Genomic DNA, 45,334 nt, shown 5'->3' on the forward strand with positions numbered 1-45,334 from the left:
GCTGGCGGTGCCGCTCGTTCAGTACCGAATTCCTCTGCATTCCCGGATCTCCTTGTCGTGGGCGTCGCCGCGCTGCGCGGTCGATCTGGGACTGATTCTGTTGTCCGGGGGAGGTCGGGACAATTCTCAAGAGGGGTTACCCCCTAGGTGGTATGTGCGCGGGGGCGCCTGCTGCGTACGCTGCGCGCATCACGAACAGGGGAGGCGAGCGATGGCGAAGGGCGGTGGAGGTGAAGGTGCGTGTCTGTGCGGTGCCGTGCGCTACAGCGTGCGCGGAGCACTGAGCGCACCGGTGGCGTGTCATTGCAGCCAGTGCGCGCGCACCAGCGGCCACCATGCGGTGATGGCGAGCTGCGCCGACGCCGACCTCGAAATCATGGCCGGCGACCCGCTGCGCTGGTACGCCTCGTCGGCCTCCGTGAAGCGCGGCTTCTGCGCCCACTGCGGCGGCAACCTGTTCTGGAAGGACGCCGCATCCGACGTCACTTATGTGACTGCCGGTACGCTGGACCGCCCGACCGGCCTGAAGCTGTCGGCCCACATCTTCGCCGGCTCGCGCGCCGACTACTACGACATCGACGACGACCTGCCGCGCAGCGACGCCTGGTAGGTCCGAACGGTCACCGCGCCTGCGGAGGCGCCGCGGATTTCCATCGCGGGAATGAAAAAGGCGCGGAACGGCTTTCGCCGCTCCGCGCCCTGCTGCCGGCGTACTGCGATCAGGCGCGCACGCGAGCCTTGGTCGGGTCGTAGTGCGAGGTTTTCACCTGGGTGGCCTTGATGCGCTTCTGGTGACCGTCCAGCTTGCCGATCTCCACCGTGGCACCCAGCTCGACCGCCGACACGTCCAGCCGCGCCAGCGCGATGGTCTTGCCGAGGATGGGCGAGCGCGTGGTGCTGGTGATCTGGCCGATCTGCGCGCGACCGTTGAAGATCGGGTCGCCGTGCGCCACCAGTTCGGTGCCTTCGATGTCCAGTCCGACCATGACGCGCGCCGGGTGGGCCTTGCGCCGCTCCAGCGCGGCCTTGCCAACGTAGTCATCCTCCTTGTCGGCGGCCACTGCGAAACCGATGCCGGCTTCGAACGGGTCGGTCTGATCGCAGAAGTCGTACTCGGCGAAGATGAGCGCCGCTTCGATGCGCAGCATGTCGAGCGCGGCCAGGCCCATCGGCGCGATGCCGTGCGGTTCGCCGGCCTTCGCGATGGCGTCCCACACCTGAACCGCGTGCTTCGGGTGGCACCAGACTTCGTAGCCCAATTCGCCGGTGTAACCCGTGCGCGACACGACGACCGGCAGGCCGTCGATCTTGCCGACGGTCATGCGGAACCACTTCAGTTCGTCCATCGACGCATTGCCCGGCGGCGTGACGACGATTTCGCGCAGGATGTCGCGCGACTTCGGGCCCTGCACCGACAGGTTGTGCAGTTGGTCGGTGGATGACTTCACCCACACGCGCAGGTTGTGCTTGGCCGCCAGTTCGCGCAGCCACACGCCGCAGTAGTCGTCGCCGCACACCAGACGGAAATTGTTCTGGCACAGGCGGAACACGGTGCCGTCGTCGATCATGCCGCCGTGCTCGTAGCAGAGCGCGGTGTAGACGATCTGGCCGACCGCCAGCTTGCGGATGTTGCGCGTGGTGGCCAGCTGCAGCAGCTGTTCGGCGTCGGGGCCGGTGATTTCGAACTTGCGTAGTGCGGACAGATCGATCATCACCGCGCGTTCGCGGCAGGCCCAGTATTCGTCGATCGGGCCGTTGGACGAGAACGAGTCCTGCAGCCAGAAGCCGCGGTACTCGACCATGCGGCGGGTGAGCGCGGAGGTGCGGGCGTGGAAGCCGGTTTCGCGCGTGAGCTTGGGGGCGGCGTCGGGCGTCATGCGGTGTGCGATCCCTTTGGAGAAGTTGTTCGAGGCGTCATAGACCCGCACGTGGATATCCGTCGGGTTCCAGCCGTTGGCCGGGTCGATGTCGTCGGTGCAGGACGAGGAGGCGCAGACCAGGTCGGTCATCGCGCGCAGCAACACGTAGTCGCCGGCGCGCGACCACGGCTCGTCCAGGCTGATGCTGTCGTCGTGATTGACGATGGTGTTGTAGAAGAAGTTGATCGCCGGCCAACCGGCGCGGCGGGCGACACCGTGCGGTTCGAGCGCGTTGTTGAAGTTGTCGCTGCAGTTGGCGTGACCGGGGTAACCCATGTCGTCGTAGTACTTCGCGCTGCACGCCAGCATGAAGGTGTCGTGGCGGCCGACGGTGTCGCGGATCACCTCGACCAGCGGCACCTGGCGCTCGTCGTAGTACTTGTTCAGCAGGCCGGGGCCGGGGCTGGCCGAACCCATCAGCGTGCGCGTGGTGGTCGGGTCGAGGTCGTATTCCTGGCCCTGCGCCAGCGCGGCGGCGTCGAAGGCGAGGAAGTCGGAGCACTGGCGGCCGTCGACGTCGATCACCTGTATGTAGTCGCCGGCCTTCACGCGGTAGGCCTGGGCGGTGCCGGCGCCGATGCGCAGGTCGAGCACCGGCGGTGCCAGCGGCGGCGGCGCGATGCCGGCCACCGGTTCGGCGCACTCGATGTCGGCGATCAGTTCGGTTGGCGCGTTCTGCGCGTCCGGTTGCATGTCCTCGCCCGGCGCGTGCAGCGCGCAGCGCACGGCGCCCGGTGCGGTGATGACGCGCTGGCCGCCGGGCAGCCCGTCGCTGCCGAACACTTCGGCACAGACCAGGCTCCAGCCGGCCGGCGCACCGCTGAGCAGCGCGCGGGCAAAGGCCGGCACATCGGCCGGCGTGGTGACGAGCAGGCCGGGCAGCATGGCCGTGGCGATGCCGGCCGGGCCGGCGACGTAGAGCAGGCCCTGCTGCAGGCCTTCGGGGTCGGTCAGCGTGAGGCGGTCGCCGGCGGCGAGGTCGAAGGACACCGCCGCGCCGCCAGGAGCGACGTGACGGACGTGGCGCGCACGCGTTCGCGCGGCAGTCGCCGGATTCAGCGAAGGTTCGACGATCGTGTTCATGTCATGGAAGCACCCGCGACCCGACGTGCCCGGTGGTGGCCGGGCAGGTCGGGTCGCATCAGGGTTGGTCGGTCACGGGTGTGTCACCCGTGGGCCCCGGGCCGTCAGGCCTGCTCGGTCGAGGCCGGCTCGTTCAGGTAGGCCTCGAGCGAGTCGTCCAGTGCCTCCAGCCACGAGGTGTGGTGCGGCGTGGCCATGGTGCCGGTCATCAGCGAGCGGTAGCACTTGTTGCGATAGCCCATGATGTCTTCGTACTTGTCCTTCTTCCATTCGAGGAAGGTCTGGTTGACCTCGGGAATCGGGAAGCTCGGGTAGTCGGTGGCGTCGATCAGGTGCTGGATGTACTTGCCCTGGAATTCGAACATCTGCTGGGCGTCTTCCAGCGTCAGTTCCTCTTCGCGCCACTTCATGTCCTCGGCGTGCATCTCTTCGTACGACGGCACCGGCAGGCGGCCGAGGATGACGTCGCGCGCGTACCAGGCCTGGGCGTCGAACATGTTGAAGCTGTACCACTGGTCCTGCATGCCGAGGTACATCAGCTGCGGGTTGTCCTCCCACATGATGCCCTTGTACAGATTGAGCGGCCACAGACGGTTGTCGGTCTTCAGGCGCAGTTCCTCCGCCAGGAAGGGGAAGTGGTGCTTGTAGCCGGTGCACAGGATGACGGCGTCGATGTGCTTGCTGGTGCCGTCGGCGAAGTGGGCGGTCTTGCCTTCCACGCGCAGCAGCTGCGGCTTCTCTTCCCAGTTGTCGGGCCACTTGTAGCCCATCGGGTTGGTGCGGTAGCAGCTGGTGATCGAACGGGCGCCGTACTTGTAGCACTGCGAGCCGATGTCTTCCGCCGAGTAGCTGGCGCCGACGATGAGCACGTCCTTGCCCTTGAATTCGAGCGCGTCACGGAAGTCGTGCGCGTGCAGCACGCGGCCGCCGAAGGTTTCGAAGCCGGGGAAGTAGGGCACGTTCGGGGTCGAGAAGTGGCCGCTGGCGACGACCACGTAGTCGAACTCTTCCGAGTAGGTCACGTCCTGGTCGTAGTTGTGCACGGTGACGGTGAACTTCTTCGTCTTGTCGTCGAAGGTGACGTTGCGGGCGGCGGTGTTGAAGCGGATGTACTTGCGCACGCCGGCCTTCTCGACACGGCCCTTGATGTAGTCCCACAGCACTTCACGCGGAGGGTAGGAACCCATCGGGCGACCGAAGTGTTCGTCGAAGGTGTAGTCAGCGAACTCCAGACACTCCTTCGGGCCGTTCGACCAGAGATAGCGGTACATGCTGCCGTGCACCGGCTCGCCGTGCTCGTCCAGGCCGGTGCGCCAGGTGTAGTTCCACAAGCCACCCCAGTTCGACTGCTTCTCGAAACAGACGACCTCGGGGATATCCTCGCCCTTCGCCTTGGCCGACTGGAACGCGCGCAGCTGCGCAAGGCCCGACGGGCCGGCTCCAATGACGGCAACTCTCTTCTTCATGGTCAACCTCCGGATGGTGAGTCTTTTTTCACGCGTCGGGCGCGCTGGTTTTTCGCAAGCCTAGGGGCATTGTTGCGCCTGTGTCAAATCTTCTTCCTGACGGTAAACAGAACCGCCCCCGGAACCACGTGATCCCGGGGGCGTCGTTACAACTTCTGCATGAAAGTTAAGCGCAAGCCGCGCTAGCGGGCAATGGTCACCGTGCAGTGCGCACGCGTCGCGACTTCGCTTGCCACCGACCCAAGGACCAGCCGCTGCAATCCGCGCTTGTCGCCGGTGCCCATGACGATGTGGGTATAGCCGTTCTGCTCGGCATAGGCGATGATCGCGGGGGCGGCCTCACGCGCGACGACCTCGACCGTGCCGACATCGGCCGCGCCTTCGCTTTTGGCCAGCGCCTCGGCATCGGCCATCAGCTTCTGCACCTCGTCCGCCTTCCAGTGGCTGATGGTCGGCCCCCGCGCGCCGCCGTGGGCGATGTTGACCACGCAGATCGTCAGATGAGCACCGGTAGACTTGGCAACCTCTGCTGCCTGAATGACCCCGATGGTGGCGTGATCGCTTCCGTCGGTGGGGCAAAGAATCTTGGCTGACATGGTGTCCATTCCCTTCACAGTTGGCTGGACACCACCAACCATCAAACGGCACAATCGGCCTTGACCTGCGTCAAGAAATTTCACCCGCAGGCAAGTAATCGGAGCCCGCCATGCAGCCCATCGACCCCAAGGATCGCCGGATCGCCAACATCCACGACGCCCGGTTCACCCCCTTCGTCTACCCGGACGGCGTGGCCCTCGGCGATTCCGTGCTGCAGCTGGACGACAGCCAGCCCCCGGGCGTGGGCTTTCACGTCTACCGGATGCCCCCCGGCATGACGACGCGCGGCCACCGCCACAACGGGCACGAACAGTTCCTGATCCTGGAAGGCGAGCTGCACGAAAGCGACGGCACCATCCTGCGCGCCGGGGACATGGTCTTCTACCGCGACGGGACCGAGCACAACTCCCACACGCCCACCGGCTGCCTATTGGCCGTCCACATCGCGGGGCCGGAAACGCCGGTGGACTAAGGCACTGCCCTGTCCAACCGCGTCCCCTCTCCCCAGCGGGGGAGAGGGTCAGGGTGAGGGGGAGTGACCTTGGACATGAGAAAAACCCCGGATCGCTCCGGGGTGAGTTGGGGGGTTCAGGTCAGGTAAAGTTATCGGCTCCGGGCCGGACGCCCACGCCAACGGCTAAGACACCGTGGATGTTTGCAGCCAAGCCCTTAGTCTTGTTGGCTTGGCCGCAACTCTCCAACGTCGACACAAATCAGATGTCCAGCGTGTTTTGCGTCTCCCAGGCCGAGAAATGCGAACAGTAGTCGTTCCATTCCTTGTGTTTCAGCTTCAGGAAGGCCGACGAGAACTCGTCCCCCATCATCGACTTCAGGGTCTTGTCCTTGTCGTACTCCCGCAGCGCGTCCAGCAGGTTCAAGGGCAGCTTCGGCGCGTTCTTCACCGTGTGCCCCATCTGATACATGTCGATATCATGCCGCTTGCCGGGGTCCGCCTTCGTGCGCACCCCGTCGATGCCCGCAGCCAGAATGACCGCCTGCATCAGATAGGGGTTCGCCGCCCCATCGGGCAGGCGCAGTTCAAACCGCCCCGGTCCCGGCACGCGGACCATGTGGGTCCGGTTGTTGCCCGTCCAGGTCACCGTATTCGGCGCCCAGGTCGCGCCCGAGGACGTCCGCGGCGCATTGATCCGCTTGTAGCTGTTCACCGTCGGATTGCAGATCGCCGCCAAAGCCGAGGCGTGCTTCATGATCCCGCCCAGGAAGTTGCGCCCCTGCTCGGACAGCCCCAACTCCTTCGATTTGTCGGCGAAGACGTTGGTCTTGCCATCCAGCGACCAGACCGAGATGTGGGCATGGCAGCCCGACCCGGTCAGCCCCTTGAACGGCTTCGGCATGAAGGTGCAGCGCAGGCCGTGCTTTTCGGCGACCGACTTCATCATGAACTTGAAGAAGCTGTGCTTGTCGGCGGTCTGCAGGACGTCGTCGTACTTCCAGTTCATCTCGAACTGGCCGGTCGCGTCCTCGTGGTCGTTCTGGTAGGCCTCCCAGCCCAGTTCCAGCATGTAGTCGCAGACCTCGGCGATGCAGTCATACTGGCGCATGACGGCCTGCTGGTCGTAGCAGGGCTTCTCGGCCGTGTCGTAGGGGTCAGCGATCCTGTCGCCCTCGGGGGTCAGCAGGAAGAATTCGGGCTCGACCCCGGTCTTGACCCGCAGGCCGTCCTTCGCCGCCTCGTCGATCAGGCGGCGCAGCACGTTGCGGGGGGCCTGCGCCAGCGGCTTTTCTTCCATGACGCAGTTCGAGGCAACCCAGGCCACCTCTTTCTTCCAGGGCAGCTGGATCGCCGCCTCGGGGTCGGGGACCGCCATCATGTCCGGGTGTGCCGGAGTGAGGTCAAGCCAGGTCGCGAACCCCGCGAAACCGGCCCCATCCACTGCCATGTCGTTGATCGCCTGCGTCGGCACCAGTTTCGCACGCTGCCCACCGAAAAGGTCGGTGTAGGAAACCATGAAATACTTGACGCCTTTTTCCTTTGCCCACTTGGCAAGGTCTTTAGCCATCACTGTAACTCCCTAGGTCTTTTCTTGTGTGTTTAAGGGGAAACGGCGGCCTTACCAGCCGCCGTTCCGCCCCGGTATCCAGTTGGTGCCTGCCAGGGGAACGCCCGCCATCGCTGCCGCCTCGATGGTCAGCGAGACCAGGTCCTCGGGCTCAAGGTTGTGCAGGTGGTTCTTGCCACAGGCGCGCGCAATGGTCTGCGCCTCCAGCGTCATCACCTTGAGATAGTTCTTCAGGCGGCGGCCGCCGAGGACAGGATCGAACCGCTTGGACAGCTCCGGGTCCTGCGTGGTGATCCCGGCCGGGTCGCGGCCTTCGTGCCAGTCGTCATAGGCGTCGGCGGTGGTGCCAAGCTTCTGGTATTCCTCTTCCCACTTCGGGTCGTTGTCGCCCAGCGCGATCAGCGCCGCCGTCCCGATGGCCACCGCATCCGCGCCCAGGGCCATCGCCTTGGCCACGTCCGCGCCCGACCGGATGCCGCCCGAGACGATCAGCTGCACCTTGCGGTGCATCCCCAGGTCCTGCAGCGCCTTCACGGCTTGCGGGATACAGGCCAGGATCGGCATGCCGACATGTTCGATGAACACGTCCTGCGTCGCCGCCGTGCCACCCTGCATGCCGTCCAGCACGACGACATCCGCGCCCGCCTTCACGGCCAAAGCGGTGTCGTAGTAGGGGCGAGCGCCGCCGACCTTGACGTAGATCGGCTTTTCCCAATCGGTGATCTCGCGCAGTTCCATGATCTTGATTTCAAGGTCATCGGGGCCGGTCCAGTCGGGGTGCCGGCAAGCACTGCGCTGGTCGATCCCCTTGGGCAGGTTGCGCATGTTCGCCACGCGGTCGCTGATCTTTTGCCCCAGCAGCATCCCGCCGCCACCCGGCTTTGCGCCCTGGCCGACGACGACTTCGATGGCGTCGGCACGGCGGAGGTCGTCGGGGTTCATCCCATAGCGGCTGGGAAGGTACTGATAGACCAGCGTCTTGGAATGCCCGCGCTCTTCCTCGGTCATCCCGCCGTCGCCGGTGGTGGTCGAGGTGCCAGCCTCGGACGCGCCACGGCCCAGAGCCTCTTTGGCCGGACCGGACAGCGCGCCGAAACTCATCCCGGCTATGGTCACCGGAATATCCAGGTGGATCGGCTTCTTGGCAAAACGGGTGCCCAACCACACATCGGTCGCGCATTTCTCGCGGTAGCCTTCCAGCGGGTAGCGGCTGATCGAGGCGCCAAGGAACAGAAGGTCATCGAAGTGCGGCAAGTGCCGTTTGGTGCCACCGCCTCGGATGTCATAGATGCCGGTTGCTGCAGCGCGCCGGATCTCGGCGTTCACGGCGGGGGTGAAAGTGGCCGAATAGCGCGGCGGGGTGCGGGGAAAGTCGCTCATTCAGACTGCCTCAGTACGACGACGCGTTGTCGATGTTGAAATTGTACAGCTTGCGGGCGCTGCCATAACGCTTGAACTCTTCCGGCTTGGCCTTGCCGTCCGCCTCACCGCGTTTCAGAAGGTCGGCGAGGAGCGCGATATGTTCGGGCCGCATCTCTTTCTCGATGCAGTCAGCGCCCAGCGACTTCACCGATCCGCGCACGAACAGGCGCGCTTCGTAGAGCGAGTCGCCCAGCGCATCCCCGGCATCCCCCAGCACCACCAGGTTCCCCGACTGCGCCATGAAGGCCGACATGTGGCCGATGCTTCCGTGGACGACGATGTCGATTCCCTTCATCGACACACCGCACCGCGACGACGCATTGCCCTTGATCACCAAGAGGCCGCCGCGACCCGTGGCCCCGGCATACTGGCTGGCGTTGCCGTCGATGATGACAGTGCCCGACATCATGTTCTCGGCCACGCCCGGGCCAGCCGAGCCCTTGATGCGGATCGTCGCCTGCTTGTTCATGCCCGCGCAGTAGTATCCGGTGGACCCGCGCACGGTGATGTCGACAGGGGCATCCACCCCGGCGGCGATGGCATGGGCGCCCTTGGGATTGATGACCTCCCAGGCGGTCATGTTGGTTTGGCCGCGCAGCGCGTGAAGCGAGGAGTTCAGGGCGCGCAGGCCCTCTTTCCCCAGGTCGAAGGTCTGCATTCTCTCAACGCTCCCAGAAGTACACAGTGGCGGGTTCCGGCTCCCAGACGCGGGCCGTCTCGATGCCCGGCAGGTTGACCAGCGCCCGGTATTCCGACCCGAAGGCCACGTATTCGTCGGTCTCGGCCATCACGGCGGGCTTGCAGGCAATGGGGTCGCGGACGACCCCGAAGCCGTTCTTGGTGCCGACGACAAAGGTGTAGAAGCCGTCCAGATCCTCCAGCCCGGATTCCAGCGCGGTGCCCAGATCCTCGCCTTCCTTCAGCTTCTGGCTGACATAGGCGGCGGCGACTTCGGTGTCGTTCTGGGTCTCGAAGGTCATGCCCTTGCGGATCAGCTCGCGCCGCAGCCCGTTGTGGTTGGACAGGCTGCCATTGTGCACCAGGCACTGGTCCGGGCCGGTCGAGAACGGGTGCGCGCCCATCGTCGTCACGGCGGATTCGGTCGCCATGCGAGTGTGGCCGATACCGTGGGTGCCCTTCATCCGGGCGACGTCGAAGCGGGCGGCCACGTCCTTGGGCAGACCGACTTCCTTGAAGATCTCGATGCTGTCGCCCGCGCTCATCACCTTCACGCCGGGGCGCAGGTGCGACAGGGCCGACCGGGCGGCGTCCATCTGGTCCAGCGGAACCTCGACAACGGCATGGGTCGACTTGATCAGCATCGTCACCGGCTGGCCGATGGCGTCATGCAGCTCGCCGTCCAGGTTCTTGAAATCCTTGTCCGGGGTCGCCGACTGGATGGTGATCTTGCCCAGACCGTCCTTCGCCCCGCCATAGATCGCGATGCCGGCCGAGTCGGGGCCGCGGTCGGTCATGGTGATCAGCATGTCCGTCAGCATGGCCCCCAGTTGCGGTTCCAGCTTCGGGTCCTTGAGGAAAAGTCCAACGATGCCGCACATGGATTCGTCTCCTTCACGTGATTGGCATGACGCTAGCATCACCATTTGCCCTGTCAACTGGTAAGAAACAAATTTCACCTGTCGGGAAAAACACTGCTTAACGAACAGGCATCTGCAGTTTTTCTTGACAGAATGTCGCAGGTGGCTTTCCCTGTGGAAAACAAATTTGCCGTGCAGGGAAAGACGTCGGGGACCGCGTCGCACGGACCACACAAGAGTCCAAGGGAGGAAACTGTGGGAGACCTTAATCAACGGATTGAGGCGATGCACCGACGTGACGTGCTGGTGGCATGGGCGTTCGTGATTGGCCTCTGGTGCGCCGTGATCTTTGTGGCCACCGCGACCTGGGACCTTGCGCCGAATGGGACGGCGCGGGTGTTGCTGATGATCGCCGGAGCCGTCGTGCTGATCTTCAACACCGCCGCGATCCTGGCGATGCTGCGCCATTATCGTGAGGACCGCGACTTCATGTACGGCCTCGACATCAAGTTCCTTGACGAAGCCCGCGGCAGAAAGGGCTGATGATGGCACATTATCAACCCCCCAAGCAGGGCAAGGCCAGCCAGTTGTTCGACGTCGTCGTGCTGGTCGTCCTGACGGTCGGTGCGCTGTTCGTCCCGCTGTGGATGGGCATGGCCGGCGCTGCCAAATCCGTGTCGACCCCGGTCGCGAACCCGACATGGGAGGCCCTGGGCCAGAACGAAGCGCAGTCCGCCAAGTATGAAGCACTCGGCTACACGCCCGAGACGGCGCATGACCTGATCCTTGCGCGCTTTGACTACAGCTTTTCGGTCACGGCGCTGCTGACGATGATCGCGGTCATCCTCCTGTACTACTTCCTGATCCTGCGGTTTTCCGAAGTGGAATACCGCGAGGTCATTTCAGAAAAATTCGGGGAGTAAGCTGAAATGGACCTGTGGAACTGGCTTGAATACGGCGCCTGGGGGCTTTCGGCCGCCTTTGGCCTGCACATGGCTGTCGACTGGCTGAAGACCGACAGCACATTCTCCGAAGATGTCCTCACCTCTTCTCGCGAAGGCGAGCTTGAGGCGATGGCCGAAGAACACAAGGTGCATTGATGGCTGACGTAGACATCACCTCGACCACGATGGACGGCATGGGACCGCATGGCACCAAGGTCGGCCTCTTGCGCGTCCTTGGCCCGGCTCACGTCTGGGCGCTTGGCGTCGGCATCGTTCTGGTCGGCGAATACATGGGCTGGAACTTCGCCGTCGGCAAAGGCGGCGCCTATGCCGCGCTGATCGCCTGCTGGTTCGCGGGCATCCTCTATTCCTGCGTCGCCATGATTGACTCGGAGGTGACATCGACCGTCGCCTCGGCGGGCGGGCAGTACACCCAGGCCAAGCATATCATCGGGCCGCTTATGGCCTTCAACGTCGGCCTCTACCTTGTCTTCGCCTACACGATGCTGGAAGCGGCCAATGCGATCACCGCAGGCTACCTCTTTTCCGTCGTCGCCTCGATGACCGGACACGAGGCGGCTCTGGACCAGCGGCCGTTCATCATCCTGGTCATCATGTTCCTGGCCTGGCTGAACTATCGCGGGGTTCTTGCGACCCTGACCTTCAACCTGGTGATCACCGCCATCGCCTTCATGGCGATTCTCGTGCTGTTCATCTCGACCACCGGTCTGGTCGGCAGCGGGATCATGGAGCACGCGGCCCTCTTCGAAGGTCACGAGCTGCCTTATGGCTGGATCGGGGTCCTTGCGGCGATGCACTTCGGGCTCTGGTACTACCTGGGCATCGAGGGCACCACGCAGGCGGCCGAGGAAGTCCGCTCGCCCGCCCGCGCGCTCCCCTTCGGGACGCTGGCCGGGATCATGACGCTGCTTATTGCCGCCACGCTGACCTGGTACATGTGTTCCGGCGTCCTGCCGTGGGAGTTCCTGGGCGACGGGGTGAACGGCTCGGTTGCGCCCTTGTTCGACACGGCGCGGCTGTCGGGGTCCACTGCATTGGTCTGGCTTCTGGGCTTTGGCACCCTTTTCGCGACCCTGGCCAGCGCCAACGGCTGCATCAACGACGCCAGCCGCGCCTGGTTTGCCATGGGCCGGGACAAGTACCTGCCCGGCTGGTTCGGCGCGGTCCACCCGAAGTATCGCACACCCTACCGGTCGATTGTCTTCCTCGTCCCCATCGCGCTGATCTTCGCCCTTGGTGCGCCCTTGGACCAGGTGATCACCTTCTCGATCCTTTCGGGCCTTCTGGGCTATACGTTCATGCCGCTCAACATCATCCTCTTCCGGCGCAAGTGGCCCTTGGAGACGATCAAGCGCGGCTATGAACACCCGTTCCATCCGGTCCCCGCGATCACGCTGCTGACCCTGTGCGCCGTCACCTTCTTCGCGGTGTTCCTGGGCTACGGCACCCAGCTTGTCGCGATGATCGGCTTCTACATCGTGGTGTCGCTGTGGTTCCACTTCTGGCGCTACCGTTTCGTGAACCGGGGGGCGCAGTTCACCATGCCCTGGCCGAAACCGCGCGGCTATTAAGGTTCAACGGCCCGTCCCGAAAGGGGCGGGCCTTTCCCCATGTCCCCGCTTGTCCCCCTTGGCATCGCCCTCGCCGCCCTTGGCCTGTGGCTTGCCCTTCGCCTGATCCGCGAAGCCGCCGCGCGCACGCGCGCGCGCGCGAACTATTTTTCTGCGGTCAGATCCCTGTTCGACGGCGGCGAAACGCGGGTCCAGCCGACCGGCTTTCCCCGCATGACCGGCAGGCGCGCGGGCCTGGCCTTCGACCTGCAGGCCATCCCCGACACGCTGACCTTCCGCAAGCTGCCCGCGCTTTGGGTCCTGGTCACCCTGCCCGAGCCCCTGCCGCTGGACGCAACGCTTGACCTGATGGCGCGTCCCTCGGGCAACGAGCCCTTCACCCGCTTCGCCGACCTGCCCCAGTCGCTGCCGACCCCGCCTGAGTTGCCGAAGGAAATCGCCATCCGCAGCGACGACGCCACCCGCATCCCGCCGCCGGACCTGCTGGCCCGCCATGCCGACCTGTTCACCGACCCAAAGGTCAAGGAGCTGGTTCTCTCCCCAAAGGGCCTGCGCATCGTGATCCTGGCCGAGGAAGCCGACCGCGGCCGCTATCTCATTTTCCGTGACGCCGAGATGGGCCGCGAGCCCCTCTCACCTGCACGGCTTGAACCGCTCCTCGACAGACTGGCCGCGATCCGCAAGGATGTGCTGGCCCTGATGGACCCCGCATGAAATCGCCGCTGAACCCCTACATTGTCCTTGCCGTTGCCGTGATCCTGCCTGGCGTGGGGCAGGTCCTGAACCGCCAGCCGGTGCGCGGATTGATCTTCGTCTGTTTTGCGATCCTGCTCGGCGGCTTCACCCTGAAGACCGCAGCGCCTGACGTGTCCTTTGTCGGCAAGATGGCGGGTGGGCTCTTCGTCTGGGCGATGGCAGTGCTGGACGCCTACAAGACCGCGCGCATCCGCCACGCGGTGTGGAGCCACGCAAACGCTCCTCGATGACTTCGTCACTCGTCGCTGACGGTGGCGCCTGCGAGGAGAAGTCGAAGACGCACGACGAGCCTACGTCCAAAGATCCCCGAGCATCGCCTGCAGCGCCGCCAGCGCCTCCGGCCCGTCCTCGCACCCCGGGCCAACCCTGACCGCCACTGTCGCCGCGAACCCATAAGCCCCGCGCTTCTCCGGGCGGATCGTCACCTCGAACCCTTTCGGCCCCGCGACGACGCTTTCGATCGCATCCTCGGCCCCGAAGGTTTCGTCACTGGCCTCGAACCAGACCGGTCCGCCGCCGACGGGCTGGCGAAAGAGGACATAGCCCTCGTCTGCGTCCTCGCCTTCGGCAAAGCCGATGAACAGCTCGCCCTCATCCTCGACCACCGAGCCGTAGGCCGCCTTCACCGTGATGTCGGCCATGCGCCTAGTACCACTTGGCGATGGGCGGCAGGCTCATCAGGACGGCGTTCGCGTCATGCCCGGTCTCAAGCCCGAACTTCGTCCCCCGGTCATAGACCAGGTTGTATTCGGCGTAGAGGCCCCGGTGCTGCAACTGCACTTCGCGGTCGGCTTCGGTCCAGGGCGTCTGGACACGACGTTCGGTCAGCGGCTGGAAGGCTGGCAGGAAAGCCTCGCCCACCGCACGGGTAAAGGCGAAGTCGCGGTGCCAGTCGCCTGTGTTCAGGTCGTCGTAGAAGATGCCGCCCACGCCCCGCGCGCGGCCGCGATGCGGGACGAAGAAGTACTCGTCGGCCCAGGCTTTGAACTTCGCATAGTAGTCCGGCGAGTGGGCGTCGCAGGCCTTCTGCATTTCGGCATGGAAATGCGCGGTGTCCTCGGCATATTCGATGCAGGGGTTCAGGTCCGACCCACCGCCGAACCACCAGGCGCCCGGGGTCCAGAACATCCGGGTGTTCATGTGGACGGCCGGGGCATGGGGGTTGACCATGTGGGCGACCAGGCTGACGCCGCTGGCCCAGAAGCGCGGGTCGCTGTCCATCCCCGGCACGCCGCGCGCCGCCATCGCGCGCTGGGCCTTTTCACCCAGCACGCCATGCACTTCCGACCAGTTGACCCCGACCTTCTCGAAGACCTGGCCGCCGCGCATCACGCTCATGATGCCGCCACCGCCATCGGCACGCGAGGTGGGCGTCACTTCGAACCGGCCGGGCTTGCCCTTGGCATAGGTGTCTTCCAGCCCCTCGAAGGCCGCGACGATCCGGTCGCGCAGGGTCCGGAACCACGCGGCGGCGACGGCGTTGCGACTGTCAATGGGATCGGTCATTCTTGGGTCCTCGGATATTGGCACCGCATGCCTAGCACCCCCGCGCGCTGCTTTCCACTGTTTGAGGAGGGAACCATGAAACGGCTGGTTTTGCTGACATTTGCAACCCTTGCGGCCTGCGGCACACCGCAGGAGCAGTGCATCACCCGCAACACCCGCGACCTGCGCACGGTGGACCGCCTGATCGCCGAATCCGAAGGGAACCTTGCGCGCGGCTATGCATTCGAGACAGTGACAGTCTACGAGGATTACTGGGCCTACTGCCCGCAAGCCCCGGTGGCCGAGGGCGAGCCCGCCCCGCCGCCGCGCCTGTGCCGTGATGAGCGTCCGGTGACGGAAAAGCGCCCGAAGGCCATCGACCTGAACGAAGAGGCGCGGACGCTGGCCAGCCTTAAGGAAAAGCGGGCCAGCCTGGCCCGTCAGGCCGAAAAGGTGATTGCAGCCTGCAAGGCGCAGTATCCAGAATGATCAGTGGGCCGGCGCGCTGACCACGTCCAGAAGCCCGCGCCCGCCGTCCACCGTCAGCACCTGCCCGGTGATGAACCCCGATGCGTCCGAGGCGAGGAACTGCACCGCCTCGGCCAGTTCCGCCGGTGCCGCGATACGCCCCAGCGGGGTGGCGTCGGTGATCTGATCGCGGAAGTCGGGGTGTTCCTTCAGCGCTGCCTGCAGGCTTGCGCTCATCACGCTGCCGAAGGCCACCGCGTTGACCCGGATGCCCTTCGGCGCCAGACCCACCGCCAGCGACCGCGTCATCTGGTCCATCGCCGCCGAGGCCATCGAATAGGCCAGAAGTTCCGGCCGTGTCGCCTGCGAGGCGATGGAAGACAGGTTGATGATCGAGCCCAGCATCGTCCCCGGCTCGACCTCGGCCCGCTGGGCGTGCTGGATCATCCGCTTGGCCGTCATCTGCGAAATCCGCAGCGCGGACAGGACATTGTGGCGCCACAACTCCTCGACCCCGTCGGCTTCGGGGTTCAGGATGTCCGACACCAGGGTCCTGCGGTTGGCGTTGACCAGGATATCGACCCTCTCGAAGGCGTCGATGGTGGCCGACAAGAGGTTGGCGATGGTCAGCTTCTCGGTCAGGTCGCCCGAGAACATGCGGACCGGCCCTTCGGCCCGCGCTTCCTCGCCCACTTCGGCCTCAAGCCTGGCTTCGTCCACGTCGGCGAACATCACGTTGGCGCCCTTGTCCAGCAGATGCCGGGCGATGGCCAGCCCGATGCCCGAAGCCGAGCCGGTGACGATAGCGGTCTTGCCGGAAACAGAGAATGACATGGGCAGCCTCGTGTCAGGGTTTGGCCCGCTTGGGCTTGATGGCCTGGATCACCCGGAAGCCGCCGTTGGTGACCACCTCCCGAACTTCCAGAAAACTTTCGGACAGCACGGCATCATAGGGCAGATGGCGGTTGGCGACCAACCACAGCTCGCCACTGGGGGCAAGCATCCGCCGGGCCGCCCGGATGAAGCCCGCCCCCAGGTCCGGATCGGCTTCGCGGCCCTTGTGGAAGGGCGGGTTCATGACCACGACGTCCAGCAGCGTGTCGGGCCGCCAGGTGGTCGCATCGGCCCAGTGAAACTGGGCGCGGCCGTCGGTGACGTTGACTCGGGCGCAGTCCAGGGCGTCGGCCTCGGCCTCGACCAGGTCCAGCTTCTTGACGCCGGGGCGCTTCAGGATTTCGGCCGCAAGGAAGCCCCAGCCCGCCCCAAGGTCGGCAACCTTGCCCCCCAGCTTCGCAGGAAGGGCCGAGGCCAGCAGCACCGACCCCCGGTCCGGCCCATCGGCCGAAAAGATGCCGGGCAGGGTCTGGAACCCCTCGACCAGATGCGGCTTGGCCTGCCAGTCCGACAGATCCGGCCCGGCCAGAAACGATGCCAGCTTGCCATGCGCCTTCGACAGGCTTTCCGACAGATCGACCCGCGCCCGCAGGTCCTTCAGCGCCGTGTCGATCCCGTCGGTCTTCTGCCCATCGACCGCGATCCAGCCCCCCGGCGAGACTTCGGCCGCCGCCCGCGCGATCAGACCGCGTGCCGCCTCGCGCGAACGGGGCAGGCAGACGATGGCCGCAGCATAGGGCGGCTCTGCCGTGACCGAATACATCGCGCCGAAATGGTCATGGTCCGGCTTGAAGCCGGTCAGCACCGTCACCCGGTCACGCGGCAGGTCGGCCAGGTCGTCGCCAATCCGCGGCCGATAGACCGCGATCCTGCCTTGGGATGGCAGGTCCAATGCGCCAGTTTCCAGCGCCAGTGACAATCTTGCGGAACGCATGGGCGGAGCCTTAGGCCCCCGGTCCCCTTATGACAACACGACAGGTCATTCCTTTTCCATCGTGCATTGCAGCGGGTGCTGGTGGCGGCGCGCAAAGTCCATCACCTGCGCCACCTTGGTCTCGGCCACCTCGAAGCTGAAGACGCCGACCACGGCCAGGCCCTTCTTGTGCACCGTCAGCATGATCTCGAACGCCTGGGCGTGGTTCAGGCCGAAGAACCGCTCCAGCACGTGAACCACGAACTCCATCGGAGTGTAATCGTCGTTCAGCAGCATCACCTTGTACATCGGCGGACGCTGGGTCTTGGTCTTGGTCTTCGTCAGGATCGAGGTGTCATTCCCCGGGCCATCCGTCTTGTCGGACATGGTCGATGGGCGGGCTGACACGGGATGCGGGCTCCGGACGTGGGATTCGGTGTTGCAACTGGTGTGTGAAATATAGCCTCTTTTGCCGTGGCGAAAAGGGGGCGGACATGCTGACCACCATCGGCTTCGATGCAGACGACACACTTTGGCAGAACGAGACGTTCTTTCGGCTGACCCAGGACCGCTTTCTGCAGGTGCTGCAGGACCACGCCGACCCCCACGACCTGCGCGCGCGGCTGGAGGCGGCCGAGCGGCGGAACCTTGATTATTACGGCTTTGGCGTGAAGGGTTTCACCCTGTCGATGATCGAGACCGCCATCGAGGTGACCGAGGGCCGGGTCCCCTCCAGCGTCATCGGCGACCTCGTGGCGATGGGGCGCGACCTTCTGGAGCATCCGATGGAGCTTTTGCCCCACGCCCGCGCCACCGTCACGGCATTGTCGGGCGATTTCCGCCTGGTCCTGATCACCAAGGGCGACCTTCTGCACCAGGAGCGCAAGCTGGCGCAGTCGGGGCTGGGCGACCTTTTCGACGGGATCGAGATCGTGTCGGACAAGACCGAGGCGACCTATCGCACCATCTTTGCGCGCCACGGCACCGGCGCGGATCAGGCGTTGATGGTCGGAAACTCGCTGAAATCCGACGTCATTCCGGCACTGCAGGCCGGGGCTTGGGGTGTCCATGTCCCGCACGAGCATGAATGGGCGTTCGAGGCCGCAAAGGCCCCGGTCGACCATCATCGCTTCCACGTGCTGCAAGACCTCGGCGAACTGGCCGACCTTGTGCGCCGGCTGTCAGCCTGACCCCAACAGCTAGTCGCGCAAGCGCCGACTCGCCCAAGATATGCGATGATCGGCAGGAATATGCTGCATTCACGCAACTGCATGAACTAATGCTTGAAAGCCATTGGAATTTTTAGGTTTTCGCACGGCAAGTCCTGTGCTAGCTTTCCGGCTGAGCAGAATAAGGCACCGGAAAATCCGGGCCAACAGGCAAAGGGTAGGCGACGTGGCATCGCTTCTCGGGCGGATTTACCGCGCTATTTTCTTGGCATTTGTTGTCAGTACGGTGGTGGTGACATCACCCCTGCAGGCTGCGCCCTTTGCGGCCATCGTCATGGACGGTCGCACCGGCGAGGTGCTGTATGAAAAGAACGCCGACACGCGGCTGCATCCAGCATCGCTGACCAAGATGATGACCCTTTACATCGTCTTCCAGGAGATCGAGGCCGGTCGCCTGACGCTGGACACCAAGGTCACCGTGTCGAAATATGCAGCCTCGCAACCGCCGTCGCGGCTGGGATTGAAGCCGGGACAGAAGATCGCCGTGCGCTACCTGATTCGTGCTGCGGCCATCAAGTCGGCCAATGACGCGGCCGCGACGCTTGGCGACCATATCGGTGGCGACCACGTGGCCTTCGCCAAACGGATGACCCGGACAGCCCGGCAGCTGGGGATGCACAACACGACCTTCAAGAACGCCCACGGCCTGACCTCGGACGGTCACCTGTCGACCGCGCGGGACATGAATATCCTGGGGCGGCACCTGTTCTACGATTTCCCGCAGTACTACCACATCTTCTCGCGCCGGACGGCGGATGCCGGGGTCGCGCAGGTGTCGAACACCAACACGCGCTTTCTGGATGCCTATGAAGGCGCCGACGGCATCAAGACCGGCTACACCGTGGCTGCAGGGTTCAACCTGACCGCCTCGGCGCACCGCGGAAAGAAGCACGTCATCGCGACGGTCTTCGGCGGGACATCGACGGCCAACCGCAATGCCAAGATGAAAGAGCTGATGGATATCGGCTTTGGCAAGGCTCCGAACAATGTCAAGGAACAGCCTCCGGTCGCGGCTGCGGTCGAGGATGCGCTTGTCGCCTCGCTTGAATCCGGCATCGACGAAATCGACGCCGAGGGGGGCGCGGGCAAGACCGTCCGCGTGTCCGGCGAAGTGAAAGTGTCGCCGCGCCCGAAAGCCCGGCCTTCGATCCCGGCCGTTCCGGACGAGGTTGTCGTCGCAATGAACGCCAGCATCGAGGATGCGCTCGCCGAAGCCACGGCAGCGCCGGCCCCCGAAGGCACGCTGGAGTTCCAGGCCGAGGCCATGACAACGGAGGCCGCCCCCGAAACCGCTCTGGCGGCAGCCGAGGTCCTGGAGGCCCCGGTCGAAGAGCTGCTGGCCGAAGCCGCGACTCCGGTCGAGGACGCGACAGCGCTGGCCGCAGTCGATCCCGCCGTGTCAGCCCCTGCCGAGCCGGGGACGCTGGAAGCCCAGGCCGCAGCGCTGAAATCGGGTGGGGCACCGGCCGAGACCCTGGTTGCGGCCCTGCCCGAGGCAGAAGCCCCTCCCGCCGACGCGGCTGACCCCGCCCTGGCCGCGTTGAAGCCCAAGGCACGACCCGACGAGGTTGCCGAGACTGCGGTCGCCGAAGTCAAGGAACCCGAGGCGTCGCTGCCTTTGGAAGAAGTCGTGGTTGCCGAAGCGGCCCCTCAGCCAGAGCTGGTCGTGACCGATCCGGGCACGGAAGTGGCACTGGCCGACCCGGCGCTTCCCCTGATGGGCGAGGTGACCGAGGTCGAAACCGTCGCCGGGGCCGCCAACCTTGCCCCGCCGGACATCGAGCTTGCTGCGGCCAGCGTTGCTGCGCCGCTGCCGAAACGGCAGGCGCCGATCTTCGACGCCGTTGCTGCCGCCGAGGAAGACCTCCCCGCCGAGGAAAGCCAGGAGGTCGTCGTGGTGATGTCGACCTCGGGCGGGCGGCATTTCGGGGTGAACGTGGGCGAATTCCCGTCCCGCTACGACGCGGAAAAGGCGCTTCTGAAGACCGCGCTGGCGGAAAGTGCCACGCTGAACGACGGGCTGCGCAAGACGACACAGTCAGGCGGCGCATGGCGGGCCAGCTTCATGGGGCTGACCGAAGAACAGGCCGAACTTGCCTGCCGCCGGTTGACCGCCCGCGCGATCCCCTGCGAAACCGTGGGGGGCTGAGGCGATGGTCGCTCTGGTTTTCCCCGCCCTGCCGACGGTGACCCTGCCGGTGACGGGCCGCGCCGAACGCTTCCCGGTCCGCCGCATCTTCTGCGTGGGCCGGAACTATGCCGAGCACACCCGCGAAATGGGGGGCGATCCCGAGAAGGAGGCTCCGTTCTTCTTCACCAAGCCCGCCGATGCGGTGGTCGAATCCGGCAGCCGCATCCCCTACCCGCCTGCCACGACCAACCTGCACCACGAGGGTGAGCTGGTGGTCGCGATCGGCAAGGGTGGCGCGATGGTGACCGAGGAAGGTGCCCAGGCGATGATCTGGGGGCACGCGGCGGGCAACGACCTGACCCGGCGCGACCTGCAGGCCGAGGCGAAAGAACGGCGGCGGCCCTGGGACATGGCGAAGGGGTTCGACAAGTCGGCCGTTGTCGGTGCCATCCGGCCCGGGGCACTGCCTGACGCCCGGCTGCGCTGTTCGGTGAACGGGGCGATGCGGCAGGAGGCCGCCCTGTCCGAGATGGTCTGGTCTCCGGCGGCGATCATCGCGGCCTTGTCCCAGATGGTCAGCCTGTCGCCGGGCGATCTGATCTTCACGGGCACTCCGGCGGGGGTGGGACCCCTCAATCGCGGCGACACCTGCAAGGTCGAGATCGACGGGCTGCAGTCGGCAAGCGTGACCATCGCCTAAGCCGCCGCTCTGGCAGTGAACCACATAAGATCAATGGGTTGAAAGACCCGCCGTTGTGCGGGTTTACTTGTGGCATCAAGGCTTGGGCTTGTCGTCCCATTCCTTGGTGAGGATGCGGTTGGCATCCCCTTCCGGGTCATCAAACTGCTTGGTGCGCATCGCCCAGAAGAAGGCGGCAAGACCGATCCCGCCAAGAAACAGCGAGACCGGGATCAGGATCGCCAGGATCTCCATCTACTTCAGCCGCTCCGTCATTTCAGTCTCATGGCGTTCAGCGAGACGGTGATCGACGACAGTGACATCGCCAGCGCGGCGGCGAGGGGCGTGGCCAGGCCCACCAGCGCCAAGGGCACGGCCACAACGTTGTAGCCGCCCGAGATCAGGAAATTCTCGATCATCCGCCGCGTTGCCTGACGGCTGATCCGCACGGCGTCGGCGATGGGGGCCATGTCCTGACCCAGAAGCACGATGTCCGAAGCCACCCGTGCTGCGTCCAGCGCCGAGGCGGGCGAGATCGAGACATGCGCGGCGGCAAGGGCCGCGGTGTCGTTCAGCCCGTCGCCGACCATCAGCACCTTGCGGCCCTGCGCCGACAGCTCGGCCACGCGGGCGGCTTTCTCGGTCGGCAGGACGCCGGCCTGCCAGTTGGCGATGCCAAGGCGGGCGGCCAGATCACGCACCGGAGACGCGGCGTCGCCGGACAGAAGCTCGACCTGCATCCCCGCAGCTTTCAGCGCGGCCACGGCTTGTTCGGCGCCGGGGCGCAGGCGGTCGGTGAAGCCGAAGGCATGGGTTGCGCCGTCGAGGGAAAGGTAGGTTGCGGTTGCCGCAATCGGCGATGCCCCACACCAGTCGGCGCGGCCCAGACGGACGCGGGTGTCGTTGTATTGACCCTCGATGCCCTGGCCGGGAACTTCGCGGATGTCGGTGACGGTTGCCGGGACGATGCCAGCGGCCTTCGCGCCCTCGGCCAGCGCACGGGCCAAGGGGTGCGAGGACCCTGCGGCAAGGGCTGCGGCGACGGCCACGGCGTCGAGCGGCTGGTCGGACAGGCCGACCGGGTCAGGCCGACCCAGCGTCAGCGTGCCGGTCTTGTCGAAGACGACGGTATCGACCTCGGCCAGACGCTCCAGCGCGGTGCCGTGCTTGATGAGGAGGCCCTTGCGGAACAGGCGACCCGAGGCAGAGGTGATGACGGCCGGAACCGCAAGGCCCAACGCACAGGGGCAGGTGATGATCAGAACGGCGGCAGAGATGTTGATCGCATAGCGCACATCGCCGCCGGTGGCCCACATCCAGTAGCCGAAGGCGCTGAACGACAGGATATGCACCAAGGGGGAGTAAAGCTTGGCCGCGCGGTCGGCGAGGCTGGTGTAGCGGGTCTTGGTGCCTTCGGCCACGGCCACAAGGTCGGCCATGCGGTGCAGGCTGGAGTCCTTGCCCGCCGCCGTGACCTGCACGGTCAGGGGGCCGGTCAGGTTGACCTCGCCCGCGCTGACCACGGTGCCCTGCCCCGCCTGCACGGGCAGGCTTTCGCCGGTCAGAAGGCTGCGGTCGAGTTCAGAGGCTCCGTGAAGGACGACGCCATCGACCGGCATCCGCGCGCCGGGACGGACAAGAACGGTGTCGCCCGCGTGGATCTCGGCGATGGGGGTTTCGATTTCCGTGCCGTCCAGGATCAGGATCGCGCGGGGGACTTCGAGGGCGGCCAGTTCCTCGGCCGCTGACCGGGCGATGGCGCGGGTGCGGTGGTCGAGGTAGCGGCCAAGGAGGAGGAAGAAGGCCAGCATCACCGCAGCGTCGAAATAGGCGTGGTGGCCGGACATCCAGGTCTCGTAGACCGAGATCGACGAGGCGAGGATAAGGGCAAGAGAGATCGGGACGTCCATCCCCAGCTTGCCCTGACGCAAGGAGGCCCAGGCGGATTTGAAGAAGGGCTGACCGGCGAAGATCACCGTCGGCAGCGCGATGGCGCCTGAAATCCAGTGGAAAAGGTCGCGGGTCGCATCCTCGGCCCCCGACCAGACGGCGACGGACAGAAGCATCACGTTCATCATCGAGAAGAACGCGACGCCAAGGCGCATAAGCAGGTCGCGGCCCTGGCGGTCGGTCTCGGTGGTGGAGAGAAGGCCGGGGTCCAGCTCGTGCGCTTCCTGGCCCTGGGCTTCCAGCACCGCGATCAGCTGGGCAGCGGTGACGGTGCCTTCGGCCTCGACGCTGACGCGCTTCTGGGTCAGGTTGACGCGGGCCGAGATCACACCGGGAAGGGCCTGAAGTGCGGCCTCAACCGTGGAAATGGACTGCGCGCCGCCGGCGTTCGGCAACGACAGGATGATCCGTCCGGCACGCTCGGCCCGCAGGGCGGCGATGCGTTCGGCGGCAGGGACCACGACGCAGGCCGGGCAGGCCGAGATCTGGGTTCGCGTGGACCCGAAGTCTTCGGCAAGCGCCATCTCAGCCCCGCACGAACAGTTCGGACCGCTGTTCGAACAGCGTGCCGTCGGCAGAGCGGGCGGTGACCTTGACCATCCACTTGCCCTGGTTCAGCTCCAGGTCCGCCGCATAAAGATCGCCCATCCGGGTGAACGCAGGGAAGGTGTCGTCGCTGGTCTCGGTCGTGCGGCCGACAAGGACCTGAAGCTCCTGGACCTGTACCGGCTGTCCATCGGCACCAAGGAAAGCCAGCGTCATGCGGCCCTTCTCGTAGCCCGGGGTCATCGACCAGCCCAAAGCCTCTTGCGCGGCCTTGCGGGCGTTGAAGCCCTGGCTTGCGACGTAGGAGTTGTCGACCTCCAGCCCTGGAAAGGTGCTGACGGCCTTGAAGGCGAGGAGGAGGTTCACACCGATGATCACCGCAAAGGCCGAGACGGTGATGGCGAGGACATGCTTGCCCGTAAGTTCAGTCATCGTCGTCTTCCTTTTCCTTGCCGTTGAAGATCGTATCATGGTGGACCCGGTTCGTCGTGCCCTGTTCCTCGACCCAGAGGCGGACGTCTGTCCGGTCCTCGACCGCCGCGCGGGTGCCGGGGGCGGCGGTCAGGTAGACGCGCTGGGACATCGTCTCGTTCGCAGGGACGGTGACGCTAAGCCCCTCGCGGCCTTCCAGGCCCAGGGTGACAAAGGCGTCCGAGGTCACGGCGATGGTGAACTGGGCGTCCTGCCCATGCATGTTGCGCAGCCGGATGTCATAGGCGTTGCGGATGGACCCGTCCGAAAGCGTGACGAAGGTCGGGTTCCGGACCGGGGTCACGTTCATGTCGATGGGCGAGCGCAGGAAAAGCGCCACGACAAGGCCGATGCCGATGCCCGCCCAAAGGACGGTGTACAGCATGGTGCGGACGCGGAAGACGTGGGACCAGACCGATTTCGCGGGCTGGCCAGCGCGTTCGCGGGTCTCGTCGGTGAGGGCAAGGTAGCCGATCAGGTCGCGCGGCTTGCCGATCTTGTCCATCGTGTCGTTGCAGGCGTCGATGCAGAGGCCGCAGGTGATGCAGGCAAGTTGCTGGCCGTTGCGGATGTCGATGCCCATCGGGCAGACGTTGACGCAGGCCATGCAGTCGATGCAGTCGCCGTTGCCTTCCACATTCTGCTTGCCGCGGGGTTCTCCGCGCCACTCACGATAGCCGATCGTCAGCGTGTCCTCGTCCATCATCGCGGCCTGGATGCGGGGCCAGGGGCAGGCATAGATGCAGATCTGTTCCCGCGCGAAGCCGCCGAAGAAGAAGGTGGTCAGCGTCAGGACCAGCATGGTGATGTAGGCGATGGGATGCGCCTGGCCGGTGACGAGATCCCTCAGCAGGGTCGGAGCGTCGGTGAAGTAGAAGATCCAGGCGCCGCCCGTGGCGAGGCCGATCAGGAACCAGACCGACCATTTGATCGCGGTCTTGCGGATTTTCTCGCCGTCCCATTTCTGGCGGTGCAGCCTTATGCGGGCGTTGCGGTCGCCCTCGATCCAGCGTTCGACCAGGATGAAAAGGTCGGTCCAGACGGTCTGCGGGCAGGCATAGCCGCACCAGACCCGCCCCGCGGCCGAAGTGAAGAGGAACAACCCAAGGCCCGCCATGATCAGAAGGCCCGCGATGAAATAGAATTCATGCGGCCAGATCTCGATCATGAAGAAGAAGAACCGCCGGTTCGCCATGTCGATCAGGACAGCCTGATCGGGCAGCGACGGCCCCCGGTCCCAGCGCAGCCAGGGGGTGATGTAGTAGATGCCAAGAGTGATCCCCATGATCCACCACTTCAGCGTGCGGAAGGTGCCCTTCACGCGACGCGGAAAGACGGGTTCGCGCGCGGCATAAAGGCTGGGCGGGGAATCGGGGGTATCCACGGGGGGACTCCTTGGGCGCAGGGGCAGGCTTCAGTCCATCCTGCAATCGGGCATTTCCCGGCAGCGGGCCTTGACCTGCATCAATAGCCCGATACCCCTGACTGCCTTAATGCGGCATTGCAGCGCAAATCGGCGTGATGCGGGGGCGGCCTGTCGAGGCGCACCTGCCGTGCCACCGTCGCGTTGCCGCAACGGGCGCGGTGCCTTCGCCTGCGATATTTGGGCTGCGTTGAAGCGGCCTCCGAGCGGTTTTGCGTCCTTCACGCAAAACGGCGAGACAAGGGACTTGCGCGGTACGCGCTCGATTTCGCAGGCGCCCCGACCTGCGCAACGGATAAAAGAAGGGGACCCGAAGGCCCCCTTTGCAGTCACAAGGGAAAAGGGATCACTCCCCGCCACCGCGGCTGTGGACATAGAAGGCCACAGCGCGGATTTCGTCTTCGGACAGACGCTCGTTCCAGTTCGGCATCACGCCGAACCGGGCCTTCGTCACAGTCTCGATGATCTTTTCCCGCGACCCGCCATAGAGCCAGATCGCGTCCGTCAGCCGGGGCGCGCCTTGCGTGCGGTCGCCCGAGCCGTCTTCCATATGGCAGGCGGCACAGTTCTCGGCGAAAAGCGTCGCGCCTTCGGTTGCCAGGGCCGCGTCGTGGTCCTGCCCCGAAATCGCCAGCACATGTTCCGTCACCTGAGCAATCTGGGTTTCGTCCAGAATGCCGTCCAGACCGAACTTGGGCATTTCCGAATAGCGGGCGTCCGGGTCGGTTGTGTTGCGGATGCCGTGGGTGATGGTCAGGTGGATATCCTCCATCGTGCCACCCCAAAGCCAGTCGTCGTCCAGCAAGTTCGGATAGCCCTTGCCCTCGAACCCGGCAGCGCCCGATCCGTGGCAGGTGGTGCAGTTGGTGCGGAAGACGGCCGCGCCAGCGCGTTCGGCAAAGCCCGCAAGCTCGGGGTCGGCACCGATGGCGGTCAGGTCGGCGGCGACCAGCTTGTCCTTGATGGCCGCATTGGCCGCATCGACGGCGGCAATCTCGACCGCGACATCGGCGCGGGTCGAGGCCCCCAGAAGGCCCGGGGTTGCCTGCGTGATCAGGGGCCAGGCCGGATAGGCGATGGTATAGCCGATGCCCCAGACGATCGTGGCGTAGAACACCCAGACCCACCAGCGCGGCAGCGGGTTGTTCAACTCCTCGATCCCGTCCCAGCTGTGGCCGGTCGTTTCCACCTGCCGCTGTTCTTTCTTGATTGGCTTGGCCATGTTCAGGCCTCCTTACGCGGTTGGGCAGGGTCATCCGCCGCAGGACGGTCGTCGTTGCGGAAGATCGAGGTGGCGACCTCCTGGTGCATCGCGCGGGACCCCGGGCGGAAGGCCCAGACGCACAGCGCCAGGAAGCCCACGGTCATCGCCAGCAGGAACCAGCTGTCAGCCAGGTGGCGCAGGAAGGAATAGGTTTCCATCTTTGTCCCCTTACCGGTTCGCCACGGGCGTGTAGGTCGAGAAGTCGACCATCGTGCCCAGGACCTGCATGTAGGCGATCAGCGCGTCCATCTCGGTCAGTTCGGGCTGGCCGTCGAAATTGCGCACGTTGACCGGGGTGCCGAAGGCGGCTTCGCCATAGCGTTCCTCCAGCCCCGAGCTGTCGCCCAGGGGATCGGCCTGCGCGGTGAAGTCGGCCAGCGCGTTTTCCACCATCGCGTCGTCATAGGGGACGCCCGTCATCCGGTTGGTGGCGACCACGTCCTGGATGTACTTCCCGTCGATGATCGCGTTGGCCAGGAAGCCATAGGGCGGCATCACCGATTCCGGCACCACGGACTTCGCGTTGGTGAAGTGGTCCTGATGCCATTCGTCCGAATACCGGCCGCCGACGCGGGCCAGATCGGGCCCGGTCCGCTTGGACCCCCACTGGAACGGCCGGTCATACATCGACTCGGCTGCCAGCGAGTAGTGGCCGTAGCGTTCAACCTCGTCCCGCATCGGGCGGATCATCTGGCTGTGGCAGCCATAGCAGCCCTCACGGACGTAGATGCTGCGCCCGGCCAGTTCCAAGGGCGTGTAGGGGCGGACCCCTTCCACCTTCTCGATGGTGTTCTCCAGGTAGAACAGGGGCACGATCTGCACGATACCGCCGATGGTCACGACCAGAAGGCTGAGGATCATCAGAAGCGTCGCGTTGGTCTCGATGACCTTGTGTTTGTCAAGAATTCCCATTGTCCCGTTTCCTTATTCTGCCGGAACGGCGGAGTTCTGGGTGACGCGTGCGGGTTGCGCACGGACGGTCATCCAGAGGTTCCAGCACATGATCAATGCCCCGCCCAGGAACATCAGCCCGCCCAGCGCCCGCACCACATACATCGGGTACTTCGCGGCCACGGTGTCGGCGAAGGCGTTCACAAGGAACCCGTTCGCATCGACTTCACGCCACATCAGGCCTTCCATGATGCCCGTGACCCACATGGCCGAGGCGTAAAGGACGATCCCGATGGTCGCGAGCCAGAAGTGCCAGCTGACAAGTTTGAGGGAGTAGAGCCCCTCGCGGTTCCACAGGCGCGGCACGAGGTAGTAAAGGACGCCGAAGGTGATCATGCCGTTCCAGCCCAAGGCGCCGGAATGGACGTGACCGATGGTCCAATCGGTGTAGTGCGACAGCGAGTTCACGGCCTTGATCGACATCATCGGGCCTTCGAAGGTCGACCTGCCGTAAAAGCCGATACTGACGACCATCATCCGGATGATCGGATCGGTGCGCAGCTTGTCCCAGGCACCCGACAGGGTCATCAGCCCGTTGATCATGCCACCCCAGCTGGGCATCCACAGGATCACCGAGAAGACCATGCCAAGGGTCGAGGCCCAATCGGGAAGTGCCGTGTAGTGCAGGTGGTGCGGACCGGCCCAGATATACAGGAAGATCAAGGCCCAGAAGTGGATGATCGACAGCTTGTAGCTGAAGACCGGGCGTTCAGCCTGCTTGGGGACGAAGTAGTACATCATCCCCAGGAAGCCTGCAGTCAGGAAGAAGCCCACGGCGTTGTGGCCGTACCACCACTGCACCATCGCGTCCTGCACGCCGGCGTAAAGCTGGACCTGGGCCGAGCCGAAGATCGAAACCGGGATCGCGGCGTTGTTCACCAGGTGCAGCATCGCGACGGTCAGGATCATCGACAGAAGGAACCAGTTCGCCACGTAGATGTGGGGCTCTTTCCGCTTGAAGAGAGTGCCCATGAAGACGATCAGGAAGGCGACCCAGACCACGGTGATCAGGATATCGACGTACCAGACGGGTTCGGCGTATTCCTTGCCCTGGGTGGCGCCAAGGACATAGCCCGTCGCGGCCAGGACGATGACCAGCTGCCAGCCCCAGAAGACGAACCAGCCCAGGGACCCGCCGAACAGGCGCGCGGCCGAGGTGCGCTGGACGATGTAGAAGGACGACATGATCAGCGCGTTGCCGCCAAAGGCGAAGATCACCGCGCTGGTGTGCAGGGGCCGCAGGCGACCGAAGTTGCCGTAGCCCTGCAGGAACTCGAAGTTCAGCTGCGGCCAGGCCAGCTGGCTGGCGATGACCAGCCCGACCAGAAAGCCCACGGCACCCCAGAAGGCGGTCGCAATCGCTCCGGCGCGGATGACGCTGTCGAAATATTCGTGCTGCACGTTGGGCTTGGGATCGCCCGCAGTCCGCAGCACCCACAGAAAGGCGATGCCCGCGGCAAGCATCACGGTAATCGCGTTGACCTGGTAAGCCAGGTCATGGGCGTAGTTGGCCGCGATCGCGGCACAGACCGCGACGAGGCCTAGCCCTGCCAGTTTCAAGTAATCCCACATGGTTGCGTCCCTTCGTCCTGTCCTCGTGCGCTTCGCCCTTCCGCATTGATTCGGGGCAGCGAGCGCACTTTTCGGCAGGATGACTTCTGCAGTGCAGCGGGGTCTGCCGCCTTGATCTGGGTCAATCAGGGGTTTGCGCGGCATTGACCTCTGTCAAGGCGACGTGGCCAGGATGCGCCATGATGGGCCATCACCTTAAAGGGAGACCCATCATGGCCTACAAATCGCTTCTGACCATCGCCGCCTCGCCCGAAGGCGTGCCGGCCACCGTCACTGCGGCCGCGCAGCTTGCACAGGCGATGGACGCGCACCTTGATGCGCTGGCGGTCGGGGTGGACCGGACGCAGATCGGCTATTCCTATGTGGGTTCGGGCGCGGTGGTGATCGCCGCGGCGATGGACCGGGCCGAGGCAGAGGCACGCGAAGCCGAAGCCGCACTGAACGCCGCCATCGGCGCGCAGACACCCTCGCTGCGCTCCTCGGTCGAATCGGTGGTCACCCAGCTGGGCGCACTGACCGATGTGGTGGCCACCCGGGCGCGTTATTCCGATCTGGTGGTCCTGCCCCTGCCCTACGGCAAGTCGCGCGGGGTCGAGGATGAGGCGATGACCGAGGCCGCCCTGTTCGAAGGCATGGCGCCGGTGCTGATCGTGCCGCCGTCCGGCATGCGGACGGCCGTTCCGAAGCGGATCATCGTCGCCTGGAACCAAAGCCGCGAGGCGCTGGTCGCCGCCCGCCGCGCGATGCCGTTCCTGAAGCGGGCCGAACTGGTGCAGATCGTCGTCGTCGATCCACCCGCCCACGGGCCAGAGCGGTCTGACCCCGGCGGCCTCCTTTGCCAGCTTCTGGTCCGGCATGGCGTCAAGGCCGAGGTCTCGGTCCTGGCGCGGACTCTGCCACGGGTGTCCGAGGTCCTGGCCCGGCAGGTGCGCGACGTCGATGCCGAGCTTCTGGTGATGGGGGCTTACGGCCACAGCCGCTTCCGCGAGGCGATCCTGGGCGGGGCGACGCGCGACATGCTGGAACGCGCGGACGTGCCGGTCTTCCTGGCGCACTGATATCTGGCGCGGCTCGTCGTCGACTTCGTCGCTCCTCGCGGGGTACACCTGCGACGAGAAGACGAAGTCGCACGAGGAGCCGCCCGCTAAAGCTTGTCCAGTTCCGCCACCGCAGTCTCGCGCAGGGCGCGCAGGTCGGCGATCGAGGCGTCCAGTTCCGCCTTCTGCTTGTCCAGTGCCTGAAGCTGGCGATCGGCCAGTTGCAGCCAGGCTTCCAGCTGCGGGCGTTCGCCCTTCTTGCCGTAGATCAGCAGCCACTGGCGGATTTCCTCCAGGCTGAACCCGAAGCGGCGGCCGCGCAGGATCAGCTTCATCCGCGCCACTTCACGCGGGCCATAGAACCGGGCACGGCCTTCCTTTTCGGGGGCCAGCAGCTCGATATATTCGTAGTACCGCAAGGTGCGCGGCGTCACGTCGAACCTGGCGCACATCTCCTTGAAGCTGAGGCGAGTATCGGTCATGCGCAGCTCCTTTCGCGGGACAGCCTAGGATCACACCTGGCCTGGCGCAACCACGAGGTGTCCCGGGGGGTTGCCTTCCCCGGGATGCAGCGGTTTGATGCGTGCCCGCAGGTCCCCCGGGGAAGGCTTCATGTCCGACATCACCACCATCGCCCGCCAGTTCATCCAGGCCCTGCCCCACAGCCACGCGCTGGGGATGCAGCTTGACGCCATTGGCGAGGGCACGGCCACCATCGCCATGCCCTATGACGAAAGGCTGATCGGCGATCCGGCGACGGGGGTGATCCACGGCGGCGCGGTGTCGGCGCTGATGGACACCGCCTGCGGGGCCGCCGTCATGAGCCATCCGCAGGCGGGGTTTTCCACCGCGACGCTGGACCTGCGCATCGACTACATGCGCCCGGCCACGGCCGGCCAGACGATCCGGGCCACGGCGGAATGCCATCACGTCACCCGCTCGGTCGCCTTCGTGCGGGCCGTGGCCACGGATGACGACACCAGCCGCCCGGTGGCGATGGCCACGGGTGCCTTCACGGTGGAGCGCAAGGGATGAAGTCGCCCGAGCCGGTCCATGTCATCAAGCGGCGGCGCGAGGCGCTGCTGCGCAGTCTGGTCGACGGGGTGCCCTATATCCGCTATCTGGGCGTTCAGTTCGACCGGCGCGGGGACGAGCTGACGGCGGTCCTGCCGTTCCGCGACGACCTGATCGGCAACCCGCGCCTACCCGCCCTGCATGGCGGCGCGACGGCGGCCTTCCTGGAAATCGCCGCGATGATCGAGCTGTCGTGGAGCACTTTGTGGGAGGGCGTCGAGGCAGACGGTGCGCTGCCCGACGGGCCGCTGCGGCTGCCGAAGACCATCGACTTCACCATCGACTATCTGCGCGCCGGTCTGCCCCGTGACGCCTACGCGCGCGCACGGGTCAACCGGTCGGGGCGGCGCTATGCCTCGGTGCATGTCGAGGCCTGGCAGGACAACCGCGCGCGGCTTTTCGCGCAGGCGACGGGGCACTTCCTGATGCCGCCGGTCGAGCCGAAACCGTGACCGAGGTCACCCACGGCCGCATGCTGCGGATCGCGGGGCCGATTGTCCTGTCCAACGTCACGGTGCCCTTGCTGGGGGCCGTCGACACGGCGGTCATAGGCCAGCTGGGCGACCCTGCCAGCCTGGGGGCCGTGGGCATTGGCGCGGTGATCCTGGCGACACTGTACTGGGCGTTCGGCTTCCTGCGGATGTCGACCTCGGGCCTTGCCGCGCAGGCGCATGGCGCGGGGGACGCAGTCGAGCGGACAGCGGTCCTGATCCGCGCGCTGCTGATCGGCGCGGCGGCGGGGCTGGTGCTGGTGCTTGCGCAGGTGGCGCTGTTCGGGGCCGCGTTCTGGGTGGCCCCGGCCTCGGACGCGGTAGAGGCTCTGGCGCGGGAGTATCTGCAGATCCGGATCTGGGGCGCGCCTGCCACCATCGCGCTTTACGCGCTGACCGGCTGGCTGGTGGGGCTGGGGCGGACGCAGGGGGTGCTGATCCTGCAGCTGTGGCAGAATGGGCTGAACATTGGCCTCGACCTGTGGTTCGTGCTGGGGCTCGGCTGGGGCGTGCCAGGGGTCGCCTTTGCCACCTTGATCGCCGAATGGACCGGGGTTCTTCTGGCGCTGTGGCTGGCGCGCGATGCCTTGGGTGCCGCGCTGCGCCCGGCTTTGGCGCGGCTTGTGGACCGGGTGGCGCTGCGGCTGATGTTCTCGGCCAGCCGGGACATCATGGCGCGGACGGTCCTTCTGCAGCTGAGCTTCACCAGCTTCGTCTTTCTGGGTGCGCGCTTCGGCGACGTGACCCTGGCGGCCAATCAGGTCCTGATGCAGTTCCTGGAGATCACCGCCTATGCGCTGGACGGTTTCGCCTTTGCCGCCGAGGCGCTGGTCGGCCAGGCCATCGGCGCGCGGTCCGTGGCGCAGACCAGGGCGGCGGGGAGGATCTGCATGCAGTGGGGCTTCTGGGGCGCAGCGGGGTTGGCGCTGGTCTTCGCCGTGACCGGCCCGGGGATCATCGACCTGATGACCACCTCTCCCGAGGTGCGCGAGATGGCGCGGAGCTACCTGCCCTGGCTGGTCGCCGCGCCCCTGATCGGGGTGGCGGCCTGGATCTACGACGGAATTTTCATCGGCGCACTTCTGACCGGGGACATGCTGCGCGCGATGCTTCTGTCGGTGGCGGTCTACGTTGCGGCGCTGGCGGTGCTGGTGCCTCTGGGCGGTAACCACGGGCTTTGGGCCTCGCTCATGGTGCTGAACGCGGTGCGCACAGTGACGCTGTGGCGGAAGTATCCGAAAATCCTTGCAAGGGCGGGCGTCGCGTAAGGCTTGCCTTCCCCCCATCGCCCGGGCGATTATGCGCCAAAGGGGAGAAACATGCGGAAATTCCTGGTCGTGCTGGACGACAGCCGCGAATGCCTGAACGCGATGCGCTTTGCCGCCTTGCGCGCGGCCCATACCGGGGGCGGGGTGACAATCCTGTCCATCGTCCCGCCGGACGAGTTTCAGACCTGGGTCGGCGTGGCCGATCTGATGCGGGCCGAAGCGCGGGAACGGATCGAGGCGCATTTCGAGGTCTTCGCCAAGTGGATGCGCGACAAGCAGGGGGTGAACCCCGAGCTGGTGATCCGCGAGGGTGATCCGGTGGCGGAAATCCTTGCGCTTGTGACCGAGGACTCTGAAATCGGCATCCTTGTCCTGGGGGCCGGGACCGACAAGTCGGGGCCGGGGCCGCTGGTGACAGCCCTTAGCCGCAATTCCGGCAACCTGCCGATCCCGGTGACCATCGTGCCGGGCGACATGTCGAAAGAGCGGCTGGAAAGCATCACCTGAACGACCACGCCCCGGCTGAGGCGTGGCGGTTTAAGCGCCCGCTTACAGCCAGATCGAAACGGAACACCTATGTGAACATCGTGGCCCTGCGAGGCCTCGCTTCCCTGGACATCCTATGCCCCTTCCCGACACGGCGACTGTCGCCAATCGTCCGACGCTTTCCGCCTTTGCCCTGAACGCTCTGGTCGCCACCTACCTGATGGCGCTGTGCAACGCGACCTTCTGGGGCCATCTGTTCCGCATCTTCGACGGCCGCACCGTGACCGCGCTGGTCTTCGCCGGGGCAGTCTGGGCGCTGATGCTGCTGGTGATCTCGCTCCTGGCGGTGCGAAAGCTGCAAAGGCCGGTGCTGGTGGCTCTGCTGATCACGGCGGCGGTGACGTCCTATTATGTCGACGTGCTGGGCGTCGTGGTCGACCGCGACATGATCCAGAACGCGATGACGACGACCTTTGCGGAATCAAAGCACCTGATCACGCTGCACTTCCTGGGCCACGTCGCGCTTTACGGCGTGCTGCCGGCGCTTCTGGTCCTGTGGGTCCGCATCCGCCGCGCTGCGGTCGGGCGGGCGCTGGTGGGTTACGGCCTGGTCACCGCGCTGTCGGCGGCTTTGCTGGTCGGCCTTCTGTTCACCAATCTCAAGGCCTATTCCACCGTCCTGCGCGCCGACAAGGAGCTGATGGGATCGGTCCAGCCACTGGCGCCGATGGGCGGGGCGTTGCGCTATGCCAGGATGATGTTCAAGTCGACCCAGATCGTCGTTCAACCCACCGGCCGCGACGCCGGGACCGGGCCTTACCTTGCCAAGGCCGACAAGCCGGTCCTGATGGTCATCGTCGCGGGCGAAACGGGCCGGGCGCAGAACTGGTCGCTGGGCGGCTACGGGCGCGACACCAACCCCGAACTGGCCAAGCGCGACATCGTCTACTACCCGAACGCCACCAGCTGCGGCACGGCGACGGCAACCTCGCTGCCCTGCATGTTCTCGCCGCTGACGCGAGACCAGTATTCGTATGAAGGCGGTCTGGGAAACGAGAACCTCCTGGACGTGCTGATGCACGCCGGATTCAAGGTCGAATGGTGGGAGAACAACACCGGTGACAAGAACGTCGGTGACCGTTTGCCGGTGCGCCCGCGCGTGATGACCGCCGCGGACGGGGCCGAGTTCTGCTTTCCCGAATGCATCGACGGCGTCTTCCTGAAAAGCCTGCAGGAGAAGGCGGACACGATCACCGAAAACACCGTGATTGTCCTGCACCAGATCGGCAGCCACGGCCCAAGCTACTGGCTGCGCTACCCGGCCGACCGCGAGATCTTCAGCCCCGCCTGCAAGACGCCCGAACTGACCGACTGTTCAAGCGAAGAGATCGTCAACGCCTATGACAACACCATCGCCTATACCGACTGGTTCCTGGCGCAGGTGATCGACGTCCTTGACGCCTCGGACCGGGTGATCCCGGCGATGTACTATGTCTCGGACCACGGCGAGTCCCTGGGCGAGGGCGGGCTCTACCTGCACGGCACACCCTACTTCATGGCGCCCGAGTATCAGACGCGGGTTCCGATGGTGATCTGGATGTCCGAGCGGTTCCGTGACAGTCTTGCCGTCGATGCTGAGTGTCTGAAGGCGGCGGCGGCTCAGCCGGTCAGCCATGACAACATGTTCTCGACGGTGCTGGGGATGGTGGATGTGACGACGACGGCCAAGGACGATGCGCTGGACCTTGCCGGGTCCTGCCGCCAGGTCACGACGGGCTGACGGATGACCGTGCAGGAAAAACCTCCGCGCAAGTCGGGCGTGGCGCATTTCTTCGCGGCGGCGGGCTATTCGCTGGGCGGCTTGCAGCGCCTGTCGCGGGAAAGCGCCTTCCGGCAGGAAGTGGCACTGGTCGCGGGGCTTTTGGTGCTCTTCGTCGTTTTCGGTGCCTCGGTGCCGCAAGTGCTGGGCCTTGTCGCCATCGGCCTGGCGCTGATCGCGGTCGAGGCGCTGAACACCGCGCTGGAAGTCCTGGTCGATCACCTGTCGCCCGGCTGGTCGCAGTTCGCCAAGGAGGCCAAGGACCTTGGCTCGCTGGCCGTGGCCTGCACCATCGGGGCGATGCTGATCTATGCGGGCGTTGTCCTGGTCTGGTAGCCCATGCGGTGCGGGCATTGCCGCCATGCGGCGATGTGCGTTGGGGCGGGCGCGGGATTGGCCTATCTTGTCAGGCAGGGAGGAGCCTTCCGAAAGGCCCCAAGATCATGTCCATCCACCCGTTCCTGCCCCGCAAACCCGTTGCCGCGCCGTTGGAGCCGTATTTCTCGGCCGAGCCTGTCGCTCCGGCACCACACCTGCGCCCCTTGTCTGCGCTTGAGCAGATGTATGCCTACTGGGGGTCCGACCGGGTCTAGGCATCTAGGCCCGAGCGTAGGGTGGGCGATACCGCCCACCCTACCCCTGGTCCCGGTTTAGAACCGTTCCAGACTTGACGTTGGGCCAGCCAAGGCGCATATCCGAGTGGAATAGTCGGAGACTCCACATGTTCATCCAGACCGAATCCACGCCGAACCCCGCAACGCTGAAGTTCCTGCCCGGCCAGACCGTGCTGGAACTTGGCACCGCCGACTTTCCGTCAGCCGAGGCTGCGGCGAAATCCCCGCTGGCAAGCCGCATCTTCGCGGCAGGCGGTGTCACGGGCGTCTTCTTCGGCACCGATTTCGTCACCGTCACCAAGGCGGAAGCGGTCGACTGGGCACATATCAAGCCACAGATCCTGGGCGCGATCATGGAGCATTACCAGTCCGGTGCACCCGTGATCGAAGGTGAAGGCGCGACCGGCGGCGGCCATGCCGAGCATACCGGCGAGGATGGCGATATCGTGCGCCAGATCAAGGAACTTCTCGACACTCGCGTCCGGCCCGCCGTGGCGCAGGATGGTGGCGACATCACGTTCCACGGCTTTGACCGGGGCGTGGTCTACCTGCACATGCAGGGCGCTTGCGCAGGCTGCCCATCCTCGACCCTGACGCTGAAGATGGGGATCGAAAACCTTCTGCGGCACTACATTCCGGAAGTGCTTGAAGTGCGGCCCGTCGCGGCCTGATCTTCCGTGACGGCTCCTCGCTTCCCTTCGGTCGCTCCTCGCGGGGCGGCCAGCGACGAGAAGTCGAAGACGCACGAGGAGCGTGCGGTTCTGGCCTTCGACACCTCCGGACCGTTCTGTGCGGCAGCGCTGCTGCTGCCCGCCCCCCTGAACGCGTGCCGAATGATCCAGCGGCTGGAGCCGATGGAGAAGGGCCAGGCCGAACGACTTGTCCCGCTGCTGGAAGAGCTTCTGGCTGAAGGCGGGATTGGTTGGCCCGACCTCAGGGCGCTGGCCGTCGGCACGGGGCCGGGCAACTTCACCGGCGTCCGCATCTCGGTTGCCACCGCGCGTGGCCTGGCGCTGGGGCTGGGTATCCCCGCGATCGGAGTGACCCGGCTTGAGGCCCTGGCTTACGGACAGCCCCGCCCGCTTCGCGTGATCGAGGATGCGCGCCGGGGGGACGTCTACTTTCAGGACTTCACTGAAGCCGGTCCCGGTACGGCCAGGCTTGCTGCGGCAGACAGCGTCGAAGCAATGCCGAACGCGACCGGCAGCGCTGCCGGTCCAGCCGCGCTTCCCCCTGCCATGCCGCTTGTCGAGGCCATCGCCCGGATCGGGGCGACCCGCGCGCAGACACCGCAGCCCCGCCCCGCCCCCTTCTACCTGCGCGGCGCGGATGCCGCCCCGCCATCGGACCCGCCCCCGGTAATCCTGCCGTGACGCCCGAAGCCCTGGCCGCCCTGCACGCCCGCGCCTTCCGCACTCCCGCGCCGTGGAGCCCCGCCGACTTTGCCGGGCTTCTGGCCGATCCCCTCTGCTTCCTGCTGATCGAGGGCGACGCGGGTTTCCTGCTGGGACGCGCCGTCGCGGGCGAGGCCGAGCTTCTGACCATCGCCGTCGCCCCCGAAGCACGGCGTCGGGGGCTGGGCCGCAAGCTCGTCGCACGATTTCTTTACCAGGCGCAGCTTCGAGGGGCCGAGCGGGCCTTTCTGGAGGTCGCGGCGGACAACGCAGCCGCCATCGGGCTTTACGAATCAGCCGGCTTCGCCCCGGCGGGCCGCAGGCGCGGCTATTACCTGACGCCCGAGGGCCAGCGCATCGACGCCCTCGTCATGGCGCGCGAATTGGCAGCCGCGCCTTCGGGGTGAAAAAGTTTGACCAAAGGGTCAAGTTGCCGCACCGGCAAAGATAATCCCGCTTGACCCCCATGCGGGCTTTGCCCCTAATCAGCGGCAGGAACCGCCCGCGACCGGGAAACCGGCGGACAGGGCGTCACAGTGTTCGTCAACCGGGAGACTACCCATGAGCCTTATGAAATCCCTTGCCGGGGCAACCTGCGCATTCGCCCTGCTGTCGGGCGTCGCCGCAGCAGAGCCTGCGATCATCTTCGACCTTGGCGGCAAGTTCGACAAATCCTTCAACGAGGCCGCTTTCAACGGGGCAACCCGCTGGGCCGAGGAAACCGGCGGCACGTTCAAGGAACTGGAAATGCAGGACGAAGCCCAGCGCGAGCAGGCCCTGCGCCGTCTGGCCGAAGCCGGGTCCAACCCGGTCGTCATGACCGGCTTTGCGTTCGGCGACGTGCTGAACAAGGTCGCCCCCGACTTCCCCGACACCAAGTTCGCGATCATCGACATGGTCGTGGAACAGCCGAACGTGAAATCGGTCGTCTTCAACGAGCATGAAGGGTCCTACCTTGTCGGCATGATGGCTGGCCTTGCCACCAAGACCGGCACCGTCGGCTTCATCGGCGGCATGGACATCCCGCTGATCCGCAAGTTCGGCTGCGGCTATGCCCAGGGCGTCATGGCGGCCAAGCCCGACGCCAAGGTCGTGCTGAACATGACCGGGACGACTCCGGCCGCCTGGAACGACCCGGTCAAGGGCGCGGAACTGGCCAAGGGCCAGAAGGCGCAAGGCGCGGACGTGATCTACGCGGCGGCTGGCGGCACGGGCGTTGGCGTCCTGCAGGCTGCAGCCGACGAGGGGATCCTCTCGATCGGCGTCGACAGCAACCAGAACTACATGCACCCGGGCAAAGTCCTGACCTCGATGCTGAAGCGCGTCGACAACGCCGTCTACGAGGCCTTCAAGGAAGGCGAAGCGCTGACCCCCGGCATCAACGTCATGGGTCTGGCGAACGACGGCGTCGGCTATGCGATGGACGAGAACAACGCCTCGCTGGTCACGCCGGAAATGCAGGCTGCCGTCGATGCCGCGGCCGAGAAGATCAAGTCGGGCGAACTCGTGGTCCACGACTACATGTCCGACAACACCTGCCCTGCCGCCACGTTCTGATCGGCTGACAGCGTGACATGAAAGGTGCCGCGCCAGCCAACTGGCGCGGCACTTTGCAACCGGCACCCCGGACAAGCCGCATATCAAGTGGCAGGGGCCGTTGCCAACACGGGGGAAGATATGGCCGACGCTGCTTTCGCCATCGAGTTGAAGGGCATCTCCAAGGCCTTCGGCCCGGTGCAGGCGAACAAGGACATCAACATCGCGGTGCCGAAGGGCACGATCCACGGCATCATCGGCGAGAATGGCGCGGGCAAGTCCACGCTGATGTCGATCCTGTACGGGTTCTACAAGGCCGACGCGGGCCAGATCTTCGTCAACGGCAAGCTGACCGCCATCCCCGACAGCCAGAGCGCCATCCGCGCCGGTATCGGCATGGTCTTCCAGCATTTCAAGCTGGTGCAGAATTTTTCCGTGCTGGAAAACATCATCCTGGGGGTCGAGGACGGCCCGATGCTGAACGCCTCGCTGACGAAGGCGCGCAGGGAACTTGAACGCCTCGCCCGCGACTACGACCTGGAGGTCGACCCGGACGCGCTGATCGAGGACCTCTCGGTCGGCCACCAGCAGCGGGTGGAAATCCTGAAGGCGCTCTATCGTCAGGCCGACATCCTGATCCTGGACGAACCCACGGGCGTGCTGACGCCCGATGAGGCGGACCACCTGTTCCGCATCCTCAATGGCCTGAAAGATCAGGGGAAAACGGTGATCCTGATCACCCACAAACTGCGCGAGATCATGGAGGCCACGGACAACGTCAGCGTCATGCGGCGCGGGACGATGGTCGCCACGGTGAAAACCGCCGAGACCTCGCCCGAGCAGCTGGCCGAGTTGATGGTCGGCCGCAAGGTTCTCTTGGAGGTCGACAAGGGTGCGGCCAAGCCGGGTGATGTCGTGCTGTCCGTCCAGGACCTGCGCGTCCGCGACGAGCACAAGGTGGAACGGCTGAAGGGCGTCAGCTTTGACATCCGCGCGGGCGAGATCCTGGGGATTGCAGGCGTGGCGGGGAACGGGCAGTCCGAGCTTCTGGCGGCGTTGGGCGGGATGCAGGCGGCGACCGGCCAAGCCACGCTGAAAGGTGCGGTGCTGCCGCTGTCGGGTGCCGGGTCCGACGGCCAAAGCCGCCGCCGCGCAGGCATCGCCCATGTGCCCGAGGACCGGCACCACTATGGCCTGATCCTGGACTTCACCGCCTGGGAGAACGTGGCCTTCGGCTACTTCAACGAACCCGAATACCAGAAGAACGCGCTTTTCATGGACAACGACGCGATCCGGGCCGACACCGAAAGGAAGATGGCCAAGTTCGACGTCCGCCCGCCGATCCCGACGCTGGCGGCCAAGTCCTTCTCGGGCGGGAACCAGCAGAAGATCGTCGTCGCGCGCGAGATCGAACAGAACCCCGCCCTTCTGCTCATCGGCCAGCCCACGCGCGGTGTGGACATTGGTGCCATCGAGTTCATCCACAAACAGATCATCGCCCTGCGTGACGCCGGGGCCGCGATCCTGCTGGTCAGCGTCGAACTGGACGAGATCATGAGCCTCTCGGACCGCATCGCCGTGATGTTCGACGGCAAGCTGATGGGCTTCCGCGACCCGGAAACGACCAACGAACGCGAGCTGGGCCTGTTGATGGCCGGTGTGACCGGCAAAGGGGAGGCCGCCTGATGGACCGCTTGCCACGTTGGGCCGATGTCGCCCTTGTCCCCTTCGTCTCCTTGACGCTGGCCGCGATCATCTCGGCACTGGTCATCATCGCCATCGGGCAGGACCCGTGGGAGGCGATCACGGTAATGGTCCAGGGCAGCGTGATGAATGCCTATGGCTGGGGCTATACGCTGTATTACGCGACCAGCTTCATCTTCACCGGGTTGGCCGTCACGGTGGCCTTCCACGCGGGCCTGTTCAACATCGGCGGCGAGGGGCAGGCGCAGCTGGGCGGGCTTGGCGTGGCGATGGCGCTTCTGTTCATCCCCTGGCCGCACTGGACCATCGCGCTGGTGGCCGCGGCCTGCGGGGCGGCGCTGTTCGGCGCGGCCTGGGCGGCGATCCCGGCCTATCTGCAGGCCAAACGCGGCAGCCACATCGTGATCACCACGATCATGTTCAACTACATTGCCGCCAGCCTGATGATCTTCATGCTGGTCGACGTGCTGCGGCCCCCCGGCAAGATGGACCCGACCACGGCGAACTTTCCGCCCGCGACGCATCTGCCCAGCTTCAACGAGATCCCGGGCCTGAACCTGATCTTCACCAGCGGAGTGCCCGCCAACGTCACCTTCTTCATCGCTCTGGCGATGGCGGTGGTGGTCTGGCTTCTGCTCTGGCGGACCCGCCTTGGTTATCAGATCCGCGCATTCGGCAAGTCCGAACCGGCCGCGCGCTATGCCGGGATCAACCCGACGCGGATCATCATGATTGCCATGCTGATTTCGGGCGGCCTTGCCGGCATGATGGCGATCAACAACGTGATGGGCGAGGCAGAGCGGCTGCTGGGCAACTCGGCGTCCGGCGCGGGCTTCATCGGCATCGCGGTGGCGCTGATGGGGCGGAACCATCCGGTCGGCGTGGTGCTGGCGGCGCTTCTCTTCGGGTTCCTGTTCCAGGGTGGGGCCGAGCTGGGCCTCTGGACCAAGATCCCGATTGAACTGCGGACCGTGGTGCAGGGTCTGGTGATCCTGTTCACCGGGGCCCTGGACATGATGGTGCGGATGATTCTGATCCGCATCTTCGCCGTCTTCCGTGGTCGCAAGATGGAGGCCGCGTGATGGATTACGCAACGCTGCTGCAACTTCTCGATTCCACCCTGCGTCTGGCGACGCCCTTGCTGCTGGCCTGTCTGGCGGGGCTGTATTCGGAACGCTCGGGCGTCTTCGACATCGGGCTGGAAGGCAAGATGCTGGTCGCCGCAATGTGCGCCGGCGCGGTGGCCTTCTACACCGGCAATGCCTGGGTCGGAGCGCTGGCCGGGATCGCCGGATCGATGGTCTTTGCGTTGATCCACGGGGTGACCTCGATCACCTTCCGGGGCAACCAGCTGATCGCCGGGGTGGCGCTGAACTTCCTCGCCTCCGGCATGACGGTCCTGGTTGCGCAGTATCTCTTTGGCCAGGGCGGGCGCACCCCGCCGCTGACCGGAGAGGCTCGGTTCAACCCGATCGACCTGCCTTTCGCCGATGCGCTGAAGGATGTCCCTGTCGTGGGCGGCTTCTACCACGAGGTCATCTCGGGCCATTCGATCCTGGTCTATGCGGCCTTCGGCATCGTCGCCCTGACCTGGTGGGTCCTCTACCGCACCCGCTATGGCCTGCGCCTGCGCGCGGTGGGCGAGAACCCGGCGGCGGTGGACACGGCGGGGGTCAGCGTGGTGGGCCTGCGCTTTTCGGCGGTGATGGTCACGGGCGTTCTCTGCGGCCTGGCCGGGGCCTATATGGCGACCGCGCTGCAGGCGGGGTTCGGCAAGGAGATGACGGCGGGCCGCGGCTATATCGCGCTGGCGGCGCTGATCTTCGCCAAATGGCGGCCGGTCGCGGCGATGTGGGCCTGCCTGCTGTTCGGCTTCTTCCAGGCGCTGGCGACACGACCGGACATCGTGGAAAGGATCGTCCAGGTGAAGGTCCCCGTCTCGTTCATCGAGGCCCTGCCCTATATCCTGACCGTCCTGGTCCTGGCCGGCTTCGTCGGCAAGGCCATCCCGCCCCGCGCGGGTGGCGAGCCCTACGTCAAGGAACGCTGACGCATGAACCGGTTCACCCTGCTTCTTCTGGCATCCCTGGGGTCCCCAGCCACAGCTGAGACTCTGGCCGACCTGCGCACCGGGTTGACCGGACGCGAGGTTGTGGTCACCGGCCACATCGGTTCGGGCCTCGATCTCGGCGATGACGAGGCCCTGTCGTTCCGCGACGCCGAGGGCAATGTCTACCCGGTGATCTTCGATGCCGGACGCACGGCCCGCAAGGCGCTGGAGGGCTGCGAGTTTGCCATGTTCGGCGGGGGCTCGCCCTGCGCGATGGAGGGCAAGGCAGAACTGGAACTGGACGGCTCGCGGCTGCGCCTGATCATCTACGAAGTCGCCCGCATCGACCCACCCGCACCCTTGAAGTGAACCCATGACCGATACGACCAACCTTGCCGCCCTGATCCGTTCGCGCGCGGGGGATGCCCCGGTGGCCCTTGGCCTGATCCTTGGCTCGGGCCTTGGCCACCTTGCCCATGCCGTCGATGGTGTGGCGATCCCCTATGCCGATCTGCCGGGCTTTCCGCATGTTGGCGTCTCTGGCCACAACCCGAATCTTCACGTGGGCACGCTGGAGGGCGTCCGCGTCGCCGTTTTCGGCGCGCGCGAGCATTATTACGAAAGCGGGAACCCACGGGCGATGCTGCTGCCCCTGCAGGTGCTGAAGGCGCTGGGGGCCGAAAGCCTGATCCTGACCAATGCCGCGGGGTCGATGCGGCCCGACATTCCGCCGGGCAATGTCATGCTGTTGTCGGACCACATCAACTATTCCGGCCTGAACCCGCTGATCGGTGAAAAGACCGACGCCCGCTTTGTGCCGATGACCGATGCCCACGATCCCGCCATGCGTGCGGCCCTGAAGGCCGCGGCAAAGGCCCAGGGGATCGAGCTGCCCGAGGGCGTCTATTGCTGGTACTCCGGCCCGTCCTTCGAGACCCCGGCAGAGATCCGGATGCTCAAGCTTCTGGGCGGGGACGCGGTCGGCATGTCCACCGTGCCCGAGGTGATCCTGGCGCGCTTCCTTGGCCTGAAGGTCGCGGCGATTTCCACCATCACCAACATGGCCGCAGGCATGTCGGATGAGAAGATCAGCCACGAACACACCAAGGCGATGGCCCCCTTGGGTGCGGCAAAACTGGAACGGATTCTGCGGGAATTCCTGCGCTCACGGCAATGAGACGACGGGGCGTTTGACATCCCCGGCAAAGCCGCGCAACCCTTTGAACACACCGCCGCTTTCGCCCTCGCCCCGCCTCTCCGACCGATTGCCGCCCCGATGCAGCTTTATCTTCCTATCGCCGAGGTTTCGGTCAATGCCTTCCTCATCCTGGGGTTGGGCGGGATCGTGGGGTTCCTGTCGGGCATGTTCGGGGTTGGTGGCGGCTTTCTGATCACGCCCCTTCTGTTCTTCATCGGCGTCCCGCCGGCCGTGGCCGTGGCGACCGGGGCCAACCAGGTCGTCGCTTCGTCGATCTCGGGCGTGCTGGCGCAGCTTCGGCGCAAGGGCGTGGACTTCACGATGGGCGGGGTCCTGCTGGCGGGGGGCGTCGTCGGCTCGGCGCTGGGGGTCTGGGTCTTCGACATCATGACCCGGCTGGGGCAGATCGACCTTTTTGTCCAACTGTCCTACGTGATCTTCCTGGGGCTGATCGGCGCGATGATGTTCCAGGAAAGCGTCCGCAGCCTGTTGCGGTCGCGCAAACCGGGTGGCCCGCCGATCCGCCGGGCGCATGTCCATTCCTGGGTCCACGGCCTGCCCTTCAAGATGAAGTTCCGGGCAAGCGGGCTTTACATCAGCGTCATTCCCCCTGCGCTGATCGGGGCCGCAGTGGGCTTTCTGTCGGCGATCATGGGTGTCGGCGGCGGCTTCATCCTGGTCCCGGCGATGATCTACCTCTTGGGTATGCCCACCAAGGTCGTGATCGGCACTTCACTTTTCCAGATCATCTTCGTGACCGGCTTCACCACGGTCATGCATGCGGTGAACAGCCAGACCGTCGACATGATGCTGGCGCTGATCCTGATCCTTGGCGGCGTCGTCGGTGCGCAGATCGGCACGCGGGTCGGCGTCCGGCTCAAGGCCGAGCAGCTGCGCATCCTTCTGTCGCTCTTGGTCATGGCGGTCTCGATCCGCATTGCGGTCGATCTTCTGGTCCGGCCGTCCGAGCTTTACTCGGTTGCAGGAGTCCTGCCGTGATCCGCGCGCTTGCCCTGCTGCTGGCGCTTTCCCTTCCCGCCGTCGCGCAAGATGCGCCCGCCACGCAGGAAGTCATCGTCGCAGGGATGAGCCAGAACCGCGTCTCGATCACCGCCGATTTCGACGGGTCAGAAATCCTGATCTACGGCGCCGTCAAGCGCGACTCGCCGCCGCCCGAGGGCGGGCCGCTGGAGGTGATCGTGACGGTCGAGGGGCCCTCCAGCCCCGTTGCCGTGCGTCGCAAGGACCGGGTGGCGGGGATCTGGATCAACAACGCCTCGGTCCGGGTCGACAGCGCGCCCAGCTTCTACGCTGTCGCAACCACCGGGCCGCTGGACTACATCCTGTCG

Annotated in this window: 52 protein-coding genes; 31 read left to right on the plus strand and 21 right to left on the minus strand. The window is 65.6% G+C overall.

Annotated features, from left to right (window positions below):
- Positions 1–211: 211 nt before the first annotated feature.
- Complete coding sequence (locus U1E69_RS02285) at positions 212–610, plus strand: GFA family protein (protein WP_322242442.1); 399 nt, start codon at positions 212–214, stop codon at positions 608–610.
- A gap of 109 nt (positions 611–719) precedes the next feature.
- Here U1E69_RS02285 and U1E69_RS02290 read toward each other — a convergent pair whose 3' ends face one another.
- The 3 genes from U1E69_RS02290 to U1E69_RS02300 all read right to left on the minus strand — a co-directional run bounded on the left by U1E69_RS02290 (position 720) and on the right by U1E69_RS02300 (position 5,064).
- Complete coding sequence (locus tag U1E69_RS02290; protein ID WP_322242444.1) at positions 720–3,002, minus strand: DUF1989 domain-containing protein; 2,283 nt, start codon at positions 3,000–3,002, stop codon at positions 720–722.
- Positions 3,003–3,106: 104 nt separating this feature from the next.
- Positions 3,107–4,468 (minus strand): NAD(P)/FAD-dependent oxidoreductase, encoded by a 1,362-nt coding sequence (locus U1E69_RS02295; protein WP_322242445.1) that lies wholly within the window; start codon positions 4,466–4,468, stop codon positions 3,107–3,109.
- 182 nt (positions 4,469–4,650) lie between these two features.
- Positions 4,651–5,064, minus strand: a complete 414-nt coding sequence (locus tag U1E69_RS02300) for a universal stress protein (RefSeq protein WP_322242448.1) — start codon at positions 5,062–5,064, stop codon at positions 4,651–4,653.
- A gap of 110 nt (positions 5,065–5,174) precedes the next feature.
- Here U1E69_RS02300 and U1E69_RS02305 point away from each other — a divergent pair, with 110 nt between their 5' ends.
- Entirely contained in the window at positions 5,175–5,537 is a 363-nt protein-coding gene (locus U1E69_RS02305; RefSeq protein WP_322242451.1) for a cupin domain-containing protein, read from the plus strand.
- Between the two features lie 241 nt (positions 5,538–5,778).
- Here U1E69_RS02305 and glnT read toward each other — a convergent pair whose 3' ends face one another.
- From glnT to U1E69_RS02325, 4 genes are read right to left on the minus strand one after another with little or no spacing between them, the layout of a single operon-like run.
- Positions 5,779–7,086: a type III glutamate--ammonia ligase gene (gene glnT / locus U1E69_RS02310; protein WP_322242454.1), complete on the minus strand. Its 1,308-nt coding sequence runs from the start codon at positions 7,084–7,086 to the stop codon at positions 5,779–5,781.
- A 51-nt stretch (positions 7,087–7,137) separates the two neighbouring features.
- Positions 7,138–8,466 carry an FMN-binding glutamate synthase family protein gene (locus U1E69_RS02315; protein ID WP_322242456.1) on the minus strand — a complete coding sequence of 443 codons (1,329 nt, stop codon included), beginning with the start codon at positions 8,464–8,466 and terminating at the stop codon, positions 7,138–7,140.
- A gap of 10 nt (positions 8,467–8,476) precedes the next feature.
- Positions 8,477–9,166: a GXGXG domain-containing protein gene (locus tag U1E69_RS02320; RefSeq protein WP_322242459.1), complete on the minus strand. Its 690-nt coding sequence runs from the start codon at positions 9,164–9,166 to the stop codon at positions 8,477–8,479.
- 4 nt (positions 9,167–9,170) lie between these two features.
- Positions 9,171–10,067 carry a glutamine amidotransferase family protein gene (locus U1E69_RS02325; RefSeq protein WP_322242461.1) on the minus strand — a complete coding sequence of 299 codons (897 nt, stop codon included), beginning with the start codon at positions 10,065–10,067 and terminating at the stop codon, positions 9,171–9,173.
- 264 nt (positions 10,068–10,331) lie between these two features.
- Here U1E69_RS02325 and U1E69_RS02330 point away from each other — a divergent pair, with 264 nt between their 5' ends.
- Genes U1E69_RS02330 through U1E69_RS02355 form a run of 6 tightly spaced genes read left to right on the plus strand, consistent with a single transcriptional unit; the run spans position 10,332 to position 13,568 of the window.
- The gene (locus U1E69_RS02330) at positions 10,332–10,589 is read left to right on the plus strand and encodes a hypothetical protein (RefSeq protein ID WP_322242463.1); all 258 of its coding nucleotides are present in this window, start codon (positions 10,332–10,334) and stop codon (positions 10,587–10,589) included.
- Between the two features lie 2 nt (positions 10,590–10,591).
- Entirely contained in the window at positions 10,592–10,969 is a 378-nt protein-coding gene (locus U1E69_RS02335; RefSeq protein ID WP_322242465.1) for a hypothetical protein, read from the plus strand.
- 6 nt (positions 10,970–10,975) lie between these two features.
- Positions 10,976–11,146, plus strand: a complete 171-nt coding sequence (locus U1E69_RS02340; RefSeq protein ID WP_322242466.1) for a hypothetical protein — start codon at positions 10,976–10,978, stop codon at positions 11,144–11,146.
- Positions 11,146–12,582: an APC family permease gene (locus U1E69_RS02345; protein WP_322242469.1), complete on the plus strand. Its 1,437-nt coding sequence runs from the start codon at positions 11,146–11,148 to the stop codon at positions 12,580–12,582. Before U1E69_RS02340 ends, U1E69_RS02345 begins: the two co-directional genes overlap by 1 nt.
- A gap of 39 nt (positions 12,583–12,621) precedes the next feature.
- A complete protein-coding gene (locus U1E69_RS02350) occupies positions 12,622–13,296 on the plus strand; it encodes a hypothetical protein (RefSeq protein ID WP_322242471.1) in 675 nt (224 codons plus the stop codon).
- Positions 13,293–13,568 carry a hypothetical protein gene (locus U1E69_RS02355; protein ID WP_322242473.1) on the plus strand — a complete coding sequence of 92 codons (276 nt, stop codon included), beginning with the start codon at positions 13,293–13,295 and terminating at the stop codon, positions 13,566–13,568. The genes U1E69_RS02350 and U1E69_RS02355 overlap by 4 nt, the downstream gene beginning before the upstream one ends.
- Positions 13,569–13,628: 60 nt before the next feature.
- Here the strand turns inward: U1E69_RS02355 and U1E69_RS02360 are convergent, their stop codons facing one another.
- Together U1E69_RS02360 and hemF are read right to left on the minus strand one after the other, a co-directional pair.
- Positions 13,629–13,979 carry a hypothetical protein gene (locus tag U1E69_RS02360; protein ID WP_322242475.1) on the minus strand — a complete coding sequence of 117 codons (351 nt, stop codon included), beginning with the start codon at positions 13,977–13,979 and terminating at the stop codon, positions 13,629–13,631.
- A gap of 4 nt (positions 13,980–13,983) precedes the next feature.
- Positions 13,984–14,844, minus strand: a complete 861-nt coding sequence (gene hemF / locus U1E69_RS02365; RefSeq protein ID WP_322242477.1) for an oxygen-dependent coproporphyrinogen oxidase — start codon at positions 14,842–14,844, stop codon at positions 13,984–13,986.
- 75 nt (positions 14,845–14,919) lie between these two features.
- On the opposite strand from hemF, the gene U1E69_RS02370 reads away from it, so the two are divergent.
- Entirely contained in the window at positions 14,920–15,312 is a 393-nt protein-coding gene (locus tag U1E69_RS02370; protein WP_322242478.1) for a hypothetical protein, read from the plus strand.
- Here the strand turns inward: U1E69_RS02370 and U1E69_RS02375 are convergent, their stop codons facing one another.
- From U1E69_RS02375 to clpS, 3 genes are read right to left on the minus strand one after another with little or no spacing between them, the layout of a single operon-like run.
- The gene (locus U1E69_RS02375) at positions 15,313–16,125 is read right to left on the minus strand and encodes an SDR family NAD(P)-dependent oxidoreductase (protein ID WP_322242481.1); all 813 of its coding nucleotides are present in this window, start codon (positions 16,123–16,125) and stop codon (positions 15,313–15,315) included.
- A gap of 13 nt (positions 16,126–16,138) precedes the next feature.
- A complete protein-coding gene (locus U1E69_RS02380) occupies positions 16,139–17,119 on the minus strand; it encodes a class I SAM-dependent methyltransferase (protein WP_322242484.1) in 981 nt (326 codons plus the stop codon).
- A gap of 45 nt (positions 17,120–17,164) precedes the next feature.
- A complete protein-coding gene (gene clpS, locus U1E69_RS02385) occupies positions 17,165–17,485 on the minus strand; it encodes an ATP-dependent Clp protease adapter ClpS (RefSeq protein ID WP_295080708.1) in 321 nt (106 codons plus the stop codon).
- Between the two features lie 107 nt (positions 17,486–17,592).
- On the opposite strand from clpS, the gene U1E69_RS02390 reads away from it, so the two are divergent.
- The 3 genes from U1E69_RS02390 (at position 17,593) to U1E69_RS02400 (ending at position 21,158) form a co-directional block, all read left to right on the plus strand.
- Positions 17,593–18,288 (plus strand): HAD family hydrolase, encoded by a 696-nt coding sequence (locus U1E69_RS02390; protein WP_322242487.1) that lies wholly within the window; start codon positions 17,593–17,595, stop codon positions 18,286–18,288.
- A 244-nt stretch (positions 18,289–18,532) separates the two neighbouring features.
- Entirely contained in the window at positions 18,533–20,476 is a 1,944-nt protein-coding gene (locus U1E69_RS02395) for a D-alanyl-D-alanine carboxypeptidase family protein (RefSeq protein WP_322242489.1), read from the plus strand.
- Between the two features lie 4 nt (positions 20,477–20,480).
- Positions 20,481–21,158 (plus strand): fumarylacetoacetate hydrolase family protein, encoded by a 678-nt coding sequence (locus tag U1E69_RS02400; RefSeq protein ID WP_322242491.1) that lies wholly within the window; start codon positions 20,481–20,483, stop codon positions 21,156–21,158.
- A gap of 75 nt (positions 21,159–21,233) precedes the next feature.
- On the opposite strand, the gene ccoS is transcribed toward U1E69_RS02400, so the two are convergent.
- The 8 genes from ccoS to ccoN all read right to left on the minus strand — a co-directional run bounded on the left by ccoS (position 21,234) and on the right by ccoN (position 29,314).
- Positions 21,234–21,392: a cbb3-type cytochrome oxidase assembly protein CcoS gene (gene ccoS, locus U1E69_RS02405; protein ID WP_322242494.1), complete on the minus strand. Its 159-nt coding sequence runs from the start codon at positions 21,390–21,392 to the stop codon at positions 21,234–21,236.
- Positions 21,393–21,409: 17 nt separating this feature from the next.
- A complete protein-coding gene (locus tag U1E69_RS02410; RefSeq protein ID WP_322242496.1) occupies positions 21,410–23,611 on the minus strand; it encodes a heavy metal translocating P-type ATPase in 2,202 nt (733 codons plus the stop codon).
- 1 nt (position 23,612) lies between these two features.
- Entirely contained in the window at positions 23,613–24,065 is a 453-nt protein-coding gene (locus U1E69_RS02415) for a FixH family protein (protein WP_322242499.1), read from the minus strand.
- On the minus strand, positions 24,058–25,488 hold the full coding sequence (ccoG, locus tag U1E69_RS02420) for a cytochrome c oxidase accessory protein CcoG (RefSeq protein WP_322242501.1): 1,431 nt from the start codon (positions 25,486–25,488) through the stop codon (positions 24,058–24,060). Before ccoG ends, U1E69_RS02415 begins: the two co-directional genes overlap by 8 nt.
- A 385-nt stretch (positions 25,489–25,873) precedes the next feature.
- Positions 25,874–26,749, minus strand: coding sequence for a cytochrome-c oxidase, cbb3-type subunit III (ccoP, locus tag U1E69_RS02425; protein WP_322242504.1), 876 nt, complete (start codon positions 26,747–26,749; stop codon positions 25,874–25,876).
- Between the two features lie 2 nt (positions 26,750–26,751).
- On the minus strand, positions 26,752–26,949 hold the full coding sequence (locus tag U1E69_RS02430) for a cbb3-type cytochrome c oxidase subunit 3 (protein WP_322242505.1): 198 nt from the start codon (positions 26,947–26,949) through the stop codon (positions 26,752–26,754).
- A 10-nt stretch (positions 26,950–26,959) separates the two neighbouring features.
- Positions 26,960–27,703, minus strand: a complete 744-nt coding sequence (ccoO, locus tag U1E69_RS02435; protein ID WP_322242506.1) for a cytochrome-c oxidase, cbb3-type subunit II — start codon at positions 27,701–27,703, stop codon at positions 26,960–26,962.
- 12 nt (positions 27,704–27,715) lie between these two features.
- The gene (gene ccoN / locus U1E69_RS02440; protein WP_322242507.1) at positions 27,716–29,314 is read right to left on the minus strand and encodes a cytochrome-c oxidase, cbb3-type subunit I; all 1,599 of its coding nucleotides are present in this window, start codon (positions 29,312–29,314) and stop codon (positions 27,716–27,718) included.
- 212 nt (positions 29,315–29,526) lie between these two features.
- Between ccoN and U1E69_RS02445 the strand changes: the two genes are divergently transcribed.
- The gene (locus tag U1E69_RS02445; RefSeq protein ID WP_322242512.1) at positions 29,527–30,372 is read left to right on the plus strand and encodes a universal stress protein; all 846 of its coding nucleotides are present in this window, start codon (positions 29,527–29,529) and stop codon (positions 30,370–30,372) included.
- An 86-nt stretch (positions 30,373–30,458) separates the two neighbouring features.
- Here the strand turns inward: U1E69_RS02445 and U1E69_RS02450 are convergent, their stop codons facing one another.
- Complete coding sequence (locus U1E69_RS02450) at positions 30,459–30,833, minus strand: MerR family DNA-binding transcriptional regulator (protein WP_322242515.1); 375 nt, start codon at positions 30,831–30,833, stop codon at positions 30,459–30,461.
- Positions 30,834–30,963: 130 nt separating this feature from the next.
- Here U1E69_RS02450 and U1E69_RS02455 point away from each other — a divergent pair, with 130 nt between their 5' ends.
- The 18 genes from U1E69_RS02455 to U1E69_RS02540 form a co-directional block, all read left to right on the plus strand.
- On the plus strand, positions 30,964–31,386 hold the full coding sequence (locus U1E69_RS02455; protein ID WP_322242517.1) for a PaaI family thioesterase: 423 nt from the start codon (positions 30,964–30,966) through the stop codon (positions 31,384–31,386).
- Entirely contained in the window at positions 31,383–31,877 is a 495-nt protein-coding gene (locus tag U1E69_RS02460) for a PaaI family thioesterase (RefSeq protein ID WP_322242520.1), read from the plus strand. Before U1E69_RS02455 ends, U1E69_RS02460 begins: the two co-directional genes overlap by 4 nt.
- Positions 31,878–31,897: 20 nt before the next feature.
- Positions 31,898–33,184 (plus strand): MATE family efflux transporter, encoded by a 1,287-nt coding sequence (locus U1E69_RS02465; RefSeq protein ID WP_322242553.1) that lies wholly within the window; start codon positions 31,898–31,900, stop codon positions 33,182–33,184.
- A 51-nt stretch (positions 33,185–33,235) separates the two neighbouring features.
- A complete protein-coding gene (locus U1E69_RS02470; RefSeq protein WP_322242522.1) occupies positions 33,236–33,691 on the plus strand; it encodes a universal stress protein in 456 nt (151 codons plus the stop codon).
- Positions 33,692–33,806: 115 nt separating this feature from the next.
- A complete protein-coding gene (locus U1E69_RS02475) occupies positions 33,807–35,450 on the plus strand; it encodes a phosphoethanolamine--lipid A transferase (protein WP_322242524.1) in 1,644 nt (547 codons plus the stop codon).
- Positions 35,451–35,453: 3 nt separating this feature from the next.
- The gene (locus tag U1E69_RS02480; protein WP_322242526.1) at positions 35,454–35,825 is read left to right on the plus strand and encodes a diacylglycerol kinase; all 372 of its coding nucleotides are present in this window, start codon (positions 35,454–35,456) and stop codon (positions 35,823–35,825) included.
- A 107-nt stretch (positions 35,826–35,932) separates the two neighbouring features.
- Positions 35,933–36,082 (plus strand): hypothetical protein, encoded by a 150-nt coding sequence (locus U1E69_RS02485; protein ID WP_322242528.1) that lies wholly within the window; start codon positions 35,933–35,935, stop codon positions 36,080–36,082.
- 128 nt (positions 36,083–36,210) lie between these two features.
- On the plus strand, positions 36,211–36,774 hold the full coding sequence (locus tag U1E69_RS02490) for a NifU family protein (protein WP_322242530.1): 564 nt from the start codon (positions 36,211–36,213) through the stop codon (positions 36,772–36,774).
- Positions 36,775–36,864: 90 nt separating this feature from the next.
- Positions 36,865–37,476 carry a tRNA (adenosine(37)-N6)-threonylcarbamoyltransferase complex dimerization subunit type 1 TsaB gene (gene tsaB / locus U1E69_RS02495; protein ID WP_322242556.1) on the plus strand — a complete coding sequence of 204 codons (612 nt, stop codon included), beginning with the start codon at positions 36,865–36,867 and terminating at the stop codon, positions 37,474–37,476.
- Complete coding sequence (gene rimI / locus U1E69_RS02500) at positions 37,473–37,904, plus strand: ribosomal protein S18-alanine N-acetyltransferase (RefSeq protein ID WP_322242531.1); 432 nt, start codon at positions 37,473–37,475, stop codon at positions 37,902–37,904. Before tsaB ends, rimI begins: the two co-directional genes overlap by 4 nt.
- 154 nt (positions 37,905–38,058) lie before the next feature.
- A complete protein-coding gene (locus U1E69_RS02505; protein ID WP_322242534.1) occupies positions 38,059–39,054 on the plus strand; it encodes a BMP family ABC transporter substrate-binding protein in 996 nt (331 codons plus the stop codon).
- A 120-nt stretch (positions 39,055–39,174) separates the two neighbouring features.
- Positions 39,175–40,719, plus strand: a complete 1,545-nt coding sequence (locus U1E69_RS02510; RefSeq protein ID WP_322242536.1) for an ABC transporter ATP-binding protein — start codon at positions 39,175–39,177, stop codon at positions 40,717–40,719.
- On the plus strand, positions 40,719–41,819 hold the full coding sequence (locus U1E69_RS02515) for an ABC transporter permease (RefSeq protein ID WP_322242538.1): 1,101 nt from the start codon (positions 40,719–40,721) through the stop codon (positions 41,817–41,819). Before U1E69_RS02510 ends, U1E69_RS02515 begins: the two co-directional genes overlap by 1 nt.
- Positions 41,819–42,787: an ABC transporter permease gene (locus U1E69_RS02520; RefSeq protein ID WP_322242541.1), complete on the plus strand. Its 969-nt coding sequence runs from the start codon at positions 41,819–41,821 to the stop codon at positions 42,785–42,787. The genes U1E69_RS02515 and U1E69_RS02520 overlap by 1 nt, the downstream gene beginning before the upstream one ends.
- A 3-nt stretch (positions 42,788–42,790) precedes the next feature.
- A complete protein-coding gene (locus tag U1E69_RS02525) occupies positions 42,791–43,156 on the plus strand; it encodes a hypothetical protein (RefSeq protein ID WP_322242544.1) in 366 nt (121 codons plus the stop codon).
- Positions 43,157–43,160: 4 nt separating this feature from the next.
- Positions 43,161–43,964, plus strand: a complete 804-nt coding sequence (locus U1E69_RS02530; RefSeq protein WP_322242547.1) for a purine-nucleoside phosphorylase — start codon at positions 43,161–43,163, stop codon at positions 43,962–43,964.
- A 99-nt stretch (positions 43,965–44,063) separates the two neighbouring features.
- Positions 44,064–44,984: a sulfite exporter TauE/SafE family protein gene (locus U1E69_RS02535; protein WP_322242549.1), complete on the plus strand. Its 921-nt coding sequence runs from the start codon at positions 44,064–44,066 to the stop codon at positions 44,982–44,984.
- On the plus strand, positions 44,981–45,334 hold a 354-nt coding region (locus tag U1E69_RS02540), incomplete at its 3' end, for a TIGR02186 family protein (RefSeq protein WP_322242551.1). The genes U1E69_RS02535 and U1E69_RS02540, both read left to right, overlap by 4 nt.

The sequence above is a fragment of the Tabrizicola sp. genome, from assembly GCF_034366665.1.
In the GTDB taxonomy this organism is placed as follows: Bacteria; Pseudomonadota; Alphaproteobacteria; order Rhodobacterales; family Rhodobacteraceae; genus Tabrizicola.

Excerpts from the sequence above, each read along its gene's own strand:
- U1E69_RS02285 (WP_322242442.1), top strand. The coding sequence starts at position 212 with ATGGCGAAGGGCGGTGGAGGTGAAGGTGCGTGTCTGTGCGGTGCCGTG.
- U1E69_RS02290 (WP_322242444.1), bottom strand. The coding sequence starts at position 3,002 with ATGAACACGATCGTCGAACCTTCGCTGAATCCGGCGACTGCCGCGCGA.
- U1E69_RS02295 (WP_322242445.1), bottom strand. The coding sequence starts at position 4,468 with ATGAAGAAGAGAGTTGCCGTCATTGGAGCCGGCCCGTCGGGCCTTGCG.
- U1E69_RS02300 (WP_322242448.1), bottom strand. The coding sequence starts at position 5,064 with ATGTCAGCCAAGATTCTTTGCCCCACCGACGGAAGCGATCACGCCACC.
- U1E69_RS02305 (WP_322242451.1), top strand. The coding sequence starts at position 5,175 with ATGCAGCCCATCGACCCCAAGGATCGCCGGATCGCCAACATCCACGAC.
- glnT (WP_322242454.1), bottom strand. The coding sequence starts at position 7,086 with ATGGCTAAAGACCTTGCCAAGTGGGCAAAGGAAAAAGGCGTCAAGTAT.
- U1E69_RS02315 (WP_322242456.1), bottom strand. The coding sequence starts at position 8,466 with ATGAGCGACTTTCCCCGCACCCCGCCGCGCTATTCGGCCACTTTCACC.
- U1E69_RS02320 (WP_322242459.1), bottom strand. The coding sequence starts at position 9,166 with ATGCAGACCTTCGACCTGGGGAAAGAGGGCCTGCGCGCCCTGAACTCC.
- U1E69_RS02325 (WP_322242461.1), bottom strand. The coding sequence starts at position 10,067 with ATGTGCGGCATCGTTGGACTTTTCCTCAAGGACCCGAAGCTGGAACCG.
- U1E69_RS02330 (WP_322242463.1), top strand. The coding sequence starts at position 10,332 with ATGCACCGACGTGACGTGCTGGTGGCATGGGCGTTCGTGATTGGCCTC.
- U1E69_RS02335 (WP_322242465.1), top strand. The coding sequence starts at position 10,592 with ATGGCACATTATCAACCCCCCAAGCAGGGCAAGGCCAGCCAGTTGTTC.
- U1E69_RS02340 (WP_322242466.1), top strand. The coding sequence starts at position 10,976 with ATGGACCTGTGGAACTGGCTTGAATACGGCGCCTGGGGGCTTTCGGCC.
- U1E69_RS02345 (WP_322242469.1), top strand. The coding sequence starts at position 11,146 with ATGGCTGACGTAGACATCACCTCGACCACGATGGACGGCATGGGACCG.
- U1E69_RS02350 (WP_322242471.1), top strand. The coding sequence starts at position 12,622 with ATGTCCCCGCTTGTCCCCCTTGGCATCGCCCTCGCCGCCCTTGGCCTG.
- U1E69_RS02355 (WP_322242473.1), top strand. The coding sequence starts at position 13,293 with ATGAAATCGCCGCTGAACCCCTACATTGTCCTTGCCGTTGCCGTGATC.
- U1E69_RS02360 (WP_322242475.1), bottom strand. The coding sequence starts at position 13,979 with ATGGCCGACATCACGGTGAAGGCGGCCTACGGCTCGGTGGTCGAGGAT.
- hemF (WP_322242477.1), bottom strand. The coding sequence starts at position 14,844 with ATGACCGATCCCATTGACAGTCGCAACGCCGTCGCCGCCGCGTGGTTC.
- U1E69_RS02370 (WP_322242478.1), top strand. The coding sequence starts at position 14,920 with ATGAAACGGCTGGTTTTGCTGACATTTGCAACCCTTGCGGCCTGCGGC.
- U1E69_RS02375 (WP_322242481.1), bottom strand. The coding sequence starts at position 16,125 with ATGTCATTCTCTGTTTCCGGCAAGACCGCTATCGTCACCGGCTCGGCT.
- U1E69_RS02380 (WP_322242484.1), bottom strand. The coding sequence starts at position 17,119 with ATGCGTTCCGCAAGATTGTCACTGGCGCTGGAAACTGGCGCATTGGAC.
- clpS (WP_295080708.1), bottom strand. The coding sequence starts at position 17,485 with ATGTCCGACAAGACGGATGGCCCGGGGAATGACACCTCGATCCTGACG.
- U1E69_RS02390 (WP_322242487.1), top strand. The coding sequence starts at position 17,593 with ATGCTGACCACCATCGGCTTCGATGCAGACGACACACTTTGGCAGAAC.
- U1E69_RS02400 (WP_322242491.1), top strand. The coding sequence starts at position 20,481 with ATGGTCGCTCTGGTTTTCCCCGCCCTGCCGACGGTGACCCTGCCGGTG.
- ccoS (WP_322242494.1), bottom strand. The coding sequence starts at position 21,392 with ATGGAGATCCTGGCGATCCTGATCCCGGTCTCGCTGTTTCTTGGCGGG.
- U1E69_RS02410 (WP_322242496.1), bottom strand. The coding sequence starts at position 23,611 with ATGGCGCTTGCCGAAGACTTCGGGTCCACGCGAACCCAGATCTCGGCC.
- U1E69_RS02415 (WP_322242499.1), bottom strand. The coding sequence starts at position 24,065 with ATGACTGAACTTACGGGCAAGCATGTCCTCGCCATCACCGTCTCGGCC.
- ccoP (WP_322242504.1), bottom strand. The coding sequence starts at position 26,749 with ATGGCCAAGCCAATCAAGAAAGAACAGCGGCAGGTGGAAACGACCGGC.
- U1E69_RS02430 (WP_322242505.1), bottom strand. The coding sequence starts at position 26,949 with ATGGAAACCTATTCCTTCCTGCGCCACCTGGCTGACAGCTGGTTCCTG.
- ccoO (WP_322242506.1), bottom strand. The coding sequence starts at position 27,703 with ATGGGAATTCTTGACAAACACAAGGTCATCGAGACCAACGCGACGCTT.
- ccoN (WP_322242507.1), bottom strand. The coding sequence starts at position 29,314 with ATGTGGGATTACTTGAAACTGGCAGGGCTAGGCCTCGTCGCGGTCTGT.
- U1E69_RS02445 (WP_322242512.1), top strand. The coding sequence starts at position 29,527 with ATGGCCTACAAATCGCTTCTGACCATCGCCGCCTCGCCCGAAGGCGTG.
- U1E69_RS02450 (WP_322242515.1), bottom strand. The coding sequence starts at position 30,833 with ATGACCGATACTCGCCTCAGCTTCAAGGAGATGTGCGCCAGGTTCGAC.
- U1E69_RS02455 (WP_322242517.1), top strand. The coding sequence starts at position 30,964 with ATGTCCGACATCACCACCATCGCCCGCCAGTTCATCCAGGCCCTGCCC.
- U1E69_RS02460 (WP_322242520.1), top strand. The coding sequence starts at position 31,383 with ATGAAGTCGCCCGAGCCGGTCCATGTCATCAAGCGGCGGCGCGAGGCG.
- U1E69_RS02465 (WP_322242553.1), top strand. The coding sequence starts at position 31,898 with ATGCTGCGGATCGCGGGGCCGATTGTCCTGTCCAACGTCACGGTGCCC.
- U1E69_RS02470 (WP_322242522.1), top strand. The coding sequence starts at position 33,236 with ATGCGGAAATTCCTGGTCGTGCTGGACGACAGCCGCGAATGCCTGAAC.
- U1E69_RS02475 (WP_322242524.1), top strand. The coding sequence starts at position 33,807 with ATGCCCCTTCCCGACACGGCGACTGTCGCCAATCGTCCGACGCTTTCC.
- U1E69_RS02480 (WP_322242526.1), top strand. The coding sequence starts at position 35,454 with ATGACCGTGCAGGAAAAACCTCCGCGCAAGTCGGGCGTGGCGCATTTC.
- U1E69_RS02485 (WP_322242528.1), top strand. The coding sequence starts at position 35,933 with ATGTCCATCCACCCGTTCCTGCCCCGCAAACCCGTTGCCGCGCCGTTG.
- U1E69_RS02490 (WP_322242530.1), top strand. The coding sequence starts at position 36,211 with ATGTTCATCCAGACCGAATCCACGCCGAACCCCGCAACGCTGAAGTTC.
- U1E69_RS02505 (WP_322242534.1), top strand. The coding sequence starts at position 38,059 with ATGAGCCTTATGAAATCCCTTGCCGGGGCAACCTGCGCATTCGCCCTG.
- U1E69_RS02510 (WP_322242536.1), top strand. The coding sequence starts at position 39,175 with ATGGCCGACGCTGCTTTCGCCATCGAGTTGAAGGGCATCTCCAAGGCC.
- U1E69_RS02515 (WP_322242538.1), top strand. The coding sequence starts at position 40,719 with ATGGACCGCTTGCCACGTTGGGCCGATGTCGCCCTTGTCCCCTTCGTC.
- U1E69_RS02520 (WP_322242541.1), top strand. The coding sequence starts at position 41,819 with ATGGATTACGCAACGCTGCTGCAACTTCTCGATTCCACCCTGCGTCTG.
- U1E69_RS02525 (WP_322242544.1), top strand. The coding sequence starts at position 42,791 with ATGAACCGGTTCACCCTGCTTCTTCTGGCATCCCTGGGGTCCCCAGCC.
- U1E69_RS02530 (WP_322242547.1), top strand. The coding sequence starts at position 43,161 with ATGACCGATACGACCAACCTTGCCGCCCTGATCCGTTCGCGCGCGGGG.
- U1E69_RS02535 (WP_322242549.1), top strand. The coding sequence starts at position 44,064 with ATGCAGCTTTATCTTCCTATCGCCGAGGTTTCGGTCAATGCCTTCCTC.